Below are 52,852 nucleotides of genomic sequence, written 5' to 3'. Positions count from 1 at the left end.
CCGCGGCACTTTCCTCGACTCCACCCGTGGCGCAAACTACGGCAAACCCCTCGCTATTCCCGCCGAACGCCGCTTGGACGAGCCTTTCAGCGAGCAGAGTGGCAAAAACCATATGTTCCAGTTCACGCTCGACCAATATTTGAGCGAACAGTGGAAAATGCGCCTGAACTACGGCTTCACCTACCATACCTACGACGACTGGAAAGCCCGTATTGCCAACACCGCCGCCGGTATCAACACCACCACCGGCACGGTGCGCCGCCGCATCGACGGCACGCAGGATGCCCGCTTGCGTGTGCACAACCTGGCCTTAAGCTTCAAAGGCGACGTGCATACCGGCAGCGTACGGCACAAACTCGGCTTCGGCCTCGAAGCCATGCACAACGACCGCTTGCTGGGCAAAATCTACCAAAGCCCCGCCAACAACTACACCATCAATATGTACAACCCGGTGTATGGCCGCATTAGCCCGCAGCCCGGCGTGAACACCATCGACGGCCAAGGCAACAACACTCAGCAAACTGAAATCCTCAAAACCTTCGCCCTGTATGCCAATAACGATATTCATCTCGGCGAAAAATGGATTGTGTCTGCCGGCCTGCGCGCCGAGTATTTCGACCAATACGCCGGTCGCGCCAACCGCAATTTCGTATTCAAAGCCAATACCGACAACCACGGCTGGAACTTCTCGCCCTCGCTCGGCGTAACCTACCGCCTCACCCCGCAGTGGTCGCTCTATGGCAGCTACGCCACTTCGTTCCGCCCACAGGTTTCCGTGGCCAACGAAATCCCTGGTGATGCCCAGCCTGAAAAAGGTCGAGCCTTTGAAATCGGTGCCAAATTTGCCGGCGATCGTCTCTCTGCCGCAGTAGCCCTATTCCATATCGAAAAAGAAAATGTGCGCTACAGCGTAACCTCTGGCGGCCAAACTGAAACCCGCTTTGCCGGCCGCGCCCGCTCCATGGGCTTTGAAGCCGAAATGGGCGGCCAGATTACCGAACGCCTCGGTGTGAACGCCAACTATGCCTACACCGAAACCAAGGTGCTGGAAGCCGAAGCCGCCGCCCAAGGCCTGCCGCTGAACAATACCCCGCGCAACCAGTTCGGCCTATATCTGACTTATGATTTCGGCAACGCGCTGGGCGGCAACTGGCGCGCCGGCATCGGAGCCAAATACAACGGCGCATGGTATATCGGCAAAAATGCCGCCAGCGGCGACCGTCTGTGGAAAATTCCTGCAGCCACCGTAGCTGATGCCTTTGTCTCCTACGACACCAAAATCGGGGATAACAAGCTCAACGTGCGGCTCAACGGCAAAAACCTGACCAACCGCCTGTACTACACCTCCACCGTAGGCTCTTCGGCGCAATACCCGATGATCGCCATCGGCAATCCGCGCGAAATCAGCGTTTCCGCCAAGTTTGAGTTTTAAGCATTTGGCCACAGCATAACGCCCCATAGAGGCTACCTGAAAAATGTCATCCCGCTTTTCAGGTAGCCTTCCGCGCTGTTTGGCCTGCCTGTTTCAACCCCGTCTTATAGTGGATTAAATTTAAATCAGGACAAGGCGGCGAGCCGCAGACAGTACAAATAGTACGGCAAGGCGAGACAACGCTGTACTGGTTTAAATTTAATTCACTATACTGCCGTCTTATTTTTCAGGTAGCCTTTCAATCCCAAAGGGCTAGGCAAACCAAATTGGCTTTCGATACAAGGCGGTGAGCCGCAGACAGTACAGAAGTACGGCAAGGCGAACCAACGCGGCAGCGAAAGTTAAATTGGTTTGCCATACCTGAAAAATAAAGTTATCCAACCAAACACCACATATGAAACAAGAACAATGGAAAATCGAGCTCCTGGACAGCCCGCTGTGGCTGGTGCAGAGCTTTTTCGGCGTATTGCTGTTTTGCCTGATCGCCGCCTTCCTACTGCGCCGTACTACTTTCGGCCAGCGCTTCGAGCGCAGCCTGCGCCCCTGTTTAGCAAGCAGCAACCATATCCGAGTGTACCTGCTCTTGGCTGCGCTGCTCTTGATGGTGCTGCTCGAAGTGCGCATCAGCGTGCTCAATTCCTTTTTCTACAAAGGCCTCTACGATTCCCTGCAAGACCGCGCCGCAGCCGCCTTCTGGTTTTTCGCCGGTATCAACAGCGCCTTAATGGTGTTCAAAATCATCCATGCCCTGGCCGACGAGCTGCTCGAACAAGTCTTTATGATCCGCTGGCTGGAAAAACTCAACGCCGCGCTCACTCAAAGCTGGCTCGCCCATAAAAACTACTACCGCCTGCACATGCGCCGCCACGCGCCCGACAACATCGACCAACGTATCCAGCAAGACGCGCAAGATTTCATCGCCTCCACCGCCGAACTCGTGCACGGCCTGATCAGCGCCATCGTTTCCACCATCGAATTCACCGTCATCCTCTGGAATCTCTCCGGCGTGCTCAGCGTATTGGGGCTGGAAATCCCGCGCGGCATGGTGATGTTTATCTACCTCTTCATCCTCTTTGCCACCGCCACTTCCGTGTGGATCGGCCTCCCCTTGGTGAAGCTCAATTTCCAAAACGAACACTTCAACGGCAACTACCGCTACACCCTCGTGCGCGTGCGCGACCACGCTGAGAGCATCGCCTTCTACAACGGCGAAGCCGCCGAAGGGCGCAACCTGCGCCGCCACTTTGCCCACATCATCCGCAACCGCTGGCAGATTGTGTTCCGCAGCCTCGGCCTCAACGGCTTCAACACCGGCATCACCCAAATTTCCAACCTGCTGCCCCTCATGCTGCAAGCCCCGCGCTTTTTCGCCGGTCAAGTGAAAATCGGCGATATGCACCAAACCGTGCAAGCCTTCAACCGCCTGCAACGTGCCCTATCCTTCTTCCGCAACTCCTACAAAGACTTCACCGCTTATCAAGCCCGGCTCGAACGTCTCGACGGCTTCTTCCAAAGCATGCAAGACCACCTGCCCTATCGACAGCCGCAACACGAAGCTGAAAACTGCATCCTGCAGGCCGACAAGCTCACCTTGTACCGTAACAACGGCAACATCCTGCTCTCCGACGTCTCCTTCCGCGCCCAAAGCGGCGATTCCCTACTCATCCGCGGCCCCTCCGGCTGCGGCAAAACCTCATTGCTGCGCGCCCTGGCCGGCCTCTGGCCCTTCGGCAGCAGCGGCCACATCATCGGCCCCGCCCGTGAACACATCCTCTTCGTGCCCCAGCGCCCCTACACCCCGCAAGGCAGCCTGCGCCGCGCCATCTGCTACCCCAACATCCGCCCCGACGAACACCAGCTTACCGCCGCCCTCGAAGCCTGCCGCCTGGGCTACCTGAAAGAACTGCTCGACACCGAAGACGACTGGCAGCACAAACTTTCCCCCGGCGAACTGCAGCGCATCGCCTTCGTGCGCATCCTCATCACCCGCCCCCGCCTCGTGCTGCTCGATGAGGCCACCGCCGCGCTCGACGAAGAAACCGAAGCCGCCCTCTACCGCCTGATCCGCCAAGAGCTGCCCGACAGCATCATCGTGAGCATCGGCCACCGCAGCACCCTCAACGCCTTCCACAACCAAATCATCTGCGTGGGCGAAACCCTGATCGACTGCGGCACAAGCAAGATTTGAAATACCGGATTGTTAAAGAACAATTTGCCCTAAAGCAAACAATTTTCTTAAATTTGAAGCGATTATGGCGGTTTAAAAATGGATGCGCTATGATGGGGATGCAGCATTCCTTTTCACAAATTTACTTAAAAGGAGCACGCTATGCACCCCGTCAAACGCCTGTTTACCGGCCTAACCGCCCTACTGCTGGCCGGATTATTCTGCATTCAAACCGCCAGTGCACAAAACCTGCCGGGCATCGTCGATATGCGTGATGCCAGTTTGCAAACCGGCAGCCCGGAAGAAGTGGCCGCTGCCGAAAGCAGCTTGCTGGGCAAGCATATGTTTTCCCTGCAATGGATAAGCTGGGAGCGTTTCGGCACCGCTACCATCCGCCGGGGCAGCAACGGCCTAGAAATCAATGCCTACCAATCCTTAAACGGCGATTTCGTGAAACTCGACGGCCTAATCGAAGTCATCGACCGGCGCCATTTCTACTTCACCGGCAACGTAAGCACCCGCGTATATCACATCAACAACGGTCAAACCTGCGAACGCAGCGGCACTTTCCTGTTTCAAGCCAAAGACTCACGCCAATATTGGCGCATGCAGCCGATACAAAACCCCTGTGACAACGCAGCCGACTACATCGATATTTTCTTCAAACGCTGATGTCGGTTTTCAGGTAGCCCGAGTAACCAATTGGGCTACCTGAAAGCTTCGTCTTTTTCCCAACCAGCGCTTCAGCCGGCTCCTTCCCGATCTTCACTCACATACTCCAGCAGCGGCAGCCCGGTAGCTCGGCTGATTTGTTTGGCCGTTTTCTCTGCCGTTTGCCGGTTATCCCGCATTATCGAATCCGCCTCCAGCAGCCGTACGTTTTTGCCACCTTCTTTGCCTGCCAACCAGATTTCGCTCAAACCTACGCTCACACCATTGCGCCGCACGCGGCTGTAAATGCCGCAAAATTCCGATAGCGCATAGCGTTTTTCAGGTAGCCACTTGAAACTGTGCAGGCGGTACACAATCAATTCGTCTCCCAGCACGCTGTAGCGTACCTTGCGCAAGGTATGCCAACGGTGCGCCAGCCGCCCGGCGATAGACAGCAGCGCCACCAGCCAAAACAGCCGCCAGCCGACCCCTCCCTCAATCCACACCATCCCAAAAGCAAACAGCAAGAACAGTAGGCGCGAGAGCAAAGTGCCAACCGAATACACGGCAAATTCCGTCCCGTCCGCAAGTTTCGGCGCGGCACGTTCCGGCAGCTTCGGCTGCGGCTCGTGTTCCACCTGCCTGGCCGCTGCCAGCGCAGCTTTGATTTCGGAGGGCTGCCGCCAAGCCATTTGTGTTTGCGGCGTTTTCCGGCCGCGCCGCGCACGAAACACCCCGCGCACATCCGACACCGCCACTGCCAGCAGCCCGAGCGCCAGCAGCCCCGCGCCGAAATACAGCGGCTTGGGCAGGCTGCCGCTTTGCCAATCCGCCGCCAAACGCAGCAACCAGACCGCCAGCCAAGTCCACAACCCGGCCGCCGCCAGATTCACCGCCTGCCGCCACGCAGGCAGCGTTTTCGCTTGCAAAGGCTGCAACTGTGCCGGATTGGCTGCCGTTTCCTCCGCCGCACGGATTACTGTGTTGATTACCGGCCGTTTGGCCAAACCCGTTGCCTTAGCGATATGGTTCTGAATCCTGTCTAATTCGTGCAGCGAGCCCTTATGCGGCAGGAAATCTTCCTCTAATACCAAATCATTCCGCCCATCTGCTGATTCCAGCCACAAGCGCCCGTAGTAGCCACGGTAATCATTCTGCACCTTCTCCGCCGCCACCGCCGCAAACATCGAGAGCGGATATTCCCGCTGCGCCTGCCAGCCCCAACGCCAGCGACCGTGCAGTAATATTCCTCGCGCTGTGTCCAGCCGCAGGAAGTTTTTGCCAGTTAGTTTATGCCACCAGTCATACAGCAGCTCGCCAGCCAGTATCATGATTAAGCCGACCATCAGCACCCGCAACACCACTAACACAAATTCAAACCAAAATCCGTTACCCAACCAGCCGCCAGTCGTATCTATCAGCACATACATTGTCCACAATACGAACCCCCACACAAAAGCCGTCTGCCAGGCCAGCATTTGTCCGGAATACGGATACAGCATCACGATTTTGCTTTTATTCTGTTGCATGGCTTCCTCTTCATATACGGCAGGCTACCTGAAAATGTTGTGGCATCTGTTTTGGATACTGCAGAAATTCTGCTGCTATTTTCAGGTAGCCTCACCGGATTCCAGCACAGGCAGCCCTGTGGCTTGGCTCAAATCTGTCAAACCGGCCGCAAAGCGTTTTTGCAGTGCGCCCGTGCCTAAAAATATCCTGTCCAGCAGCACATCCTGCCCGCCGTTTTTGCCCACCAACCACACTTCGGCAATCGAGCCCTTGCCGCCGCGATACAGCCCGATAAATCCGTCCAACGGATAACGAGCTGCCAACTGCCAGCCGCGCAGCGACGCGGCATATACCAGCAGGCAATCCTCCGCCGCGCGGTAACGGATTTTGCGCATCCGCTGCCAAAACCGACTCAAGAAAAAACCGCTCAGCAGCAAACCGCTGATCTGCTGCAGCTGCAGCGCGCTATTCGCCGACCCCATCAGACAAGAGAGGGCAATCAGCAGCCACCCCAACGATGCCGCCGTCAGCAACCCCAACTGCCGGAACACCAGCTCCGTATCATACCGGCTGGAAGGCTCGGCTCTGGGTGGTAAATCTGGCATGGTATGAGCCATGTTGTCTCTCCTAGTTAGCTTGCCGCTTTAACTCCGTTGACGCTCCGCTTTCAGGTAGCCTCAATCCACCAAACTCCCGCTTGGATTCAAAATCGCCTTAAACGTGTTCCCCTCCAGCGACACCAAAAGCACCGCCTCGCCCTGTTTCAGCACACCTTCGCCGTCGGGCTCGGCCATCACATAATGCTGCTGCCCGTAGCTGTCTTTCACCCGCACCTGCACCGGGCTGCCCTGCCGCGCCTCACCCAGCACCACCGTACCCACGCGCCCGATCAGGCTTTCTTGCGAAACGGCGGTGGTTTCGTCTTTGGGCATGATTTTGTAGAGCCCGCCCGCCGTGAGGCGCACCAGGGGCAGCGCGAGAAACAGCGCCGCAGCCGCAGCCGGCCAAGCGTTCAGGTAGCTGCCAAACAGCCCGGCACACACGGATTGCAGCACATAGCCCGCGAGCCCGAACACGGCGAGAAACACCACCAGCAGCATCATCAGCGGCACACGCCCCACATACAGCCAATCCAAAAAGCGCACCAATGCGCCCGCCCCTTCGATGCCGCCGTGCAAATCGCCATCCAAATCCGCTTCCACCAGGCTGTCGGGCAACAGGTTATCGAGCCAGTCGGTGAAGCCGCCGGCCAAGAGCGAGAGCAACTCGAGCAGGCCGAGCATCAACATCAGGGCGATGGCGATGCCGAAAATTTCGGTTTCGGGGGCGTTGATTAAATTCCACATGGCGGGGTCTTTCACGGGTTGTCGGTTAATCGGGTTTCGCTTTCAGGTAGCCTTAAGGTGGAGGAAAGAGGCTACCTGAAACCATATTTCTATTTCATTTAATCTCTTGCAATGGCACGCGCTGCCGCCCCTGTTCGTCAAAATTCTCTTCGGCCAGCCAACACTGCATCCGCCGCTTAATCTGCGGCCATTCCGTATCCAACATGGCAAACCAGGCAGTATCACGGTTGCGGCCTTTATACACCACCGCCTGCCGGAAAATGCCTTCGAAACGGAAGCCCAATCGCTCGGCGGTGCGGCGTGAGGCCTGGTTCAGCGCATCGCACTTCCATTCATAGCGACGGTAGCGCAGGGTTTCAAACACATATTGCGCCAGCAAAAACTGCGCTTCGGTGGCGATGCGGCTGCGTTTGAGCCGTTCGGAATAAATCACCCAGCCCACCTCGATTACGCGGTTGGCGGTATCCGCGCGTTGCAGCGCCATGGTGCCGACCGCCCGGCCGTCGGCCTGATCGACGATGGCGAAGTAATATGGGTCGGCCGACTGCTCCAGCCGTTGCAGCAGCGCGTCCAGCTCGGCAACGCTCGCCACGGGGTTGAGCGAAAGATAGGTCCAATTTTGCGGCGGCGAAGCCGGGCCGTACACGGCATACAGATCCGCGCCGTGCCGCGCGGCGGAAAGTTTTTCCAAACGGCAGTAGCGGCCGGAGAGCAGCGTGGCTACAGGTCGATCGCCGAGCGTGTAACCGGGCAAGCTTTCGCCGACAGGTTGGTTGAATTCGTTGATGGGCATGGGTTTCTCCTTAGCTGTTTGTGGGCAGTAGGCTACCTGAAAATATAGGTTTTCACTTAACAAAAGTTTTCAGGTAGCCTTTTCATTTAAGGCTGGGTTTGTGGTGCTTGGTAGGGGATGAGGTTGTCTATACTGTCCAGCACGCTTTTTGTACCTTCGCGGCGGATGAGCACGTCCACATGAGCAACCTTGGCACGCAGATCGGCAGGCATTGCCCGCTCGAAGGTGCGGATTTTTTCGTCTATACCCAGCCCGACCAAAGCTTGGGCATCTTCCGGCGTTTGGTACACCCGAGTGCTTTGGAGCAGCAGATAGGCACTAAAGGCATTGTAGGGCTCGTGCTTGGGCACGCCTTGGTATTGTGCGTATTTGGAGGCCAGCAGATACATAGCCTGCGCATCATTCTTCAGCACGGCCTGGCGATACCAATACACCGCCCATTCGTAGCTCTGCGCCGTGCCTTCACCGGAATCGTACATCTGCCCCACCAGCCGCATGGCGCTGGGGCTGCCCTGCTCGGCGGCGGAAAGGTAGCTCTCGAAAGCATTTTGCGTTTTGCCGGTTTGATCGTTGCAAAGCGCCACGTTTTCCAAGCTGTCGCGGCTATTGAGTTGTTTGTGCGCCTGCTCGAACAGCCGACAGGCCTTCTCTTTATCCACCGCCACGCCGCGCCCCTCGGAATAGGCCACGCCGAGGTTGTTTTGCGCTTTGGCATGACCTTGCGCAGCGGCTTTTTCATACCACGGCACGGCTTCTTTCCAACGGTTGCCGCGCATATAGAGGCGGCCGGCTTCGTATTGCGCATCCACGCTGCCCATACGAGCTTTCAAAAGCAGCATGGGTGAAGGTTTACCCACTTCGCTCCGCCAGCCCGGCACAGGCATACCGGCATTCCCGGCCGCCGCCCACAACACCGCGCCGAGCACCAACACGCCCAACACCACCGGCACGGTGCCGACGCTTTTCTCTTCTGTCACACGCCTGTTGTTTCTCATGTTTTCATTTCCGATACTGTTGATTATTGAAGTTTTATTTTTTCAGGTAGCCTTTACGGCCTGAGAAAGGCTACCTGAAAACGAACGAAGCGGGTTTCTGCAAAACCAATGCGTAGCTCAAAGATAGGCATAAGCGCAAAGGAACAGCCACAGGCCGAGCGCGGGCAGCAGGATTTTCGGCCACGAAGGACTGGGCTTACCGAACAGGGTTTGCACAAACGATACCAGCGAATACACGGCGGCGAGAATCGTCCAGAAGATGGTGAACATAGCTACACGCGCGATGCCGTAAGACATGGTGCCGCCGGCGTTGGCTATGGCCGTCCACAGCGCGGGAATCAGCAGCCAGGCGGCGGCTAGGATGCCGATGTATTTGAGTTTGGCTGGAGTATCCAACTGCTCATTTGCTTGTTTCATCTTGTTTCCTTTATATTTTGGCAACCTAATTTTGAAACGGAGAGGCTACCTGAAAATTAGGTAGAACCCTCTGTTCGTTAACTGAAGTTAGCGTAAACCAGCATGCCGACCAGGGCGCTGATACCCAGCCACAGCGCGAGTTTGGTTTCCGCCCAATTGTCTTCCCAAAACTTGCCCCGAAACAGGCTGATGATGTCGGGGGTTAAATAGAATTTCACGTATTCGGCAAATTCTTCCCAGTCTTCAAACAGCAGGGTGTAAAGCAGCGCGGCGGTAACGAGCGCGGCGGCGATGGCGTATATCATGGGCTCTCCATGGGTGGGAATAAGCGGTGTTTTTCAAACAGCCTGCCTAGCAGGAAACCTTCTCTTTCAGGTAGCCTTATCAAAGCGTGGAAAGGCTACCTGAAATGTATGCTTATTCCTTGCTGTTGGCTTTCAACGCAGCCAGCCTTTCAGCAATGCGGTTGTTGCGGCTCAAATCTTCCAGTTCTTTCAGTTTGGCCAACTGCGCCGCATCGATGCTGCTGTGGATGGCGTTTTGCCTGCCCATCACGCGGTCGAAGGCACTGCCGCTTTTTTCGGCATCACGGGCGATGCGGTTCATGTCGCTGCCACCTGCCGCTTTGCCTGCACCCGCGCCTTGCTGTGCGGCGCGCCAGTCTTGCAACTGCTGCTGCATCTCGCGTTTTTTTGCCTGCAGGGCGGCGATAAAGCCTTCCAGTTCTTTTTCCTGCGCGGCGCAATCGGCAATGGTGTTTTCCAACACGGGCAGGCGCGCTTCGATGTCCATCTGCTCGGCAATGCCCGCTTCGGCCAAGTCGTCGCGCCCGGCCGCCACGGCGGCTTGCAGGTTGGCGTCGATGGTTTCGTGGCGGTTGCTCTCGTCGGCCATTTTCTTGGCAGCAAGATGCTTCTGCGCCAGCACTTTGCCTAGCTCGGCACGCACTTCGTCCACCGCGCGCTCGATTTCGCGGATGCTCTCGTTCATCACCGCCTCGGGCGCAAGGTTTTCCGCCGCATCAATCAGGGCATGAAAACCACCGCTTACCAGACGACCCACTCTGCGGGATAGGGTTTCGCTCATTTTTGATTTCCTTTCCATAAAATGTGTTTGATTCAAATTGGTGCGGGGCAGATATCAAACTTCGCCCGCCTGCTGCACAATCTTCGCTAATTTCAAAGTATTTTCAAGCTGTTGCAGCACGGTATCGTCGTAGGCTGCGCCTTTGCCGGTAACGGCCAGCTGCAGGATGCTGTCGGTGAGGCGGACGATGCGCCACATCAGCTCGCGCTCGTATTGCTTCAAATCGGCTTCCTGCGCGTTTTCCGGCAGGTCGGTGGCCAGCGTGGCGGCCAGGTCGGGCAGCTGCTCGAACAGCCGCGCCACAATGTGCGAATGGATGCCCCGTTCTTTCTCGGCGTGCAGCACGTCGCGCCGGGCTACCTGAAAAAACTGCTCCTGTGCAGCCAGTGCGGTGCCGTAATCGTGGGTTTGGCTGTGGGCAAGCCGCGCCTGTGTAAGCAGCTCACGAATTTTCTCTGAAGGCGTATTCGCGCCTTCTATTTTTAATTCAGCAATAAAATCTGCGTCTTCCTGCGATATTCGCACGCTAATCGGAATTCGGTTGGCAGCAGCCATATGCAATCACCTCTCTTTTTGTATTCATTTGTATTCAAATATATCTAAAATGATTTCTCTACGCAATATTTTTTGTACCATCTCTCAATAACAATAAACCAACACAATGATAATAAATATAAAAATATTACGAATACATTTGCATACATACCACATACAAATCCAACCGCCAGCCGTTAGCCGCATTCCCGGCCTTTGGTATAAAATAGTCGCTTGAACACGGAGGCAACTATGGCAGGCAAAAATTCACACGACGAACACCACATGCGGCTCGACAAATGGCTGTGGGCAGCACGTTTCTTCAAAACGCGCGGCATGGCGCAGAAACACATCGAGCTCGGGCGCGTGCTGGTGAACGGTGCGAAAGTGAAAAACAGCAAAAACATCGAGCCAGGCGACACCATCAACCTCACGCTCAACTCCCTGCCCTACAAAATCACCGTGCTCGCGCTCAACCACCAGCGCCGCCCCGCCCCCGAAGCACGCTCCCTCTACGCCGAAGACAGCGCCACCGCCGCCAAACGCGAAGCGCAAAAAGCGCTCGACCAGGCCAGCCGCATCAGCGCCGCCTACCCCGACGGCCGCCCCACCAAACGCGACCGCCGGGAGCTGGACAAACTCAAACGCGGCTGGCAGGAATAGCATCAAAGGCTACCTGAAAATCCGTCTATACCTTTTCAGGTAGCCTCCGCCGACTCTCTTCCACCAAGCGCAAAGGAAAGCATTATGTCCACAGAAAAAGCCCTCTCCGGCAGTGTTAAAGCCCTCGGTGCCCTACTCGCCATCGGCCTCGTGGCCGCAGCCTTCGTGTTGGGCGGCCAGTTTAAAAATTTCCGCCAGCCCGGCACGATCACCGTAAAAGGCCTGGCCGAACAAAACTTCCAGTCCGAGCGCGCCCGCTGGAACACCGCCGTGAGTGTACACGGCGCCAGCTATCAGGAAGTGCTCGACCGTCTGAACCAGCAACGCCCCAAACTCGAACAATTCCTGCGCAGCCAAGGCTTTGATGCAGCCGAGATCCAAACCGCTGCTCCCGAAATCAGCCCCGCCTTCTTGGTGGAACACGATGCCCACGGCAACGAAATCCGCACCCCCAACGGCTACAACGGCAAGCAGCAGCTCACCGTGGCCAGCAGCAAACTCGACCGCATCCAAAGCGCCTACCAAAACATCCTCGCCCTGCGCGCCGGCAACGACGCCATTGATTTCGAGGCCCCGCAATACCTGCTCGGCAACCTCGAAACCATCAAACACAGCCTGATTAAGCAGGCCACCGAAGACGCCCGCCGCCGCGCTGCCGAATTCGCCTCCACCGGCGGCGGCAAAGTCGGCGCCATGCGCTCCGCTTCGCAAGGCTCGTTCAATATCTATGCTGACAGTGGCAGCAGCGGCGACGACGAATATGGCGGCAGCTACGATAAAACCACCGTCGGCAAACAAGTGCGTTTAGTCGTAACCATCGAATACGCCATCGAATAAATCCACGCCGCACACGCCAAGGCTACCTGAAAGCACCGGCTTCAACGAAGCTAAAACCAGCGAAGCAAGTTTCTAATCTCCGCATGCTTTTCAGGTAGCCTGTTATATAATTGCCCTAAACCACACCAACCCAAGGAATTCCAATATGAAACTCGACAATCAACGCAGCAGCAGCAACATCGAAGACCGTCGCAGCCTTGGCGGCGGCAGAGGTGGCGGAGGCGGCGGCAAAATGGGCCTTGCCGGCCTGATTATCGTGCTCATCGGCGCCTATTACGGCGTGGATTTGAGCGGCCTTACCGGCGGCGGCATGCAGATGCCGCAGATGCAACAACAGCAGCAACGCACCATCAGCCCCGAAGAAGAGCAGCTGGCGCAGTTCTCCTCGCAAATTCTCGCCACCACCGAAGACGCCTGGGGCGAATATTTCCGTAGCCAAGGCCGGCAATATGTGCAGCCGAAAATGGTGCTCTACCGCGGCAGCACCCCCACCGCCTGCGGCACCGGCCAATCCGCGATGGGCCCGTTCTACTGCCCGGCCGACCAAAAGGTTTACCTCGACCTCTCGTTCTACGACGACATGAAAAACCAGCTCGGCGCAGCGGGAGATGCAGCCTTTGCCTATGTGATTGCCCACGAAGTCGGTCACCATGTGCAAAACCTCGACGGCACCATGGAGCGCGTAAACCGTGCCCGCGCCCGCATGAGCGAGCGCGATGCCAACCACCTCTCCGTGATGGTGGAGCTGCAGGCCGACTGCCTGGCCGGCGTGTGGGCCAACCGCGCGCAAGCACGCCAGCTGTTTGAGCAGGGCGACTTGGAAGAAGCCTTCAACGCCGCCGAAGCCGTGGGCGACGACCGCCTGCAACAACGCAGCCGCGGCTACGCCGTGCCCGACAGCTTCACCCACGGCACCTCCGCCCAACGCCTGCAATGGTTCCGCCGCGGCCTGCAAAGCGGCGACCCGGCGCAATGCGACACCTTCTCCTCCCTGTAAGCGCCAGTCCAATACCAAAAGGCTACCTGAAACGGTGTATTCCGATTTTCAGGTAGCCTTTTGCATTAGGGCAATGCGGTGAATACCGAAGCTTCTGGCGCTGCTTTCCATTGAGTGTGTGCACCCTACAAAACCTTCTCCCCAACACTCATCGGAACAACACACCCCGCTTAACGCAATTTGCTATTTAATTCCAAACCTGCGCCCCAATCCGACAAGCAGGCTACCTGAAAACCCGTCTGCGGGGCGTAAACGCCTTGATGGCGGGTTTGCTTTTCGCAGAAACCGTTGTTCAGGTAGTCTTCTTGGATGCAATTTTTGGCACAAAAGGCTTGTCAAACGCTTTGCTTCAAGAATATCTTTGGCGCCTTAGCACAAATCACAAAGAAATATCATGGAAAAAGCAGTTCCTGCCGTTTTCGGCAGCGTTTTCCACCGCGAGAGCCGGTGTTGGTTTTTTCCAATGGCGCATGGCAGCCGATGCGCCGGCAGTCTTCCGATTCGCTCTCCCTGCCATCAGCCAAGCAGCCTGCATTACGGCAGTGAGTGCTTTGAAGGGCTGAAGGCCTTCCACCAGTAAAATGGCTGTATCGTTATCTTCCATCTGGAGGTGAATATCGCCTGTATGCAGCAGAGTACGAAACTGTTGGAACTGCCTGTGCCGGATGCGCCCGCCGCCATGTATCTGCGCCCACGCTTATCGGCACCGACCCGGCAATCGGCAAGGCCGGCGTGGGCTCGTCTTCGGCCATGCTGTATATCTTGGCTTCGCCGGTGGGCGACTATTTCAAAGTGGGTTCGCCGATGAAGCTGTTGGTGGAAACCGAACACATCCGCTGTGCACCGCACAGGGGCCGGGTGAAATGCGGTAGCAACTATACCTCCGCACTGCAAAACGTGGTGCGCGCCCGAGAGCAATACGGCGCCAACCAAGCGTTGTTCTGCCCGAACGGCGACGTGCAGGAAACCGGCGCGTCCAACTTTGCGTTGATTAATGGCAACGAAATCATCACCAAGCACCCACCCACCGAAGAATTCCTGCACGGTATAACCCGCGATTCCGTATTGCATGTAGCCGCCGATTTGGGCAACAAAGTGAGTGAGTGCAATTTCACCGTGGCCGAATTGCAAGCAGCGGCAGAAAACAGAGCAGAAGCCACTCTCACCGGCACGGCAGCCGTGGTGTCGCCGGTTACTTCCTTTGTTATCAATGGAAAGGAAATCGTGCTGCAAAGTGAAACCCAGTGAGATAAATATAAGGGGTCTGTGAGATAAATGGGATTAAGTTGGATGAGGATGGATGAAGGGGGATGGGAAATTTGTAACAACGTTGCACTGGGTGCAACAAAACGGAGCGGGCGGATTTGCCCGCTTTTTATTTTCGGACACCCCGTGCTAAAGCATCGAGGGCGACATCCAGCAGACGAGATTCGGCGCCAGCCTGAAGTGTACCGCCTTTGCTCATCGGCAGGTAGGGGCGTGCTGGGATTTTGACTTGTTTGACCCTGCGGAAGCCGTCACCGACTTTGAATACCAGATAGGGTTTGTTTTTGGCTTTGACTGTGCCGCCGAACTGGTGGATGGCGGCGTAGGGTTTGTTGGTGCCGATGCGGGCGAAGTTGCTGCCGGAGGCAGTGTGGATGCTGGCGGCCAGCTGCCCGCTCTGTTGCAGGATTTTGCCGCCGCGCGCATTGGCCGGCCATTTTTTCCCGCCCCAGCTTTCGGATTCGAAGTTGTCTTCGGTGATGCTGAGCAGTTCGGCGGCAATGACCCGCATCATCGGGCGCGGGTGGCGGGCGTTGTGCAATAACTGCCCAAGGCCGCGTTGCAGGTCGCTGTCGTCCAGGCTGATTTCAAGCATCGTCTTCCTCCCCGGGTGCGCGTTCCAGCAGTTCGTAGTTCAACACCTCGGCCAGCCCCTGCATGATGACGAATGCCTGATGTCCGTCCAAACGGACGGTCAGGCCGTTATAGCTCAATAAAATGGAACTCAAATCGTATGCACGGTCGACTTGTACATCGCCGCTATGCTCGTCATCGGGATTCCAGTCTAGATACACCATAGCCATCACCCCCTCAATAATTGCAGCACCCAAGCCAATTGGGCGGCATTGAGCGAGGATTTGAAACGCTCGTTGCCCATCATCTGCCGCAGCGCCACACGGGCAATATCAGGATGGGCGGCCTGCGCCTTATCCACCGCCACCGAAGCCATGCGCGAGAGCATGGCTTTGCCTTGGTTGGCATTGAAGCCGGCATTGGGGGCGACGAATTTGCCGTTAATGCGGATGCCGGTGCGCCGGGCATGGCGTTCTTCGCCGGTATATTGGTTGACACCAATGTCCACGGTTTGGGTTTCCAGCTGCGGGCTGGGTTTTACCCGGTCTGCCCCACGGCTGCGTGATAAGGGTCGAACCCGGCAGCGGCAGCGGTAGTCCAAGGGCGGATACAGGCTGTCCCACACCGGGTCGTCGGCGGCATAAACGCTGCCGTGCAGCAGGCGGTGGGTCTCGCGGGTGCGCTCGTCGTTGACTGCCACGTATTCCCAGTAAGGGTGGGTATCTATCGCATCCATCATCTCGGCATAACGCCCGGCCATATAGGCCGACTGCATATTGGTCAGGTAGATGGTTTTCAGGCGGTGCGGGCTGCCTAGGCGCACGGTTTGGATTTCGCCGGTGTCCGGGTGCGGCACGTCCTGCCTGCCCCACCAGCCTTTGGCCTGCAATACCGGTGTCAGCTGCTCGCTGAACTGTTCCAAGGTCTGCCCGCTTTCGGCGGCTTTGACCACGGCGGCATAGATATCGCCGACCACATCCATGCCGGCGGTTTTGGCCACGGTGAAGGCGGTGGCATGCGCATCGTCCAGCATGTCCTGCCAGTCCCACGATACGTTGATGCCTTTTTGCTGCAGATAGGCTACGGCGGCTTCGGGCTGCATGCCGAAGACGGCTTTGATGTCTTCGGGGTTCATTCGGCCAGCTCCTCAGCAGCTTCCACCCTGCCGACCAGTTCGGCCAGGAAGATTAAGCGTGCCAATTCCTCTTGAAGCGCGGCATCATCCATATTCGGATAAGCGGCGGTCAGCCTGTCCAGTACCGCTTCGGGCGTAGCCGCCCCCTGTTTCAGGCTGCCGATTAGCGCATCGGTTAATGCCTGCCCCTGTGCGTTGAGGCTACCTGAAAGCGGGACGAGGGTATCGATGACCAAGCCGGCATCGGCAGCCGGCCGGTGTTCGGCGAAGTCGGCCAAAGGTGACGCCGGCGTCGCATTTGGCGGAGAGGCTACCTGAACAATATCGTCGTCGCTCAGGTTGTAGGCGCGTTTCCAGTAGCTTTCGGATAATCGGACACCGCAGCCGGTCAGGATTTGGTCGCGTTCGGCCAAGGTCTTGTCGCCTGCTTCTTCGGTATATAGCACGAACTGCGGGCGCGGGGTGTCGGCAGCGAAGTTGAAACCGCAGATCCAGTCGATGAGCTGGTTCAGGCAGCCTTCGACGATGCGGCAGTCGTTGTCCCGAATATCCTTGGTTACCTCCAATCCGGCGGTAGCGCTGGCGTGGGTGCTGTCTTTCTCGGTGGTCTGGTCTTGGCCGAGCAGCGCAATGGCAATTTCGGAGCGGCAGTAGCGGATAAAGCGGTCATACACATCGGCACTGCCCTGTTTGCCCGCCGCCTCTTTGATTTCGACACTGCTGTCATCGGGAATAGTGGCCACCGAGTTGCCGATTAACTGTTCCAGCGCATCCAGCAGGCGGTCGGTGTCTTGGTCGGTATTGCTGCGCGGCTCGCGGCCGATGATCCACGGTGCGCCGAACTTCTCCGAGAACTCCGCCCAGAATTTCAGGCCGCCGCGTTTGAAGATGGTCGGCCAGTAGATGCAGGATAAATCGCCGATACCGTAGGGGTTGATGTAGCTGGCATTGTGGGTCGGGCACAGGAATTTGAAGGCCGGTACCGGTTCGTCGTTCAGGCTACCTGAAAGGCGGAAGCGCAGCTGCCCGTCTTGGTCGAACTGAAACCACTCTTGCGGCTTGGCCACAATCTCGGACGGCAGCCACAGGCTGCCCCGCTGCCAGACGATTTCCAAGGGCTGATAGCCGTACAGGGTGGCATCTAGGATTTGGTTGATCAGGCGGTACAGGTCAAAACCGGAGAACAGCTCGGCAATGGTGTCGCAGACCGTGTCAGGCGCACCGTTGGCTTCGATGCGCCATTCCATGCCGGCCACCGCCGACTTCCGGCGGCGCACATGGCCGGCGACAATCGGGTCGGACAGCAGCTCGCGGTAAACAGAGATGTCACGCCCGAGTTTTTTCAACACGGGGTCGGGATTGGGCAGATAGCCGCCGAAACCGCCGATGCCCCAAAAGCGTTGGGCAACGGCGAGGTGGGCGGTCAGGTCGGCGGGTTTGAGGGTAACCGCGCCGTTGGCGGTTTTGAGTTTGAAGTGGGGTTTGGCCATATCAGTATCCTCGGGTTAAGGGGCTGCGGCGGCGGATTTTACGGCTGGCCACACGTACCGGGCCGGTCTCACCATCGGCGGCATTGAGGGCAAGAAAGCACGCCCAAGTTCGGTCGGCGTGGCCGTTGGCATCGGATTCGGCCACAAAACGCGGTGCGCCGGTGGCGGAGGTGGTTTTTTGCAGCTTGTGCAGGTCGCTGCGCAGGTGTTGGTCGATAGGGATACGGATTTTCTTATCTTCGAACGCCTCTTTGCCGATGGTGGCCAGCGCCAGTTTGGAGGCGGTATTGAACAGCACGCCTTCTACCCGGCTCTCTCCATGGCGGCGTTGCGCGTCTTCCACCGGCTTTTCGCCCATGCCGGTTTTATCCATGCAGCAGCGCAGTACGCGGTAGCGTTCGAATACCTCGTCCAGCAGGACGTCCTGCTCGGCGAAGCTGGCACGGCGGCGGGTAATCAGTTCGCGCGTCCACATCACGTCGCCCACCTGCTCTAACACCCAAATCACAAATAGGTCGTTGCGGATGCCGATATCGACGCCGACATAACAAGGATTGCCGGTGTAGTTTTCAGGTAACCCGGCCTGCTCGTCTTCCACCCCGTGAATCAATTCATAAGACAGCCAGGCACTGGCCTCGTCCAGCCATTGCAGCTCAAACTCCTGCGCCCAGGCATCGTCATCGTTCAGGCCGGCTTTCAATTGTTCGATATCGCGCGGTAGGCCGTCGGCCACCGCCTGATGGATATCGACGATGTGGCGGCTCCACTCTTTGTTCTTCTCGTCGGTAACCAGTTCGTAGAATTTGTTACCCTTGCCGTTGGGCGTGGACACCACGCGCAACTTCCAGCCGGCGGAGATAACGGGGAACAGGGCTTTCCAGATTTCGCGGCTGTCTTTGTGGAAGGCGAACTCGTCGAGAAACACATTGGCCGAAAAGCCGCGGGCGGTGTCGGGGTTGGCGGGCAGTGCGGTAATCTTGCTGCCGCCGGGCAGCACCACTTCTAGGGCATTGGTGGTGGAGTCGAATGGTACCTGCATCACTTCGCAGGCCACGCCGGCCGCTTCCAGATGGCGTTTCACGCCTTCGTTCATTGCTTCTTTCGCCTGCCGCTCACCGCGTGACAGGATGACCCAGCGCGTGCGTTTGCCTTGTGATTCCGCATCTAAGCAGTCCAACACGATTTCCAGCGTGGTGGTAAAGGTTTTGCCCGTCTGGCGGGCAAACATACCGACTTTGAAGCGGCTGTGGTCGGCCAGCCAGCGTTGCTGGTAGGGATAGAGGGTTAAGGCCGGCTGTGTCATGAAAACACCCCGTATACTTCCTGCCTGATGCGTTTGAGTGTTTCCGGGTCAAGGCCGCTGTCCTGCTTGGTCGATTCGGCTTCGAGCGCAGCAAACTTGGCATCCATCTTCTCTTTCAGGTTGCTCTGCCATTGCTTCAGGCGGGTGCTGGCCGAAGTGAGTGCCGAAATCTTTTTGGCTGCCTCCGACATCATGCCGAAGCGGTCAACCACATTCAGTTCGGTATCCGGTATCTCGCCAATAGCGACCAATGCATCGAACAGCTCAGTTTGCAACATCGCCATCAGGGCTTCGGAACGGGTGTCGCCTTCGTCGGATGCGCCCTCGGCAATCAGACGGGCGGCTTCGGTGCTGGCCTTGATGCTGGCAAATCGGCGCTCGACCTTTTGGCCGTAGCGGTGTACGGCCGCACGGCTGATTTCGTAACCCTGTTCGTTCAGCCATTCGGTCAGCTCGGTATAGTTGCCGAACGCATTGGCCGCCAGCCGGCGTTCGAACTCGTGGCGGACATCGTCCGGCAACAGGGCAATGGTGCTGCGGCGTGCCATGATCAACCCTCCCAGTATTTGTCCGGTCGGGCGATGCCGGGCTGGCAGTCGATGGTGTACTCGGCCAAGTCCACACCGAGCCGGGTCAGGTCGGCAAACCACATGCCGGCAGGCTGCTTGGTCAGATCGATCAGGCGGCGGTCGCTCAGGTATTCGAGCTGCTGGCGCAGCTCCAATGCGGTGGCATCGGGATAAATGCCGCGCATCACGTCCAACAGAAACACTTCGCTGGAGGTGTACGGCCGGGCTTTGTTCAGGGTGTTGATCAGATGCCAGCGCATCCCTTCCCTGCGGGCTTTATCGTTCATTTCTTTTGGCTTTCTATTTTGTACAGATCGGTTAGTGTGTGCTGGATGCTGTCCATCTTGGCTTCCAGCACGGCTTGGTTGCGGATGTAGTCTTCGCGCAGGACATACTTTTCCGGCAGGATGGCCTTTTGCTCGGCGAACTGGTTGTCCATGCTTTCCAGCTTTTGCTGCATGGTCTCAAACTGCCGCTGCCGCTCGGCCTGCTGGTTTTGAAACTGCGCCAACAACATCTTGCCGAAGCCCCAGCACACGCCGAGGAAAGAGAGCAGGAAGCCGACCAGCTGCCAGAACTCAATGCTGATAAAGGTTTTGTTTTCCATCATTATGGGTATCCGATTTCTTGGTATGCCTGGCAGCCCACGCATCGGGTACAGCCGGGGACGGCCAGGCGGCGACGTTTGGGGATGCGGGCACCGCAATCCACGCAGTACAAGAGCGAGGTAGCGGCCGGGTTTTCAGGTAGCCTGATTTGGCGTAGTGCCTCCTCACGCACCAGTTCCTCCTGCTGGGTGGCTCTGTCTGAAATATCCATTACTGCTTGCTCCGATACCATTCCTGCCACCCGCGTACTTGGGTGTCTCTTTTTCCGCACCATGCGCCGTAGTCGGCGGCGTGATTGAGCAAATCGGTGGGGCTGCCTGAAACCGGCGGCGCCGGGCGCGGATGCTCGGCCAACAGTTCGGCAGCGGCGGGCGGCAGCACCGGGCGCTCCACCACCTTAATCGGTGTAGCCAAGGGCTTGTTTGTAGAGCTGCAGGCTGCCAGCGCCAAGGCCGCTGTAACAACGGCCGCTGCTTTGATCGTTTTTGACTGCATTTGCTATCTCCTGTTTGATGCGTGTGGTTTGGGTGTCCAATTGACGGGTGGTTTCAGCCAGCTTGGCCGATTGCTGCTGCGCGAAGTCGTGCCACTTCTGTTTTTCCGCGCTGACTTCGGCCAGCTTGGCGCTGTAGGCTTGTTCGGCGGCCAGCGCCTGCTCGGTATGACGCTGCTGCAGCTGTGCGATTTCGCCGCGATAGATACGGCGGGCGTGGGTGTAGCCCGCTCCGTATACGCTGGCCAATGTCAGGCCGATGCCGAGTGCGTACAGCAAAGATTTATTCGTCGGTAGCATCCACATTTTGATCTCCCTGTTGTTTGATCTGTTCCAGCTGCGGGATGATGGATAGGCCGCGCTTGATGAGGGCGTAGCCGCCCACAATGCAGCCGTAGCTCCACCACATCCACTCCACCGGTTCGGGTGTCATGACAAATTTGTAAGTCATCACGGCGTAGGCCACGTTGGCCCATACCTTGGTGTGGCTGGCTTGGCCGCTGGACGGGTTGGTAAACGCGCCGGCCAGCCAGTTTTTAAGGCTATTCATCTTCCAGCCTTTCTACGCCGTTTGGCGGCGCGTCTGGCGGCAGCCACACCGCTGCGGCGGCCGCTAAGCGGGTAGCTGACTGAACCGATCGAATATTCCAGCCGGGGTGCGGAATGGGTCAGGCTCGGCAACACGGCAGACAGTGCCAGCGCCACCAATGCTTTTTTCTCTTTCATGCTTTGACCTCTTCGGCAATAGCGTTAGCGATGGCTCGGCAGATGCTCCATTTGGTTTGTTTCCATTTAGCAAGGTCGCCATCATTAGAGATAAAGAACGGCTCGAGGATGATGCCGCCGGCTTGGGCGTAGGCCAGACGGCTATGTTGGCCGGCATTGTCGGGTTTGTAGCCGTCTTCGCCGCGCAGCTTCCAACCTGTGGCCTGTTCCACGGCACGGCACAGGCGCTGGCAAGCGGCTTTGTTTTTTGGGGTGGATAAGGCTTCAATGCCTGTCGCGGTTTTATTGAGTGCCGCATTGGTGTGGAACTCGACGGCCAAGCGGCTGCCTTTAATGAGTTTGACTGCCTCCCGCAAAGGCAGATTGCCCTTGCCCTCGCCATCGGTCTTGACCTCCAAGCCGAAGTCGGTGCGGAGGATGGAGGCGACGATGTTGCGCATGTCTTGGGCGATGTCGGCCTCGCGGTCGCTGCCGTTGACGGCGCCGGGGTCGGTGTTACTGTGTCCTGCGGTAATAGTGATATACATAAAAAAATCCCTGCATCGGTGTTGATGCAGGGATTGTGGCTGATGGGGGTGTCGGGGGTCTTTTAAACGGGTTTAAAAAACGTTTTGTGGCAAATCATGTTTATTGCGCCCTAGCTGTTAATACCACGCTGGGCAAATTAGTTACTGTTACTTTGTATGCCACGCCACCACGTGCAAAATTTCTAGTCGAATCATGCCTGTCATTGTGGCTTTGGATGGCTATCTTTATTTGATCGGAAGTGTCACTTTGCAATGTTCGGTCTTCTGGTGCTGTGGCGGCAATTAAGGCTGCTGCTGCGGTTAGCAGCTTACCTGCTTTTGCTTTATTTTCATCACTATTCCAAACGACCCGTACCTCTGTAATTTTATTATCAGTCGTTGTTGAAATTTGGACTGACAAGCCATCTGAAAAATTATGATAGCCTCTCTTGCCACCATCGTTACTATCTGAGAATACAACAGATTCAGGAATAGATAATCCTGTTTCAGCCGTTCTCAATGCGTTATTAGCAACTGCCCTGTAAGCTGCATAACCCAAATCCATTGAAGGGATGCTGATGGTAGGGCTGTCTGAGGCTGATACCTGTGATGCTGGCATCGGCTGTTCTGATGAATTGTTAGAGGTTGTCGGCTCGTTACTACATGCAGATAAAATAAATAAAACAATCATTAAACTGGAAAATCTTTTCATAGCTTGAACTCCTTCTCACCCTATCCAAATCGCTTTGCTATAAAAAACCACAAGAAAAGCCAAATAATCAATAATGATGCCAGCTTCACTCCAATCTCTAGCAAGCCCCGCTTAAGTTTTTGCTTCTTCCTATTTTTATTATTGATATAGCTATAGATTTCTTCAAGCTGCTCCACAGTTAAAACCTTTAAGAGTGAGGAACCATGCTTTTTCTCCGCATATTTCTTGGCTTCTTTGTCTTGTGGAGGTGGCAAATCTAAAATCATTTTAATCAGCTGATTACGTTTCTTTTCCTGCAATCTTTCTTGTTTGTAATTTTCTATTTCAAGTAACGCATCTTGATATTTATCAGCCAGTATATGCCGACAACGTGATACGCCGAAAGCCCTCATAAGGTGGCGGTAGGTCTCTTTAAGCACTGGCAAAACCACACTGTTCCAAGTCTTCTACTTTTTCTTTGATGGCTTGCCATTGTAAAGCAGTGAGTTGCTCTGTTGATTTGCTGCCATTAACGATGTTTACTGACCCCGATTGGATAAGTTGGTCAACATCTCCTTCAATCTTGATATTTCCCAATTTGCGTTCCTTGCAGTCTTATTTTGTTGTTTTCTTGAAATTGATTTCGGCATGATCTCCAGCTTGGATTTGTTGGCCTACATTGCCTGCCACGAAGGTCTGCATGGGCTGGATACCTTGCAGCATGAATTGGCGTATTTGCGGGCTGGCTGCGCGAAAGGCTGCCAGTAAGTGCTGCTCTTCATCATTGATGGCCTGAGCTGATCGGATGCCTAAAACCACATATTGGATATCAACACCAATTTTTGCGACTGCAGCCAAATACTCGGCATTCGGGTACGACTCGTTGTTCTCATATTTCAGCTGGGCTTGCTTCCTCACTCCTCCTACTGCCCCCATAGCTGTCTGATTTAAACCAATCTTTTCCCTTTCTTCCCGCAGTCTCTGGCCGATAGACACGTCAAACCTCCAAAGTATGAAAAAAAATACTTGACTGGTACGTTTTTTCGTACCATAATCTAGCCATGTTCTAGCAAAGTATTTTGCCACAAATAAGGATAAAGCAACATGAAAAAAGTAAAGACCCCTGAGCAGGTCAAAGCAGAATTCCACCGAAAAGGATGGACATTTTCGGGCTGGGCAAGACAGAACGGATATCGAGAGCAAGAAGTCTACCGTGTCTTGAATGGCTTCACTAAAGGCAAGTATGGAAAAGCTCACGAAATTGCGGTGAAGCTCGGGTTGAAAGCTGCAGCATAGGGAGGCATGGAATGGCAAGCAGTAAAGGAACTAGGATTTTAAAAGTATTCAAAGCATTAGATGCACATCCAATTATCGGAATCAGCAATAAGGAGATTTCAGACGGCCTCGGTATTTCCCCTTCATATGTAAGCCGGGATTTGGAAGATCTGATTGAGGAGGGGCTGGTGGTCAAACTGGATAACGGCAATTTTTCCTACAGTATCAAAACGCTTCAGATTGCTGAGGGCTTCAGACGGCAAACTGAATATTTGAGAGGCAAGCTGGAAGAAACCGACCAGCGTGTGAACAGATTTTGAAAAGTGACGCTGGCGTCACTTTTGGAGAACCAACATGAGCAAAGAAATTATCGAACACGACACCCTTAATATGGCAGCCAACCACGCGGCGATGAACAGCGTGATGGTGATGGAACAATGGGGGAATGGCGAGAGTTACAACGAGGAACGATGGGTGGAGCGTGCTAGGCAAGCGGCACGTAAGACCTTGGAAGGAATGTTTGAGCTAGGGCGGGCTTTAATTGTGCTGAAAGAGCACACGGAGCATGGCCGATTCCGCGAGATTGCAGAAGAAGAATTAGGACTGCACTACCGTGAGACTGCCCGTTTAATGAATGCGACCCGCCGCTTTGCTACACCACAAATGCAGAAAGCTGCACCAAAGTTGATGGAGCTGGGTAAATCCAAACTGCTGGAGCTGCTGGTAGAAGAGGATGAGGCGATAGTCGATTTAGCTGACGGCGGCGACATCAATGGTCACACGTTGGACGACATTGACCGCATGACCCGCAACGAACTCCGCGCCGCCCTGCGCGAAAGCCGCGACACCGCCGAGGCCAAAGACAAAATCATCGCCGACAAAAACAAGAAGGTGGACGAGCTGGCCGAAAAACTGGCCAAGAAGCAGACGGGCAAAGAGCCGAGCCCCGAAGACGTGGGCAGCGAGCTGACCATGCAGCTCTCCAGTCTGGAAGTGGCCGCCCGCAGCGACTTGAGCCGCTTTGCCGAGGTCTTCGAACAGATGCTGGCACACGGCGAAGCCAACGGCTACGACCACCGCCCGCAGATGGTGGCGGCCATCAACCAAATCATCCGCGATGCCGAAACCCTGCGCGAACGCTTTACCCTGCCGCAGGAAGCGCCGACCAACGCCAAGCCGGAATGGCTGGACGGGGAGTAAACCATGAATCCTGCATTGACCGAGAAACTGGCTGCCGTGGCCGCTCATGCAGCCACCCTTGGCCACGGCGAGAAGGCAGGCTACCTGAAAAGCCAGGCGGCCGAGCTGGGCATCAGCGTGGCCACGCTGTACCGCAAGCTGGAAGCGGTCAGTGTGAAGCCCGGCCGCAAACGGCGCAGCGATGCCGGCCGCTCGGAATTAAGTCTGCACGAGGCACAGCTGATTTCGGCCGTGCTGATGGAGGCGATGCGGCGCAACGGCAAACGGCTGATGTCGGTAGCCCGCGCGGTGGAGATGCTGCGCGCCAACGGCAAAATCGACGCCGCCCGCGTGGATGAGGAAACGGGGGAGGTGCTGCCCTTGTCCGAGAGCACGGTTACCCGCGCCCTACGCGAATACAAGCTGCACCCCGACCAACTGCTGCAGCCCGCGCCGGTAAAACGCATGAAATCGGAACACCCGAACCACTGCTGGCAAATCGACCCCAGCCTGTGCGTGCTCTACTACCTGCCGCGCAGCGGCGAGGACAGCGGCCTGCGGGTAATGAAGCAGGAAGAGTTCTACAAAAACAAACCGAAAAACGTGGTCAAAATCGAAAACGACCGCGTGTGGCGCTACACCGGCACCGACCACGCCAGCGGCACCATTCTCGCCCGCTACTACTTCGGCGGCGAGACCAGCGCCAACCTGTGCGACTTCTTTATCTTCATGATGCAGGAGAAACAGGATGTCTTGAAAGACCCGTTCCGCGGCGTGCCGCGCATGGTGATGCTCGACCCAGGCAGTGCGAATACCTCGGCAGCGTTTAAAAACCTGTGCAAGTCGCTGGACGTGCATGTGCAGATCAACAAGCCGGGCAACCCGCGCGCCAAAGGACAGGTGGAAAAAGGCAACGACATTGTGGAAACGGCGTTTGAAAGCAGCCTGCGCTTTACCGAGGTGCACGACATCGGGCAGCTGAACCGCCTGGCCGAACGCTGGATGCGTTACTACAACGGCACGCAGATTCACAGCCGACACGGCCTGACCCGCTATCAGGCGTGGAACAAAATCAAGGCCGAGCAGCTGATTCTGCCACCGCCTGCCGACTACTGCCGCGAGCTGGCCGTTTCCGCACCGAAAGAAGCCAAGGTGTCGCCCGATCTGGAAATCCGCTTCGGCGGCCGGGTGTACAGCGTGAAAGACATCAAGGGCGTGCTGGTGGGGCAGAAACTGCTGGTGGCCAAGAACCCGTGGGAGCCGACCGGCGCACGTATCGCCACTTACGACAGCGAAGGCAACGAAATCTGGCAGGCGGTGCCGGAGGTGGTGTTCGACGAGATGGGCTTCAGAGCCGATGCCGCCGTAATCGGTGCGGAATACAAAGGGCAGGCCGACACCATCGCCCAAAGCCACGCCAAGGAACTGGACAAGCTGGCGATGCAGGCCGACACGTTGGAAGCGGCAGCGGCCAAACGCAAAGGCAAGGCGGTGCCCTTCGGTGGCGAAATCGACCCGTTCAAACATCAGGAAGACACGCTGGCCGCCGCCAACACCCTGTATATGCCCAAGCAAGGGCAACAGATGGCCTACAACACGATGGAAGTCCGCGAGCAGGTGTTGAGCAAGGTCGAGCTAGCCAAGCTGCTCAAACCGCGCATCGAAGCGGCCGGCGGCAACTGGGGCGAGGCGGTGAAAACCCTGCAACGGCTGTATCCGGACGGGGTGGCCGCCAGCCAGATCGAAGAAGTATTCGGCCGCCTGAAAACCGCAGGCAGCCTGCGGATTGTGAAAGGGGCATGAGATGAAGGAAGCATTTAGAAGAATCGGCAAATCGTACGCCGTGGCCGCCGCCGAAATCGGCTGCAGCAAGCCCAGGTTGGTGGCGGTAATCAACCACGGCGAATGGCCGAAAAAAGGCGCAGCCGAGCTGCGCGGGAAACTGAGAGACTTTTTTAAACTGAATGGTGCGGACATCCCAGCGAGCCTGAGAAACGAGCCGGAAACCGCACCTGCCCACCCTAATGAAAGCGAGGACGACGATATGTTACTACGAAAAGCCACTTTGACCCAAGCCACCCGCCGTTATTTCGGCCTGGTACGAGACCCATTCAACGATGAAATCAGGTCGGCAGAGGATGTGTATATGACCCCTGATGTGCGCTATGTACGCGAGGCAATGTTTCAGACGGCCTGCCACGGCGGCTTTGTGGCGGTGGTCGGCGAAAGCGGCGCGGGCAAGTCCACCCTGCGCGAAGACCTGCAAGACCGCATCAACCGTGATGGCAGGCAGGTTATCACCATCGAACCGTATGTGCTGGCGATGGAAGACAACGATGTGAAGGGCAAAACCCTGAAAGCCGCGCACATTGCCGCCGCCATCTTGGAAGCCGTATCGCCCGGCACACGACCCTACCGCGATTCGGAAGCACGTTTCCGCCAAATCCACCGCGCCCTGCAGGAGAGCGCGAAGGCGGGCAACAAACATGTGCTGATTATCGAAGAGGCACACGGCCTGCCGATTCCCACCCTGAAGCACCTGAAACGCTTTTTTGAGTTGAAAAACGGTTTTGACCGCCTGCTCGGCATCGTACTAATCGGCCAGACCGAACTGGCGCAAAAGCTCAGCGAAAACAACCCGGCGGTGCGCGAAGTGGTACAGCGCTGCGAGGTGGTGACACTCTTGCCGCTGACCGACGGACGGCTGGCAGGCTACCTGAAACACAAAATCGAACGTGCCGGCGGCGACATCACCAAAATTATGGACGAGAGCGCGATTGACGCGGTGGCCGAACGGCTGACTGTGCGCGGCCGCAGCGGGCGCGGGGTGGAAGAGCACAGCCTGCTCTACCCGCTGGCGGTGAACAACTTGGTATCGGCGGCCATGAATCAGGCGGCCGAGCTGCAGATGCCGGTAGACGGCGACATGGTAAGGGGGGTGTGAGATGAGTGCATTTTGGAACTGGTTTGTACAGGCAAGCTGCTGGCAGGTGCTCGGCAACGCGCTGACTTTGGCGCTGGCGCTGGTCATCATCGGCATCGGTATCGGCGAAGCGGTGCGTTATATCCGCATCAGTTGGAAAGGATAACAACCATGTGGCCGGAATTAAAAAACGTTGCCCGCCGCGAAGCTCGGAACTGGTTGATTGCCGCCATCGTGGCAGTGGCCTATGCCGCCATGGCCGGCAGCTGCACCCCGCAGCCGGCAGCCCATCGGCAGCTGGTGGGACAGCCGGATACGGCAGCGGCACGGCTGGCAGCCAAAGAGCGGCAGGCCGAGAGCGAGGCCGCCGAAGCGGCAGCAGTGTACGAGCGCATGAGCGATCAAGAGCGGGGGCGTGGGATTGTGTATGACCCGGTGGAGGAATAACGATGAACTGCAATTGTCTAGAAACATACCTTGAAAAAATACAGAAATCTTTAGAGGCCGAAGGTCGGGTAGTCAGTGTCAAACCTACCTTTGTACAGACGGGCTTCCGGATGCCGGATTTGTCTGTTGTGACCTATACCCAAGTGGAGTGGGAAGAAACCGTTACCCGGAAGAATGGGAAACAGAGCAGTAAAAAAATGAAGACATCAGTTACTCATAGCTACTGCCCATTCTGCGGCACAAAAATCCAACCTGCCAAGCAGAAGGAGGAATAAGACATGGTGACCGTAGCAAAAGTTATCTGGTATTTGGCCAGCATCGTCTCCGGCGTGTTGGTGCTGACGGTGGCGGCTATGCTACTGATAGTGGTGTGTATGGCCGCCTTTAACCGATACGACGACATCTTTATCAACCGGGAGGGCAAATGAAAACCCGTTGCCCCTGCTGCGGCGCCACCGCCAGCCTTGAGGTGCTGATTACCCACGACGAGGCGCGCAGTCTGATGGTGGCGCTGGCCGGTATCTCCGACGAGCTGGCTAAAGCCGCGCTGCGCTATCTCGGCCTGTTCCGCCCGGGCGAGCGCGACCTGAGCTGGGCGCGGGCGGCCAAACTGCTGGGCGAGCTGGTACCGCTGATTCAGGCGGGTGAGATTACCCGCAAGCGGCAGAGCTACCCCGCGCCGCGCGAGGCATGGATTTGGGCGTTTAACCGCGTTATCGAAGCCCGCGACAGCGGCAAGCTGACCCCGCCCCTGACCAGCCACGGCTTCCTGCTGGAGAACCTGACCTTCTGGACGCCGGACAAAACCGCCGGCACGGCCTTGGCTCCGGCAGCGGATACCGCCCTTTCAGGCAGCCTTAACCCGCAACAACAGACCGCGGCCAGCAGCACCCTGCAAGCGGCCGCAGCCGGTGAGAAGTTTAAGCGATGATGACCCGAAATGATGACCAAAGAAGTAAACAATGCCTTGGTGTCCGGCATCCAGCACATGTTCGCCATGCGGTTGCCTGGGCATCCGCCGCTCGATGCGGCCGACGGGACGTATCAGGCATGGATTGCCGCTTTCGATTCGCTGCCGATTGCCTGGGACGACGAGCGCGACGTACCGCGCATACGACAGGCCTTCGGCGCGTTATGGGCAACCGTAGACCGCTGGCCAACCCCGAAAATGCTGATTGCCTGTATCCCGCCCGTGCCGCCCCCGCCGCAGCTGGAAGCCCCGAAAAAGGTGTGGACGGAAGAGGAAATAGCCAGAAACAAAAAGCGCTTGGCCGAAATGTTAGGCATGCTGGCCGACAAGATGATTGAACGAAACCGATTTTTAGACGATGGAAGGAATGAAGATGAGCCAAATTGATATGAGCCAATACAAGAAGGACGCACGAGGCAATCTGGTGCCGATTGCCAACATCCGCCCGATTGACCTGCTGCGTGACGAGCTGGTGCAGAAGATTACCGCCCGCGCCCGCGCGGTACAGGAAGAGTTGCAGGAATACCGCCGCTGGGCGATGGACGAGATTGCGGCCTTTGCCGAACTCTCTGCCAACCAGTACGGCACCTCGCTGGGCGGCAAGAAGGGCAATATCCGCCTGCACAGTTTCGACGGCCAATACCGCGTGCAGCTGGCGATGCAAGATGCCCTGGTATTCGACGAGGGGCTGGCCGCTGCCAAAGTGCTGATTGACGAATGTATCCGCGAATACTCGGAAGGCAGCCGCCCCGAGCTGCTGGCTATCATCAACGCTGCCTTCGCCACCGACCGCGACGGCAATATCAGCACCGCCCGCGTGCTGGGGCTGCGCCGTCTGGATATCAGCGACGAGAAATGGCAACGCGCGATGGACGCATTGAGCGACAGCCTGCAGGTGCATACCAGCAAGGCCTTTGTACGGGTGCACGAGCGCGATGCCAACGGCGAGTATCGCTTGATGAATTTGGATATCGCGAAGGTGTAATTATGTGGTTTAGTCAATGTACCGTGTTCAGGCTACCTGAAACCCCGAATGCCGCCCTGCTGGCCGATAAATTAGCCGACGCACCCTTTGCCCCGTGCGGTGGGTTAGATTGGTTTACCGAGGGTTTTGCCGCACCGCAGAGCTTCACCCCCGAATTGGTCTTTAAGGTTGAACAAACAATGGGGATTGCGTTAAGGCGGGAGGAGAAGGTATTGCCGGGTAGTGTCATCCAGCGGGCGGTAGGCGAACGGGTGGCACGTATTGAGCAGCAGGAAGGTCGTTCGGTCGGTCGCAAAGAACGGCAGGAATTGAAGGAGCAGGTAACCGATGAGTTGCTGCCGCGAGCCTTTGTCCGCGCCACCCATACCCGTGCACTCTTTGCCAACGGCATGTTGCTGGTGGACAGCGCCGCCGCCTCCAAAGCGGAAAACCTGCTCGCTAAACTGCGCGAAGCCTTGGGTGGCTTGAAAGCCCAGCTGGCGCACACCCGCCAAACGCCATCGGCACTGATGACTGAATGGCTGTTGCGCGGCCATGCCGCTGGACGCTTTGAGTTGGATGACATTGCCTCATTGCGAGGCGCTGGTGATGTACCGCCGGAAATACGCATCAAACGGCAAGACCTGACAGCCGAGGAAGTGGCCAGCCATGTGCGCTGCGGCAAGATAGTGAGCGAGCTAGGCTTGGTTTGGGACGAGCGGGTTGCCTTTGTGCTAACCAGCGAGTTCACGCTCAAACGTATCCAGTATTTGGACGTGCTGCAGGAAGCGGCGGAAAACCACGGCGACGATGCTGCCGACTTGGCCGCTGCTTCGCAGCTCATCGTGTCCACCAACCTGAGCGCCTTAATCGGCGAGCTGGTTGAATTGATGGGCGGTTGGCAGGAGTAACGATATGGCCACCGTAACCATCATGATTGCTGACACCCCGCGCGGGGTCATGCTGAAAATAACGTCAGACGAACGGCTGCCCGAGCCGGGAGAAGACAGCGGCAGCATCGCGCAAAATCTCGGCCTGATTGCGATGGAGCTGATTAAGCAGGAGTTTAAGGCGGTAACCGGCAAGGAGCTCCGGGCGTGTACCGTCCAGTAAGTAATACCGAGCGGCACGGCCTGCCGCAATTTAAACAGGAGTTAAACCATGACTAAATCAGAGTTAATCAAAGCCATTGCCGAACACGGCGAATTGAGCCGGGCCGATGCCGAAATCGCGCTGATGGCCGTGCAACACAGTATCACGGAGGCTTTGGCCAAAGGCGAGCGGATAACCCTGCCCGGCTTCGGGACGTTCAAGGTAATCACGACGGCAGCGCGTACCGGCCGCAACCCGCAAACCGGCGAGCCGGTCGAGATTCCGGCCAAACGCAAAGTGAAGTTTGCCCCGAGCGAGAAGCTCAAAGACTTGGTTAAAGTGTGATGTTCAACCCATGCCGCTGCGATGCGGCAGCATCAGTGGAACATTAGGAGAGTCCAAATGCGTGAACCCAAAGCCCACAAGAAAGCCCGCCTGATTAAGCTCTTGCACGTGGCCAAAAACCAGCTGATGCTGGACGATGCCGCCTACCGCAGGCTGCTGGCCAATGCCAGCGGCGGCAAGACCAGCAGCACCAAGCTGTCGCTGGACGAACTGGAGCTGGCGCTGCGCGGCATGAAGGCGATGGGCTTTGTGGTCACCACTAAGGCGCAGGCTAAGGGTGGCAAGCCTGATATCCCGGTGCGCGAAGCGGCGGCCGGGGTGGACGCGCAAATCAAAAAAATCCGCGCCCTGTGGTTGGAGCTGCACCGCTTGGGCGCGGTACGCAGTCCTTCAGAATTGAGCCTGGCTCGTTTCGTCAGCCGCATGACCGGCGTGGATTATCAGGGCTGGCTGAGTGTGGACGATGCCTCACGGGTGATTGAGCATTTGAAAAAATGGAAACAGCGGGTAACGCGGGAAGGAGCGGGAACATGACGCAGGCAAGGGTGGCCGAGCTGCTGTCCGATTTGGCAGCCAAGGTCGGAGAGGAAGTGCATTCTGCCGGGGTGGCGGACAAAAAACAGGCCAAAACCATCGGTAACCATGTGGCCAAACGTATGGCGCGGGAATGGGGCGGACAGAACCTGTATATCCCGCACGGGGTGCTGTGGGACATCGACGAGCGCGACGTAGAAATCTTTGACAAGTTCGACGGTACCAATCAAAAAGAGCTGGCACGCGAGTACGGGTTTTCGGAGCAGTGGATTTACCGCATCATCGAACGGGTACGACAGGCTAAAATCGACGCCGCACAGCAGGATTTGTTCGATGAAGGGAAAGGCAAAGGGAGTAAAACAGATTAAAACGCGCACAAGGTCGGTCAGGAACGTTCCTGACCGATGTCTTTTTACGGTTTGGTACGTTTGCTTATCCCGCTGCCAGAACGCGCTTAAAACGCAAATTTGGCGATGCCGGCTTCGGAGGTATTTTTTTAAACCCGTTTAAAGGACTTTCAGGTAGCCCATGCCCCATCATTCGCTTAACACGAGTGATGGGGATTTTTTATGTTTGAGATTTTTCGAAGTGGCGAGCGCATCAGCGCCGATGGCAGCCGGTGGAACATCACGGATGCCGACGTACAGCGTGCCGCCGAAGTGTACGACCCGAAGCTGCACGAAGCACCGATTGTCATCGGCCATCCGGCCATGAACGCCCCGGCCTACGGCTGGGTGCCGAAGCTGGCGGCTGACGGCGGCAGCCTGACTGCCGAGTTTGCCCAAATGGATGATGGCTTTGCCGCTGCCGTCCGCGCCGGCCGCTACAAGAAGGTATCCGCCTCCTTTTGGCCGCCCGGCCATCCGAACAACCCGGTGCCGGACAGCTACTACCTGCGCCATGTCGGCTTCCTCGGCGCACACGCCCCGGCAGTCAAGGGGCTGCGGGCGATTGAGTTCGGCGCGGCCGAGGACGGCGTGATTGAGTTTTCCGAGGCGGCACACGGTATCGCCGCCCGGCTGTGGCGCAATATGCGCGAATGGCTGATTGCCCAGTTTGGCCAAGACGCCGCCGACAAGGTGGTGCCGGACTGGGAAATCGAAGGCATCAAGGAAATGGCCGCCCGGCCCGACCTGCCTCCCGACCCGGTGTTGTTTGCCGATCCCCCTCCCACCCCCAACCCAACCGACCATAAGGAGTCTCCCATGTCTGAACAAGACCAAGCCGCCGCACTGGCTGCCGAAAAGGCCGCACGTGAGAAGGCGGAGGCCGATGCCGCCCAGGCCAAGGCCGAATTGAAAAAACTGCAAGACGAACAGGCAAAAGATTTGCGCGACGCGTCGCACAAGCAAAACGCCGACTTTGCCGAGGGCTTAGTAAAAGAAGGCCGCCTGAAACCTGCCGACAAAGCCTTGGTAGTGCAGGTGCTGGATTTTGCAGAGCACCCCGAGCACACCACCGCCGACTTCGGCGAGGGTGAGGCAGCCAAGCCGCTGGGCGCTGCGCTGCGCGAGTTTTTGGCGGCGGTGCTGCCGCAGCAGCTGCCGACCGGGCAGATGGCCAAAGGCAGCCTGAACTTCGCCGAGGGCATGAGCCACCACGAGCGGGCTTTGGCTTTGCAGAAAGCCGAGGGCATCACCTACGAAGAAGCCGCGCGCCGCACGGCAAATTGATTAACCGTTTATCCAGTAAAGGAAGATAAAACATGAGCAACACGTATTTAGGCAACCTGCGCCAAGTGGACGAAGTATTGACCAAACTGGCGCTGGGCTACAGACAGGGTGGTTTCATCGGCGAACGCATCATGCCGGTGGTACTGACCGAGAAGGAAGGCATCAAAGTGCCGAAGTTCGGTAAAGGCTCGCTGATCGAGTATGAAACCGAACGTGCCGTGGGTGCCGCCAGCAATGTGATTACGCTGGACTTCCCGGGCAAGATGTCGGTGGTGTTGGAAGAGCACGATTTGGCCGCCGGCGTGGACTACCGCGCACAGCACGAATCGGTGTTTGATGAGAAGGCCAAGGCCACCCGCCGCGTGACCGCCGGTATCCAGCTGCGACAGGAGTTGGAGATTGCCGCGCTGATTCAGGCCAAGCCCACCTACGAGAGCGGCCACAGCAAAGACCTGTCGGCCACCAAGCAGTGGAGCGACGATACCTCCGATGTACAGGCCGATATTGCCAATGCAAGGGAAGTAGTGCGTGCCGCCTGTGGCGTGCGCCCGAACGTGCTGGTATTGGGGGCATCGGTGTACAGCAAGCTGATCCTACATAAAGGCTTGCGTGGGCAATTGTCGGCCAACAGCGACCGCGGGATTCTTACGCTCGAGCAACTGACCCGCCTCTTGGATGTGGAAGAAATCATCGTCGGCGAGGCCATCTCCACACCCGACGGCAAGAAAGCCACCAAGGATGTGTGGGGCAATTTCGCCAGCCTGATCGTACGCCCGAAACCGGTCGAAGCCGGCAACGACGAAGGTATGCCCGCCTTCGGCTATACCTTCCGCCGCCGCGGCATGCCGGTAGTAGACCGCTACGAAGGCGTGGGCGGCAAGGTGGAGTACGTGCGCTACACCGACATCCGTAAAGCTGCCGCCATCGGCGGTGCCTGCGGCTATCTCTTCGAGAAAGCCATTGCTTAAACCTAAAAACAGGCTGCCTGAGATTTTCAGGTAGCCTGAAGGAGAACCAATATGTCTAAACCGACCAAACAGGTGGTCTTGGTCACCACCGTTAAAACCACCGGCAAAATCGTGGCCAACCGTTTTGTGAGCTTCGCCGGCAAACAGGCTACGGCTACCGACAAGGTGCTGGGCGCCACCCCTTACGATGCCGACATCAACGAAATCTTGGCCGTTGACACCATCGGCACAGTGGTAGTGGAAAGCGGCGGCACGGTGGCCGTAGGTGACGAGGTATCGCCCGATGCCCAAGGCTGCGCCGTTAAAACTGCCGGCAGTGCCAAGGCCGTCGGTATTGCCCGCAGTGCCGCTGCCGGCGCGGGCGAGCTGATCCAAGTTTTACTGAGGGGTTAGCCATGATTAAAACCTATATCGCCAACACCCCGCTGATTCTGGCTGATGCCGAGGGCAAGGAATTCCGCGTTGAGTCTGGTGAGGCCGTAGACCTGACACCCGAGCAGTACGAGCTGGTGGCCGCACATGTGACCGCAGGCAGCATCTCGGACGCAGACTTGGCCGCATCCGGCTACCAGCCGGACGGCACAACACCGGTGCCGGAACAGCCGCCTGCCGAACCGACCCAGCCCGAACAACCGACTGAGGCCGAAACCGAGCCTGCCGAGACAGAGCAGCCGGCACAGGCTGAAACCGAACAGCCGGCAGAATCTGCCGAGCAGGCTGAAGAACAGGGCAAAGCACGCGGCAGAGGCAAAAAGGAATAAGCCATGTATATCACGCGCGAAGACATCAAGGCTGCCGTCAGCCTGGCCGAGCTGATCCAACTGACCAACGATATCGGCGGCAGCACCGAGCCGGACTGGGCGGTGGTCGACAGAGCCATCGCTTATGCCTGCGAAATTGCCGACGGCTACCTGATGGGTCGTTACACCCTGCCGCTGGAGCCGGTACCCAGCATCCTGCGGCCGGTGTGCAGCGACATCGCGCGCTACTGGCTGCATACCCGCCGCATCAACACTGCCGATTTCCCCAAACCTTTGCAGGCAGCCTACGACAACGCGCTCAAGCTTTTGGCGCAGGTACGTGATGGCAAGCTGCATTTGGGTGTGCGTGCCGACGAATTGGCCAGCGATACCGAGCGGCCGCAGGCCGAGCGCGGTGCCTACCGTGTGCGCGGCAATGCCAAGCAGGATTGGGGAGGCTACTGATGTCTGCCACCCGCCCGATTCTGACCGCCGTGCGCGATTACTTGGCCGCCGAGCTGCCCGCCTACACGGTGGAGCTGTTCCCCGACGACCCGGCCGGCTACCGCTTTATGGCACCGCTGGGCGCGGTGCTGGTCGGTTATCAAGGCAGCAAGTTCGCCCGCCCGGACGGCCTCGGCCTAATCGGCCAGCAGCGCGACGTCACACTGGCGCTGACCGTGTTCGGGCGCGGCCTGAACCATGACGGCGCGGCCTTGGATCTGCTCGACGCATTGCGGCTGGCCATCACCGGCTACCGCCCGCCAGACTGCGAACCGTGCCATTTAATCAGCGAGCAGTTTTTGGCCGAAGAAGGCGGGGCATGGCAGTACCAGCTGATTGCCCAAACCGAAACCCAACAGGTCGAACGCCGCCCGGCGGATACCCGACCCAAAGTCAGCAGCCTGTACCTGCGGCAGCAAGGCCAGCCGCTCAACCCCGATATCAAACCCAAACCCTAGGAGATTATTATGTCCGCAGCTTTCCACCACGGTACGGAAACCAAACGTATCGACGGCGGCACCAGCCCGATCTACACCGCAGACGGCGCGATTACCGCCATTGTCGGCACGGCTCCGGCCGGTGCGATCAATACCCTGACCGTATGCGCAGCCGCCCGCGATTTCTTGCAATTTGGCAGCAGCCTGACCGGCAAGGGTTTTACCCTGTCTGATGCCGCCAATATCTTTACCCGCTACAAGGCCGGTACCGCCTATGTGGTCAATGTGTGCGACCCGGCCAAGCATAAGAGCAGCGTGGCTGACGAGGCGCTGACGGTCGATGCCGACACCCTGACCGCCCGCACCGCCCATCCGGCTTTGCAAACGGGTTACACGGTAAAAGACGGTGCCAGCGCCCTGAACGAGGGCAGCGACTACACCGTCACCGATGCCCTGGCCGGCGAGATTGTGTTCAAAACCAAACCGACCACGCCGACCATCAGCTATACCTACACCGACCCGTCCAAGGTAACCGAAGAAGAGATCATCGGCGCCTATGTGGCCGCCACCGGCAAACGCACCGGCCTGCAGGCGGTGATTGAAGGCTTCAACCGCTTCGGCGCCGATGCCAAAATCATCATCGTCCCCGAGTACGACAAGACCGCCAAATGCCGTGCCGCCATCGAAGTGCTGGCCGAGCAGATTAAGGCTATCGGCTACGCCGCCGCCCCGCAGCAGACCACCCTGAGCAAGGCCATCGAAGGCCGTGGCCCGTTGGGCAGCATCAACTTCCAAACCTCCAGCGACCGTATGATGCTGTTCTATCCCTATGTGTTGGGTTTGCTCGGCGTGGAGAGCCTGGCTACCCACGCTGCCGGCCTACGCATGAAGACCGATGTGGAACAGGGCTACTGGTACAGCTCGTCCAACCGCGACCTGCTGGGCGTGACCGGCATCGAAATGCCGCTGACCGCCCGCGCCGACGACCCGCAGAGCGACACCAACCGCCTCAACGAAAAAGGCATTACCACGGTGTTCAACAGCTACGGCACCGGCTACCGCCTCTGGGGCAACCGCCTGGCCTGCTTCCCGACCGTCAGCCACATAAAAAACTTCGAAGTGGCGCAACGCACCGGCGACGTGATCGACGAATCCATCCGCCGCTTCGAATTGCAGTATATCGACCGCCCGATTGACGATGCCCTGATTGACAGCCTGCTCGGCTCCATCCGCACCTATCTGGGCACCCTGCAATCCATTGTCGGCTACAGCGTGGACTTGGATTACGACTACGACTTGGTGGATGCCTTCTCGAAAGGCCAAGTGCCGCTCAAATACGAATACACGCCCAAGCTGCCGGCCGAGCGCATCAGCAATGCCAGCGTGATGACCCGCAAATATCTGGCCAACTTGGTCAGCCAACGATAAGGAAGGAATGAAAGATGTCCGATATCAAAGTGATTTACAACGCCAACGTCTACATCGACGGCAACGACCTGTTGGGCAAGGCCAGCGAGTTCAAACTGCCGGAGTTTGAGTTTGAGCAGGACGAGTACAAAGGACTGGGGCTGAAAGGCACGGTCAAGCTGCCGATGGGCGTGGCCGCACTCGAGGGCGAGATTACCTGGAACAGCTTTTTCCCCGAAGTGGCGCGCAAAGCCGCCAACCCCTACAAAGCGGTGCAGCTGATGGTGCGTGCCAACGTGGAAACCTACGATACCACCGGCCGCGTGAAGGAAGTGCCGCTGGTAACGATGGTAACCGCCACCTTCAGCAAGAATGCGTTGGGCGGCTACAAACCGAAAGAAAAGGCGGAGTTCTCCAGCACCTACCAGACCACCGAAATCCGCCAAGTGTTGGACGGGCGCGAAGTGCTGTACTACAACGCCCTGCGCAACGAATACCGCGTAGACAGCGTGGACGTGGAAGAGACCTACCGGCGCAATATCGGGGCATAGTTTTTTAAAGCCGTTTAAAAGACCTTTAAAGCGCCCGCAAGCGACAATCCCTACATCAAATCCGATGTAGGGATTTTTATTTACCACCGGCGGTTTTATCAGGCCGCGCCGCCCGGCCAATTTGAAAAAGGATTGCAAAAAATGAGTGATGCAAAACAGCTGCAGGAAGACTTAGGCATAACCACTACCATCAAACTGAAATACCCAGTGCGACTAGCCACCGGCCAGACATTGGAACAGATTACGGTGCGCCGTGCCAAGGTGGGCGATCTGCGCGCGGTATTGCACATCGAGGGCGAGACGGCACAGGGTCTGGCTATTTTGTCACGCATTACCGGGCTAGTGCCGGAAGATTTGGACGAGTTGGATATTGAAGACTTGAATAAGTTGCAGGCCACTTTTCGCTTCGGACAGGAAGAAGCCGTCTGAAAAAAGGTCGCGCGAGGAAAACATCCGTGCGTTGCGCGAAGCCTGTGCCGATATGGCGTGGTGGTTTGGTTGGCCGCCAAGTGCGATTGACGGTTTGACCTTGGAAGAATTCGAGGGCTACCAGAAAGAAGCAGCCCGCCAAATTAAGGCGGGCTATCGGAAAGGTCTTTAAGAGAGGTTGCTGCGTTTGGTATGCCACCAACTACGCGGCAGCCAACCTACCATCCATAAAGTTTCAACTATGCCGTACAGGCAGCCGAATACGATGCCAATCGTAATGCAGGCTAAACATAGCCAGCCTAGCAACACAGCAATCATCAACATCATCTTCCCCTTTCACTTCAATATACTTCGGATAGTAAATCATGGCAGCAGAATTATCAATACTGGTCAAGGTAGGTGCCTCAATCGGGGGTACTGTTTCTGCTTTGCGTTCTTTAGTTGGCGGGGTGAATGGGGTACGGCACAGCGTACAAATTCTACGCAATGAACAGCTTCGACTTGGTGACTCCATTCGTCAGTCTACTGGGGTTGGTCGTACGGAGCTGGCACGGTTACAACGGCAGTATGATGGTTTGGGGAGAAGTATTACCCGGCTCAATCGTAACCGTTTGCGCCAAAATGCGATTGAAGCGCAATTGACGAACCTCCGAAACAGCAGGGAGCAAATGAAAACGGAGGTTATGGGTGCGGTGGCTGCTGCCGGTATCCCCTTGGTTCCGATTAAGATGGCGATGGATTTTGAATCGTCGATGGCCGATGTCCGCAAAGTAGTGGATTTCGACACCCCACAACAATTCAAGGAAATGCAGCAGGATATTCTGCAGCTGACCCACCGTATCCCAATGGCTGGTAAAGAGCTGGCAGCAATTGCCGCTTCAGGCGGCCAGTTGGGGGTTGCCCGTCAAGACCTTGCTGCGTTTACCGAGACCGTGGCCAAAATGAGCGTGGCCTTCGATATGTCGGCTGACGAGGCGGGCGACAGCATGGCCAAGCTGGCCAACGTGTATCAAATCCCGATTGCCCAAATCGACCGGCTGGGTGATGCCATTAACCATCTTTCCAACTCCAGCCCGGCCAAAGCCTCGGATATCGTCAACACTTTGGGGCGTATCGGCGGGGTGGCCAAACAATTCGGCCTGACCGAGCAGCAGGCTGCCTCACTGTCTAATGCCTTTATCAGCCTGGGCAAACGCCCTGAAGTGGCGGGTACCGCCATCAACGGCATGCTGGTTAGGTTGATGACGGCCGACAAACAGGGCAGCCGCTTCCAAAATACCCTGAAGTCGATGGGGATGTCGGCGGCGCAATTGAAACGCGAAATCGCTGAAAACGGTGAACAGGCGCTGGTTAATTTCATCAAACGTATTAATGCCCTGCCGAAAGAGCAGCAGATGAGCGCCTTGGTGGACTTATTCGGCCGCGAATACGCCGACGATATCGCTGTGCTGGCCGGTAGTGTCGACACCTATGAGCGCTCCATCCGCCAGCTGCAGGAAACGGGGAAAAATGGCCAAGCCAATTACCTCGGCAGCATGGATAAAGAGTTCCAGAGCCGCATGTCGACTACGGCCGCGCAATGGCAGACCTTCAAGAACCAGCTGATGCATTTGGGTATCACGATTGGCTCTGTGGTGCTGCCCAAGATTAACGAATTGCTGGCCGAAGTAAAGCCTCTTATCGATAACCTGATCCGCTATTCACAAGCACATCCCGAGCTAATCCAAAACATCTACAAAGTAGTTGCGCTGCTGGTTGGATTTAAAGCAGGCTCACTATTAGCACGCTTTGGTCTGAATCTGCTGGGAACGGCATTTTGGGGAACCGCCGGTCATTTGTTTAGCTTTATCGGCGGCTTGATGCGCTTAAAGAGTGCAATGATGTTGTTCCGCATGGGACGCGGGGTAATGGCCTTGCGCACGCTGGGGTTCTCTGCCCGGCAGGCACGCGCAACCATGCGCCTGCTTGGTGGTTCGTTCCGCTTGGTGCGTGCCGTGGGTGGGACTGCGTTCAGGCTGCTGGGTAGTATCGGTTCGGCGGCTTTTCGCCTCATTATCAATCTAGGTACGGGCTTAATCCGCTTCCTGCCGATGGTTGGCCAGGCATTTATGGCACTAGGTCGATTCCTACTGACTACCCCTATTGGTATCGCGTTGGGTTTGATGGCGGTAGCTGCTTATATGTTGTACACCCGCTGGAACGATATTGTTGGAGGAGCGAAGCTACTGTGGACGGATTTGTCCAATTTCTTTAGCAGCCTGTGGCAGCAAATCGTCGGCTTTTTCAACAGTGGTATCGGCAATATTTCCGCCACCATCATCAATTGGTCTCCACTTGGGCTTTTCTATCAGGCTTTTTCGGCGGTCATGAGCTGGTTCGGTATCGAACTGCCGGCTAAGTTTACCGAGTTCGGCAGCAACATCATTCAAGGGTTATGGAATGGGTTAATCGCCAAATTCGAAGCGGTTAAGGCATGGTTTGCCGAGAAGGCGGCGTGGTTTAAAAATGCCTTTGCCCAAAGTAACCAGATCAGATCGCCAAGCCGCGTGTTCCGCCGTTTTGGCGGCTGGATGATGGAAGGCCTGCAAATCGGTATCAACCAAGCCGCCCCGCGCCCGTTGGCCGCTATCGGCTCGGTTTCGCGCGGTTTGCAACAGCGTTTCAGCGACAACACCTCATCCTTGGCTGCCTCAATGGCCGCCAACAGCGCCGAACTTTCTGCCGCACGGCAGGGCACGGCTGCGGCAGGCGGCATCACGGTACATTTCAGCCCGACCATCAATGCACCCGGCGGCGATGCGGGGCAGATTCAGGCGGCCATGCAGATGGGTTATCGCGAGTTCGAGCAGACGTTTAGGCGCATGATGGAAGATTGGGACAGGAGGTCTTATGTACGCAATGCTGGGTGACGTGCGCTTTGAATTATTGGGCAGCTTTACCGACCTTGAAGAGACCCACGGCGCCAGCTACGCCAAGCACGAGGTGTTGGCCGGGCGGCCGCGCCTGCAGGCGATGGGCAACGAGCTGACGCAGATACGGTTCGGCATCAAGCTGCATTGGAAGCTGGGCGATGTGGACGCGGCCTACAAGGGCTTGATTGCGGCCAAGGAGGCACAGCAGGCGGTGTCGCTGGTTTTCGGGAGCGGCAGATTTGTCGGCTGGTTTGTGATTGAATCACTGACCGCCCGCACCCTGCTGCAGGACGGCCGGGGGCGCACCGCCGCGCGCGAGCTGGATGTGAGCCTGACCCAGTTTGTCGGCGACCCGAACAACCCGCTGCCGACCCCGGGCGTGGCCAACGGCCAAAACCCGCTGCTTGCCATGTTGCCCGAGTCGGTGCGTGCCCCTTTGTCCAAAGTGGCCGATGCGGTGCAGACCGGCGTGCGGATTTACCGCAGTGTCGAGCAGGAAGTCGGCCAGCTGCAAACCCTGATTGCCCATGCCCGCGAGCTGAAACACGACCCGCTCGCTTTGCTCGGCGTGGTGGGCGATGCGGTCAATCTCGGCGGCACGGCGCTGGGTAAATTGAACAAGCTGCCTGAAGTCGGCAAATACATCGGCAACCTGTCCGGTGCGGCCGAAATGTTGGCCTACGGCGGTCAGGCGGCGCGCGAACTCTCCGGCGGCTTGGCCGCGCTGCGCAACGGTGCGCAAAGCGGCACGGTGGGCGGCTGGCTGGAAGGCGGTGTGGCCGCCATCGCCTCGGCCGCCGACAGCCTGAACAACGGCGCACGCGGGGCGCAAAGCCTGACCGCGTGGCTGGCCGGCAGAAAGGACGGGACGAAATGAGCGAATCGGTATTAAGACATCTGACGCGCGATGGCGACCGCTGGGATTTGATTGCCTGGCGCTATTACGGCAACCCCTTGGAAATCGCCCGCCTGATTGCCGCCAATCCGCACCTGCCGGCCGCCGAGCAGTTTACGGCCAACCTGACCGTGTTTGTACCGGTTATCCCGGCCAAACCCCAAACCCAAGCCGACATGCCGCCGTGGTTGCGCGGCAATAACGGAGACGACGATGCAGATGCCTAACCTCCATCTGGGTGCCTTGCTTTCAGGTAGCCTGAACAGCACGGCCAGCCATCCGGTGACCCTGCCCAAGGTCATCATCAAATACGAGCAGAAGGACATTACCAGCGATATCCAGCCCTATTTGTTATCGGTGAGCTACACCGATTACTTGGAAGGACAATCGGACGAAGTACAGGTGGAGCTGGAAGACGTGGACGGCCGCTGGCGGCAAAAGTGGTATCCCGAGCAGGGCGACAAAATCAGCCTGGAAATCGGCGACCAGATTAACGGCATGCTCAAGCTGGGCAGCATGGAGCTGGCCGAGATTGAGTACCAGCACCCGCCGTCCGTGATTACCCTGAAAGCGCTGTCCACCGGCATCACCAAATCCAACCGCACCCAGCGCGGCCGTGCCTACGAGCACACCACGCTGGCCGACATCGTGCGCCGCATTGCCCGGCGGTTGCGGTTGAAGGTAACCGGCACCATCCGGCACATCCCGATCGAGCGCGTGACCCAGTATCAGGAGCGCGACGTGGAATTTCTGACCCGTTTGGCCAAAGAGTACGGCCATACTTTCAAGATTGTCGGCAGGCAGTTGGTTTTTCAGGCCAACGACGCGCTGGCGGAACAAAAGCCGGTGGCGGTGTTGCTGCCGGAGGACATCAAAAACTTCAGGCTGCGCGACCTGATTAAGGGCGTACCGCAGGAAGCGGTGGTGAGCGGCTACGATGCCAAACGCAAGACCACGCGCCGCACCCGCCGCCGCAGCAAGGCGCTGCGCCCGGGCGGCAAGCGCGCCAGCAGCGGTGACACGCTCAAAATCGTGGCCAATCGCGGCGAGAGCCAGGCGCAGGTCAATGCCCGTGCCGATGCCGCGCTGGCCAATGCGCAGCAAAGCCAAGTGGCCGGCAATTTTTCTATGGTGGGCAACGCCAAGCTGGTGGCCGGGCAGGTAGTACAGCTCAAGGGGTTTGGGAAGTTTTCGGGCAAGTATCTTGTGAAACAGGCGCGGCACGAAATCCGCCGTGGCGGCGGCTTTACCAGCGATTTGGAGGTAAAAATGGTCGAATACGTGCCGGATGAGCCACCACAGGCAACCGCCGCAACCCAACCCAAAAAACAGGCAGCCAAAAATGCGAACCCATGACTTTACCGCCACCCTGCAGTTCGGCACCGTAGCGGCGGTGGACGCGGCCAAACACGCGGTGCGCGTAACCGTGCCGACCTTGGACGATATCCAAACCGACTGGCTGCCGGTGGTCAGCCTGGGCGCGGGCGGTAACCAGTTCTACGCCTTACCCGACCCCGGCGCCTTGGCCGTCTGCCTGCTGGACGCGCGCGGCGAAGGCGGCGTATGCCTCGGTGTGATTTATAACGAGCAGGACGGCACACCCGCCGCCGATGCCAATATGTGGCTGAAGAAATTTGCCAACGGCACCGTCATCAGCCACAACAGAGCCGACGGACAGGTAACCGTCGACACCCCGGGCAAGGTGGTGGTTAAGGCCGCTTCGAAAGTGGAAATCCAGTCGCCGGAAACCGAGATTACCGGCAACACCACAGTCAAGGGCATGCTGACCTACACCGCCGGCCTGACCGCCTCCAACGGCGGCGGGGGCGATACCGCCAGCATCGAAGGCACTGTGCGCGTCAACGGCGAAATCATCCTCAACGGTATCCCACTCTCCGGCCACGTCCACCCCGGCGACTCCGGCGGCACCACCGGCAGCATGCAGGCCGGCTGATTTTTGAAAACGTTTTACAAGACTGCGGACAAGTCCCGCAGCACAATCCCCGTATCCCGCCCGATACGGGGATTGTTTTTTAAACCCGTTTAAAAGACCCGCCGCCACCGCGCAGGCAGAATAAGCCCATGACTACCCAGACCACCCCGCGCAGCCGCCACTGGCAGCCCGCCCCTCTCGCGAGCGGGCAGGACATCGTGCAAGACCTCGACGACATCAACCAGTGCATCGAAAACATCCTCGCCACCCGCAAGGGCAGCGACGTGCTGCGGCCGGATTTCGGCAGCAATTGGTTCGACTACATCGACTACCCGGAAGACGAATTTATCCCCAACACCGTGCGCGAGGTCATCCTCGCCATCCAAACATGGGAAAAGCGGGCACTGGTCGAGCAGGTCACGTTTGATGGCCACGCCCCGCATATCACCATGACCGTACATTGGCGCGTGGCGGATGAAGTGGCGGGCGAAATCTACCGCACCGACATTGTGCTTGAGGCTACCTGAAAATGGATTTGAGCAAACTGAAACGCGAAGAAGTCAAGATTGTCGATGACGACTTGGCACAAACCCTGGCCGCCACCATCGCCGACTACGAGCAGCGGGCGGGCAAAGTGTTGCAGCCCGCCCATATCGAACGGCTGCTGATCAACACCTTTGCCTACCGCGAGCACCTGCTGCGCCAGCAGGTGAACGAAGCCTACCGCCAGCAGCACCCGCGCTTTGCCACCGGCCTGATGCTGGACTTGTGCGGTGATGACGTGTCTACCCCGCGCCTGCAGGCGCAGCCCGCCCTGACCACCCTACGCTTTACTGCGGTATTGAGTGGTTTGGAACAAATCGCCGTACCCAAAGGCACGCGGGTTAATGCCGGGCAGACCAGCTTTGTTACCACCGAGGCCGCCCTGCTGACTGCTGCCCAAAGCAGTGCCGAAGTGGCGGCGGAATGTATGGAAAGCGGCAGCGTGGGCAACGGTTGGTCGGTCGGCCAAATCAACAGTCTGGCCGAGCGGCTGCATCCGACGATTGATGTGGCCGTCAGCAACACCACCGTTTCTGCCGGTGGGGTGGAAATTGAAGACGACGAAGCCTACCGCGAGCGCGTGTTGCTGGCACCGGAGAGCTTTAGCGTAGCCGGGCCGGTGGGTGCCTACCAATATTGGGCGCGGCAGGCCAGCCCGGCGGTGGTGGACGTGCACGTGGCCAACGATACCGACGGCGGCGGCCAGCCTATAGGCGGGCGGGTGGCGGTAACCGTGCTGGCCAAAGACGGCCTGCCAAATGCCGAGCTGATTGGCAAGATTCAGGCTGCCTTATCGGCCGAGAAACGCCGCCCGCTGTGCGACACCGTAGTGGTCAAAGCCCCGACCGCCGTCGATTACACGCTGGACGCCGAGCTGACCCTGTTTACCGGCACCGATGCCCGCACCGCCAAAGCGGCGGCCGAACAGGCATGGGCAGTGTATGAAGCCGCCCGCCGCAGCCGGCTCGGCTTGGACATCGTGCCGCTGGACATCATGAGTGCGCTGAAAGTGGCCGGTGTTTATAACGTGGTGCTGCATAACCTGCCGCTGACCGTGGTCAAGCCCGACCAGTGGGCGCGCTGCACCCGTGCCACCATCCGCATTGCCGCACAAACGGCGGAGGGCTAGACGATGGCCAAACTTTCCTACGCCGCCATCATCGAACGCGACCAACGCGCCCGCGCCCTGGCCGAATTGGGACTGCGTTTGGATTTGGCCGAGCTGCCGCAGCTGATGCCGCGCCTAGTCGATTTGGTCGCCCCCGAACACCTGCCGCTGTTGGCTGAAAGCCGCAGCATCCTGGGTGCCGACGGCTACTGGCTGGCCGAATCCGACGATGCGCGGCGCAAGCTGATTAAAGGTGCGTACGAGCTGCACCGCTACAAAGGCACGCCGTGGGCCATCCGCGAGATTGTGCGGCGGCTCGGGTTTGGTGAGGTGCGGATTATTGAAGGGCTCACTGGCCAAACCTACGACGGCAGCATCAACTACAACGGCAGCCATGTTTACGGTGCCGGCAGCTACTGGGCGCACTACCGCATCATCATGAACAGCGTGATTACCAACGACCAGGCCGCGCTGTTGCGCAAAACGCTGGCCGCCTTCGCACCGGCACGCTGCCTGTTGGCAGCCTTGGATTATCAGGCCGTCCCCCTGCGTTACAACGGGCGGGCGGCCTACGACGGCAACTTTAACTTTGGAGCAGCTTAAAAATGGCGAATATCACGGAAGAACTGGACAACCCGCAATGGACGGAAGGTATCTACCAGCTGGAAACCACCGACCCGGTATTGGGCGGGCCGAACGGCATTGCCAACCGGCAGGCCAAGGAACTGGCCGCGCGGACGCAGTATTTGAAGAAGAAACAGGAAGAGTACAAACCGGGTGCGGCCAGCACTACTAAGGCCGGCATCGTACAGCTCTCGTCTGCCACTGACAGCAACAGCGAAGAGCAGGCGGCCACGCCGAAGGCGGTGAAGGCGGCTTATGACAAGGCTGTTGAGTCCGCCGGCAAAGGTCTGCCCATTGGCGCAGTAATCGGCTTTCCGCGCGCCGTTACCAACCCCGAGGGCTACCTGAAAGCCGACGGCAGCACCTTTGCCCAGGCCACCTATCCCGACCTGCACCGTGTATTGGGTGGCAACAAACTGCCCAACCTCACGCGCTCCGACATCGGCATGACCGCCTATTTCCCGTTTGGCGACATCCCGGACGGCTGGATTAAGTACGACGAGATTGCCGCCAGGGTTACCCAGTCCGCCTATCCCGAACTCTACCGCAAGCTGGTGGCACAGTACGGCAGCATTGCCAACGTCAAGCCGGTAGATGATTACTTTGTGCGCAACGTGGGCAGCAGCGGCCAAATCGGCCAGCAATACCCGTGGACGGTAGGCGACCATCATCATGTTTTGGGGCTTGTGGCCTACGGCAACGACGACCTGCTGCTCAAACGCCTGCCGGTGGATAAGTATTACCCCAACCAAATCAAAGCCGGCGACCCGATGTTTGTCATCTACGGACAACTGGGCGGCGGCGAGGGAAAAAACAACGGCACGGATATGTTTGGGCAGGAGCATGTACAGGCCGGCAGCGGCAAATACCACCAAAAACACGCTGTCCCCATCACTTACGACCACGCCTACACCGACCAATACACGCCCAAGCCCTATTACCAGGACAACACGCCGAAATACATCGGCATGGTGCTGTGCATCAAGGCTAAAGACAGCCTAGATGATGTGGTGATGTGGGTCAAAGCCTACGGCACAGTCAGCAATGCCGGCACGCTGGACGCTTCCACGCTGGCCGCGCAGTTGCAAAATAAATCCGATAAAGGGCACACCCACCGCGCCGCCGAAATCAGCGACTTGGGCGAAACGGTTAAGCAGCAGATGGCCGCTGCCATGCAGCACCAAGCCAGCACCAACGGCTACACCAAACTGCCCAACGACCTCATCGACCAATGGGGCGAGGTGTTGATGAGCTGGCAAGGCGAGGGGCCGGTTAAGGTAACGTTCCCAATCGCCTTCCCGAATGCGTGCTACAACGTGCAAATCACTGCCAAAAGCAGCGGCCGGTCGGGCTCGGTGGGCACGGACTTAACCATCGGCGCGGGAGAGATAACGTCCACCGGCTTTAGCGCCATGCTTAACACATGGGCTCAAGGTGCGGCGGCCAATGATTTCCAGGGCTTTTTATGGCGTGCCATCGGCAAATAACGGGAGATAACTCATGACACTGTATTACTCACAATCCAGCGGCGGTTTTTATGACAGCACCATCCACAGCAGGCTACCTGAAGATGCGGTAGCCATCAGCCCCGAGCAGCACGCGGCACTGCTATCCGGCCAGTCCGCCGGGCAAGTGATTATGCCGGGCAAAGACGGCAAGCCCGTGCTAGCCGAGCAGCCGCCTTGCCCATCCAGCACTTGGGACGGCGAGCAATGGCACATCGACCCCGAGTGCGCCGCCCGGCTCAAAGCCGAGCAGCAGGATGAAATGTGGGAGCGCATCAAGGCCAAGCGCTACGACAACCTGCGGCACGGGGTGTTTGTCAAAAGCGTGGGCAAGTGGTTTTACACCAACGATGAGAGCCGAACCCAATACATCCTGCTGCGCACCATGAAAACGCTACCGCCGAATCTGAAGTGGAAAACGATGGAAAACGATTTTGTCCTCATGACCCGCGAACTGCTGGATGAAATGACTACGCAGATGGTAGTGGATGAGCAGGCAGATTTTGCCAATGCCGAACGCCATAAAGCCGCCATGCTCAAAGCCGAAAACCCGCTGGAATACGATTATTCAGACGGCTGGACAGCCAACTACGAACAGGCTGCCGCCGAACTTGAGGAGGTAGAAAAATGAACCGGCAACAAATCTATCTCGCTCTATACAAAGGCCGCCGCGACGGCAGCGGCTGGCGCGTGTGGTGCGCTAGGGCGACCGACTGGCTCACGCGCAAACTGACCCGCGGCCAGTACAGCCATGCCGAGATTGTGGTGCGCGAGCATCCGCAGGCATCGGTTTATACCTGCTACTCCGCTTCCATTCGTGACAAGGGCGTGCGCTGCAAAGTGATGCCGCTGCCGGCGGCTAAATGGGACTTGATCCCGCTGTCCTCCGTCCCTGAGGTACACGAGCAGCTGCAGAGGGTGTGGACGTCCACCGAGGGGCAGGGCTACGACCTGATGGGCGCATTGGGTATCGCCTTCGGGCTGCCGCAAAACCGCCGCCGCTGGTTTTGCTCCGAGTGGTGCGCCACCGCGTTGAGGCTGCCTGAAAGCTGGCGCTGGTCGCCCAACGACCTCGCTGTTATCGTACCCGCCCTATATAAGGAGGAGGCATAAAAATACCCGCCACAGGGGCGGGTATACGCAATAAGTAGGACGGCGGCGCGGCCGGTGTTTGCCCACCAAACCGCGCCAGCCACGCAGAGATAGCCTGCATGACCCAAGGCCGCCACCTCTAGAGGCGGGCGGATTCTAACATACTGGTAATGTGGGAGCTGCAAAAATGCAATATCGTTGCAAAAACTGCAATAAGCTGTTGGCCAAAGGCGAGGGGCAATTGGAAATCAAATGCCCGCGCTGCAAAGCGGTCAACCAATTTGGTTCTTTAACAACCCGGAGTGCCCGTGAGCGCCAAACTTCAAGGAACAAGCATCATGGGCAACACCCATCCCGTCAGTCCGCTTAGGGGCTGGCTGGGCGGCAAATACCGCCTGGCCGGTACCATTATTCCGTTAATCCCGTCAGACCATACCTGCTACGCCGAAGTGTTCGGCGGTGCGGCATGGGTGCTGTTCAAAAAGCCGCCATCCAAAGTGGAGGCCATCAACGACATCAACGCTGATGTCATCAATCTATATAGGTGTGTTCAAAACCACCTGCCCGAGCTGCTGCGGCAGGCGGAATACCTGCTGCCCAGCCGCGATGAGTATTGCCGGCTGCAGCACTGCAACCCCACCACCCTGACCGACATCCAGCGTGCGGTGCGCTTCCTCTATCTGCACCGCATGGGTTTCGGCGGCAAGGTGGCCGAGTTCTGCTGCGCCGCCACCAGCACGCGCCCGCCCAAGTTCCGCGCCGACAGGTTGGCCGAGGAGCTGCAACACAGCCACCGACGCCTGCAGGGGGTGATGCTGGAGCGGCTCAACTACGACGACTTCATCGCCCGCTACGACAAGCCCGGCACCTTCTTCTACATCGACCCGCCGTATTGGGACTGTGAGACGATGTACGGCAAAGGCATCTTTGCTAAGGCTGACTTCGAACGGCTGGCCGAGCAGCTACGCCACATCAAAGGGCGCTTCCTGCTGTCGATTAACGACGTGCCGGCCATTAGGGAGATCTTCACCGGCTTCCAGTTTAAAGAGGTCAGCCTGCGCTACAGTATCAACAAAGAGGCCACCACCGAGGCTGACGAGCTGTTGATTGCCAATTACCCCATCAACGCAGAGCAGGCAGAGCCGGCTTGATGTAAAAAATCCCACCAAGTAAGGTGGGATTTGTAACGTTGTTGCATAGGGTGCAATAATATCAGGACTGATTTATCGCGCCGAAGTGGGGATATTTATCGCGCGCGGCTTCAGCAAAGCCAAGAGCATGGCACAGCCATCCACAATGCGATTACTGACATCCAATACGGCTTGGCTGAAGACCGCTACGGCTGGCTTTGCCCATACCCGAGCGCTGATTGGCCGTTTGTTTCACCCGCTTTTGCATAGTTAAGCGGAGTGGAAATGCTTTTTCAGGTAGCCTTCTGCCCCTTTGTAAAGCCGCAGCCGCTTTGCCGGCTGTTCCCACCAACTGTCCTTTGTTCTCCCGCAGTCCAGATGGCGTTTACACCATGGCAGATTCAATTCGCTTTAGTTATATCCATGTTTCATGGTAATGAGGCTACCTGAAAACCATCATCCGTTTTTCAGGTAAACCCAAACTCCATCCCCTAAAGCGCGTATGATCCTATCATTCATATCTTGCCCATTCACAGCCATACCCTATTTCACCCTGTTTGACGATGCTGTGAGCGGCCGCGAAAAACTCTATCAAAATCATGTGGAAATCCGCCTTTTCCATCATAACGAACTGGATTCGCTGGATGATACGCTGCAAAAGGGCTGCATGCTGTGTTGTTTGCAGACTACGAATTCGGTTTGCCGCTAATGGGGATTGAGTCTGAACGCGGCGCAATCTTGCTCTACATTGGTTTGCCGCCTGCGCCAACCCGTTCTGTATGCCGTCTTGTCCCACCTGCCCGATACGGAGGGGAAATCTGCGTGAATGCTGTGTTTCTCGCCCGAACTCTTCCTCAAAATCGGTGCGGACGGCACCATCAGCACCGAACCGATGAAAGGCACCGCGCCGATTTTGGGCGACGGGCAAGACGAACGCCGCGCCGCCGAGTTGCAAAACGACCCAAAAAACCGCGCCGAAAACGTGATGATTGTCGATTTGCTGCGCAACGACCTCGGCAAAATCGCCCAAACTGGCAAAGTGCGCGTGCCCGAGCCGTTTAAAGTATCGCGTTTCGGCAGCGTCTGGCAGATGACCAGCACCATCCAAGCCCAAGCCCTGCCAAACACCTCGTTCGCCGACATCCTCCGCGCCGCCTTCCCCTACGGCAGCATCACCGGCGCACCCAAACTCATGAGCATGCAGATTATCGAATCGCTCGAAGCCGAACCGCGCGGCCTGTACACCGGCAGCATCGGCTACCTGAACCCCTGCGCGGGCGGGCTGGGATTTGAAGGCATATTCAACGTCGTCATCCGCACCCTGTCGCTCAAACCTGTTTCAGACCCGATTTCAGACGACCTCTATCAAGGGGTGTATGGCGTCGGTTCCGGCATCGTCATCGACAGCGACCCCGCCGCCGAATATCGGGAATGCGGCTGGAAAGCCCGTTTCCTCAACGAATTGCGCCCCGCCTTCGGCATCTTCGAAACCATGCGCGTGGAAAACAGGCAATGCCGCCTGCTCGACCTGCATTTAGGTCGTCTGAAAACCTCAGCCCAAGCCCTCAACCTGCCCCTGCCCGATGACTGCGAAACCCGAATCCGGCAATACATCGCCGACTTGCCCGACGGCCTGTTCCGCCTGAAAACCGAACTCGTTTCAGACGGCCTCATCCTCAGCCATGCCGCCACCGCTGAACTGCCTGCTTCCCAGCGCATCATCCCCGCCCCGCAACCCCTCCCGCGCCGCGACTACCTGCGCCGCTTCAAAACCACCCGCCGCGCCCTGTACGACCAAGCATGGCAAACCGCCGAAACGCAGGGCGCATTCGACAGCCTGTTTTTCAATTCAAACGGCCTCCTGCTCGAAGGCGGCAGAAGCAAC

At 57.8% G+C, this 52,852-nt stretch carries 72 protein-coding genes and 4 pseudogenes (2 of these 76 cut by a window edge); 49 read left to right on the top strand and 27 right to left on the bottom strand.

The features are described 5' to 3' along the window. The 4 genes and pseudogenes from A7Q03_RS01425 to A7Q03_RS01415 all read left to right on the top strand — a co-directional run. On the top strand, positions 1 to 1,432 hold the 3' portion of the coding sequence (locus tag A7Q03_RS01425) for a TonB-dependent siderophore receptor (RefSeq protein WP_082880641.1). 806 nt of this gene lie to the left of the window's left edge; the window shows 1,432 of its 2,238 coding nt (coding positions 807–2,238); its start codon lies beyond the left edge, outside the window; the stop codon is at positions 1,430 to 1,432. A gap of 90 nt (positions 1,433 to 1,522) precedes the next feature. After that, positions 1,523 to 1,644 (top strand): annotated as a pseudogene (locus tag A7Q03_RS10045) (IS5/IS1182 family transposase); the annotation flags it as partial. A gap of 182 nt (positions 1,645 to 1,826) precedes the next feature. Continuing rightward, positions 1,827 to 3,620, top strand: coding sequence for an ABC transporter ATP-binding protein/permease (locus A7Q03_RS01420; protein ID WP_067446698.1), 1,794 nt, complete (start codon positions 1,827 to 1,829; stop codon positions 3,618 to 3,620). Between the two features lie 141 nt (positions 3,621 to 3,761). Beyond that, positions 3,762 to 4,271, top strand: a complete 510-nt coding sequence (locus A7Q03_RS01415) for a hypothetical protein (RefSeq protein WP_156502923.1) — start codon at positions 3,762 to 3,764, stop codon at positions 4,269 to 4,271. 71 nt (positions 4,272 to 4,342) lie between these two features. On the opposite strand, the gene A7Q03_RS01410 is transcribed toward A7Q03_RS01415, so the two are convergent. From A7Q03_RS01410 to A7Q03_RS01365, 9 genes are all read right to left on the bottom strand, one after another. Next, positions 4,343 to 5,779, bottom strand: coding sequence for a hypothetical protein (locus A7Q03_RS01410; RefSeq protein ID WP_067446696.1), 1,437 nt, complete (start codon positions 5,777 to 5,779; stop codon positions 4,343 to 4,345). Between the two features lie 81 nt (positions 5,780 to 5,860). After that, the gene (locus tag A7Q03_RS10040) at positions 5,861 to 6,376 is read right to left on the bottom strand and encodes a hypothetical protein (protein ID WP_156502922.1); all 516 of its coding nucleotides are present in this window, start codon (positions 6,374 to 6,376) and stop codon (positions 5,861 to 5,863) included. A 60-nt stretch (positions 6,377 to 6,436) separates the two neighbouring features. Then, positions 6,437 to 7,105 carry an OB-fold-containig protein gene (locus tag A7Q03_RS01395; RefSeq protein WP_067447344.1) on the bottom strand — a complete coding sequence of 223 codons (669 nt, stop codon included), beginning with the start codon at positions 7,103 to 7,105 and terminating at the stop codon, positions 6,437 to 6,439. A gap of 94 nt (positions 7,106 to 7,199) precedes the next feature. After that, positions 7,200 to 7,898: a GNAT family N-acetyltransferase gene (locus A7Q03_RS01390; RefSeq protein ID WP_067446691.1), complete on the bottom strand. Its 699-nt coding sequence runs from the start codon at positions 7,896 to 7,898 to the stop codon at positions 7,200 to 7,202. A gap of 86 nt (positions 7,899 to 7,984) precedes the next feature. After that, positions 7,985 to 8,893 carry a tetratricopeptide repeat protein gene (locus A7Q03_RS01385; RefSeq protein ID WP_067446689.1) on the bottom strand — a complete coding sequence of 303 codons (909 nt, stop codon included), beginning with the start codon at positions 8,891 to 8,893 and terminating at the stop codon, positions 7,985 to 7,987. Positions 8,894 to 9,010: 117 nt separating this feature from the next. After that, positions 9,011 to 9,310: a hypothetical protein gene (locus A7Q03_RS01380; protein ID WP_067446687.1), complete on the bottom strand. Its 300-nt coding sequence runs from the start codon at positions 9,308 to 9,310 to the stop codon at positions 9,011 to 9,013. A gap of 77 nt (positions 9,311 to 9,387) precedes the next feature. Beyond that, complete coding sequence (locus A7Q03_RS01375; RefSeq protein ID WP_067446685.1) at positions 9,388 to 9,615, bottom strand: hypothetical protein; 228 nt, start codon at positions 9,613 to 9,615, stop codon at positions 9,388 to 9,390. Positions 9,616 to 9,727: 112 nt separating this feature from the next. Further along, positions 9,728 to 10,396 carry a PspA/IM30 family protein gene (locus A7Q03_RS01370; RefSeq protein ID WP_067446683.1) on the bottom strand — a complete coding sequence of 223 codons (669 nt, stop codon included), beginning with the start codon at positions 10,394 to 10,396 and terminating at the stop codon, positions 9,728 to 9,730. A 54-nt stretch (positions 10,397 to 10,450) separates the two neighbouring features. After that, positions 10,451 to 10,951 (bottom strand): hypothetical protein, encoded by a 501-nt coding sequence (locus tag A7Q03_RS01365; RefSeq protein ID WP_067446681.1) that lies wholly within the window; start codon positions 10,949 to 10,951, stop codon positions 10,451 to 10,453. A gap of 231 nt (positions 10,952 to 11,182) precedes the next feature. Between A7Q03_RS01365 and A7Q03_RS01360 the strand changes: the two genes are divergently transcribed. The 4 genes and pseudogenes from A7Q03_RS01360 to A7Q03_RS01345 form a co-directional block, all read left to right on the top strand. Then, positions 11,183 to 11,593 (top strand): RNA-binding S4 domain-containing protein, encoded by a 411-nt coding sequence (locus A7Q03_RS01360; protein ID WP_193563033.1) that lies wholly within the window; start codon positions 11,183 to 11,185, stop codon positions 11,591 to 11,593. An 84-nt stretch (positions 11,594 to 11,677) separates the two neighbouring features. Further along, complete coding sequence (locus tag A7Q03_RS01355; protein WP_067446678.1) at positions 11,678 to 12,430, top strand: SIMPL domain-containing protein; 753 nt, start codon at positions 11,678 to 11,680, stop codon at positions 12,428 to 12,430. Positions 12,431 to 12,575: 145 nt separating this feature from the next. Then, complete coding sequence (locus A7Q03_RS01350; protein WP_067446676.1) at positions 12,576 to 13,427, top strand: neutral zinc metallopeptidase; 852 nt, start codon at positions 12,576 to 12,578, stop codon at positions 13,425 to 13,427. A gap of 394 nt (positions 13,428 to 13,821) precedes the next feature. After that, positions 13,822 to 14,666 (top strand): annotated as a pseudogene (locus A7Q03_RS01345) (aminotransferase class IV); the annotation flags it as partial. 136 nt (positions 14,667 to 14,802) lie between these two features. Here the strand turns inward: A7Q03_RS01345 and A7Q03_RS01340 are convergent. The 18 genes from A7Q03_RS01340 to A7Q03_RS01265 form a co-directional block, all read right to left on the bottom strand. Further along, positions 14,803 to 15,288 (bottom strand): phage virion morphogenesis protein, encoded by a 486-nt coding sequence (locus tag A7Q03_RS01340; protein WP_067446674.1) that lies wholly within the window; start codon positions 15,286 to 15,288, stop codon positions 14,803 to 14,805. Further along, positions 15,281 to 15,490: a hypothetical protein gene (locus A7Q03_RS01335; protein ID WP_151085987.1), complete on the bottom strand. Its 210-nt coding sequence runs from the start codon at positions 15,488 to 15,490 to the stop codon at positions 15,281 to 15,283. Before A7Q03_RS01335 ends, A7Q03_RS01340 begins: the two co-directional genes overlap by 8 nt. 5 nt (positions 15,491 to 15,495) lie before the next feature. Then, the gene (locus A7Q03_RS01330; protein ID WP_067446672.1) at positions 15,496 to 16,401 is read right to left on the bottom strand and encodes a phage minor head protein; all 906 of its coding nucleotides are present in this window, start codon (positions 16,399 to 16,401) and stop codon (positions 15,496 to 15,498) included. Then, entirely contained in the window at positions 16,398 to 17,891 is a 1,494-nt protein-coding gene (locus tag A7Q03_RS01325) for a DUF935 domain-containing protein (protein WP_067446670.1), read from the bottom strand. Before A7Q03_RS01325 ends, A7Q03_RS01330 begins: the two co-directional genes overlap by 4 nt. A gap of 1 nt (position 17,892) precedes the next feature. Beyond that, positions 17,893 to 19,194, bottom strand: a complete 1,302-nt coding sequence (locus A7Q03_RS01320; RefSeq protein ID WP_067446668.1) for a terminase large subunit domain-containing protein — start codon at positions 19,192 to 19,194, stop codon at positions 17,893 to 17,895. After that, complete coding sequence (locus A7Q03_RS01315) at positions 19,191 to 19,742, bottom strand: DUF3486 family protein (protein WP_067446666.1); 552 nt, start codon at positions 19,740 to 19,742, stop codon at positions 19,191 to 19,193. The genes A7Q03_RS01320 and A7Q03_RS01315 overlap by 4 nt, the downstream gene beginning before the upstream one ends. A 2-nt stretch (positions 19,743 to 19,744) precedes the next feature. Continuing rightward, positions 19,745 to 20,050, bottom strand: a complete 306-nt coding sequence (locus A7Q03_RS01310; protein WP_009425424.1) for a hypothetical protein — start codon at positions 20,048 to 20,050, stop codon at positions 19,745 to 19,747. Further along, complete coding sequence (locus tag A7Q03_RS01305) at positions 20,047 to 20,370, bottom strand: hypothetical protein (protein ID WP_064104242.1); 324 nt, start codon at positions 20,368 to 20,370, stop codon at positions 20,047 to 20,049. The genes A7Q03_RS01310 and A7Q03_RS01305 overlap by 4 nt, the downstream gene beginning before the upstream one ends. Positions 20,371 to 20,372: 2 nt before the next feature. After that, a complete protein-coding gene (locus A7Q03_RS01300; RefSeq protein ID WP_231881751.1) occupies positions 20,373 to 20,582 on the bottom strand; it encodes a TraR/DksA C4-type zinc finger protein in 210 nt (69 codons plus the stop codon). Continuing rightward, a complete protein-coding gene (locus tag A7Q03_RS01295; protein ID WP_064087582.1) occupies positions 20,582 to 20,785 on the bottom strand; it encodes a hypothetical protein in 204 nt (67 codons plus the stop codon). The genes A7Q03_RS01300 and A7Q03_RS01295 overlap by 1 nt, the downstream gene beginning before the upstream one ends. Then, positions 20,769 to 21,170 (bottom strand): hypothetical protein, encoded by a 402-nt coding sequence (locus A7Q03_RS01290; RefSeq protein ID WP_067446662.1) that lies wholly within the window; start codon positions 21,168 to 21,170, stop codon positions 20,769 to 20,771. The genes A7Q03_RS01295 and A7Q03_RS01290 overlap by 17 nt, the downstream gene beginning before the upstream one ends. Continuing rightward, on the bottom strand, positions 21,148 to 21,414 hold the full coding sequence (locus A7Q03_RS01285) for a hypothetical protein (protein WP_067446660.1): 267 nt from the start codon (positions 21,412 to 21,414) through the stop codon (positions 21,148 to 21,150). Before A7Q03_RS01285 ends, A7Q03_RS01290 begins: the two co-directional genes overlap by 23 nt. Next, a complete protein-coding gene (locus tag A7Q03_RS01280; RefSeq protein WP_067446658.1) occupies positions 21,411 to 21,590 on the bottom strand; it encodes a hypothetical protein in 180 nt (59 codons plus the stop codon). Before A7Q03_RS01280 ends, A7Q03_RS01285 begins: the two co-directional genes overlap by 4 nt. Further along, on the bottom strand, positions 21,587 to 22,117 hold the full coding sequence (locus tag A7Q03_RS01275) for an N-acetylmuramoyl-L-alanine amidase (RefSeq protein WP_067446656.1): 531 nt from the start codon (positions 22,115 to 22,117) through the stop codon (positions 21,587 to 21,589). Before A7Q03_RS01275 ends, A7Q03_RS01280 begins: the two co-directional genes overlap by 4 nt. 100 nt (positions 22,118 to 22,217) lie before the next feature. After that, a complete protein-coding gene (locus A7Q03_RS09645) occupies positions 22,218 to 22,808 on the bottom strand; it encodes a hypothetical protein (RefSeq protein ID WP_081253947.1) in 591 nt (196 codons plus the stop codon). 20 nt (positions 22,809 to 22,828) lie between these two features. After that, complete coding sequence (locus A7Q03_RS01270; protein ID WP_156502921.1) at positions 22,829 to 23,200, bottom strand: hypothetical protein; 372 nt, start codon at positions 23,198 to 23,200, stop codon at positions 22,829 to 22,831. Between the two features lie 19 nt (positions 23,201 to 23,219). Then, positions 23,220 to 23,384, bottom strand: a complete 165-nt coding sequence (locus A7Q03_RS10035) for a hypothetical protein (RefSeq protein ID WP_156502920.1) — start codon at positions 23,382 to 23,384, stop codon at positions 23,220 to 23,222. An 18-nt stretch (positions 23,385 to 23,402) separates the two neighbouring features. Next, on the bottom strand, positions 23,403 to 23,783 hold the full coding sequence (locus A7Q03_RS01265; protein ID WP_064104180.1) for a helix-turn-helix domain-containing protein: 381 nt from the start codon (positions 23,781 to 23,783) through the stop codon (positions 23,403 to 23,405). Between the two features lie 108 nt (positions 23,784 to 23,891). Between A7Q03_RS01265 and A7Q03_RS01260 the strand changes: the two genes are divergently transcribed. From A7Q03_RS01260 to A7Q03_RS01075, 41 genes and pseudogenes are all read left to right on the top strand, one after another. Further along, positions 23,892 to 24,083, top strand: a complete 192-nt coding sequence (locus A7Q03_RS01260) for a DNA-binding protein (RefSeq protein WP_064104181.1) — start codon at positions 23,892 to 23,894, stop codon at positions 24,081 to 24,083. An 11-nt stretch (positions 24,084 to 24,094) separates the two neighbouring features. After that, entirely contained in the window at positions 24,095 to 24,382 is a 288-nt protein-coding gene (locus A7Q03_RS01255) for a winged helix-turn-helix domain-containing protein (RefSeq protein WP_064104182.1), read from the top strand. Positions 24,383 to 24,416: 34 nt separating this feature from the next. Next, positions 24,417 to 25,262: a hypothetical protein gene (locus A7Q03_RS01250; protein WP_067446652.1), complete on the top strand. Its 846-nt coding sequence runs from the start codon at positions 24,417 to 24,419 to the stop codon at positions 25,260 to 25,262. Between the two features lie 3 nt (positions 25,263 to 25,265). Further along, positions 25,266 to 27,044, top strand: coding sequence for a DDE-type integrase/transposase/recombinase (locus A7Q03_RS01245; RefSeq protein WP_156502919.1), 1,779 nt, complete (start codon positions 25,266 to 25,268; stop codon positions 27,042 to 27,044). 1 nt (position 27,045) lies between these two features. Further along, positions 27,046 to 28,185 (top strand): ExeA family protein, encoded by a 1,140-nt coding sequence (locus tag A7Q03_RS01240; RefSeq protein ID WP_067446650.1) that lies wholly within the window; start codon positions 27,046 to 27,048, stop codon positions 28,183 to 28,185. Between the two features lies 1 nt (position 28,186). Then, positions 28,187 to 28,330 (top strand): hypothetical protein, encoded by a 144-nt coding sequence (locus A7Q03_RS10030; RefSeq protein ID WP_023888069.1) that lies wholly within the window; start codon positions 28,187 to 28,189, stop codon positions 28,328 to 28,330. 5 nt (positions 28,331 to 28,335) lie between these two features. Next, complete coding sequence (locus tag A7Q03_RS01235) at positions 28,336 to 28,611, top strand: hypothetical protein (protein WP_067446648.1); 276 nt, start codon at positions 28,336 to 28,338, stop codon at positions 28,609 to 28,611. A 278-nt stretch (positions 28,612 to 28,889) separates the two neighbouring features. Continuing rightward, on the top strand, positions 28,890 to 29,039 hold the full coding sequence (locus tag A7Q03_RS10025; RefSeq protein WP_156502918.1) for a hypothetical protein: 150 nt from the start codon (positions 28,890 to 28,892) through the stop codon (positions 29,037 to 29,039). Then, the gene (locus A7Q03_RS01225) at positions 29,036 to 29,542 is read left to right on the top strand and encodes a hypothetical protein (protein ID WP_064087594.1); all 507 of its coding nucleotides are present in this window, start codon (positions 29,036 to 29,038) and stop codon (positions 29,540 to 29,542) included. Before A7Q03_RS10025 ends, A7Q03_RS01225 begins: the two co-directional genes overlap by 4 nt. Before the next feature lie 9 nt (positions 29,543 to 29,551). Continuing rightward, positions 29,552 to 29,968, top strand: a complete 417-nt coding sequence (locus tag A7Q03_RS01220; protein WP_064087595.1) for a hypothetical protein — start codon at positions 29,552 to 29,554, stop codon at positions 29,966 to 29,968. Next, positions 29,955 to 30,566 (top strand): DUF3164 family protein, encoded by a 612-nt coding sequence (locus A7Q03_RS01215; RefSeq protein WP_179946230.1) that lies wholly within the window; start codon positions 29,955 to 29,957, stop codon positions 30,564 to 30,566. Before A7Q03_RS01220 ends, A7Q03_RS01215 begins: the two co-directional genes overlap by 14 nt. A 2-nt stretch (positions 30,567 to 30,568) precedes the next feature. Then, positions 30,569 to 31,456: a recombination-associated protein RdgC gene (locus A7Q03_RS01210; RefSeq protein ID WP_067446644.1), complete on the top strand. Its 888-nt coding sequence runs from the start codon at positions 30,569 to 30,571 to the stop codon at positions 31,454 to 31,456. A gap of 4 nt (positions 31,457 to 31,460) precedes the next feature. Next, positions 31,461 to 31,658, top strand: a complete 198-nt coding sequence (locus A7Q03_RS01205; protein WP_067446642.1) for a hypothetical protein — start codon at positions 31,461 to 31,463, stop codon at positions 31,656 to 31,658. Positions 31,659 to 31,706: 48 nt separating this feature from the next. Further along, complete coding sequence (locus A7Q03_RS01200; protein WP_067446640.1) at positions 31,707 to 31,982, top strand: HU family DNA-binding protein; 276 nt, start codon at positions 31,707 to 31,709, stop codon at positions 31,980 to 31,982. A 57-nt stretch (positions 31,983 to 32,039) separates the two neighbouring features. Next, a complete protein-coding gene (locus A7Q03_RS01195; protein ID WP_067446638.1) occupies positions 32,040 to 32,516 on the top strand; it encodes a gp16 family protein in 477 nt (158 codons plus the stop codon). Beyond that, the gene (locus A7Q03_RS01190) at positions 32,513 to 32,884 is read left to right on the top strand and encodes a Mor transcription activator family protein (RefSeq protein ID WP_023888052.1); all 372 of its coding nucleotides are present in this window, start codon (positions 32,513 to 32,515) and stop codon (positions 32,882 to 32,884) included. Before A7Q03_RS01195 ends, A7Q03_RS01190 begins: the two co-directional genes overlap by 4 nt. A gap of 201 nt (positions 32,885 to 33,085) precedes the next feature. Further along, entirely contained in the window at positions 33,086 to 34,189 is a 1,104-nt protein-coding gene (locus A7Q03_RS01185) for a 2-oxoacid:acceptor oxidoreductase (RefSeq protein ID WP_067446636.1), read from the top strand. Between the two features lie 32 nt (positions 34,190 to 34,221). Then, positions 34,222 to 35,157 (top strand): hypothetical protein, encoded by a 936-nt coding sequence (locus A7Q03_RS01180; RefSeq protein WP_064087602.1) that lies wholly within the window; start codon positions 34,222 to 34,224, stop codon positions 35,155 to 35,157. A gap of 51 nt (positions 35,158 to 35,208) precedes the next feature. Next, positions 35,209 to 35,550, top strand: a complete 342-nt coding sequence (locus tag A7Q03_RS01175) for a capsid cement protein (protein WP_067446634.1) — start codon at positions 35,209 to 35,211, stop codon at positions 35,548 to 35,550. A 2-nt stretch (positions 35,551 to 35,552) separates the two neighbouring features. Further along, positions 35,553 to 35,918, top strand: coding sequence for a hypothetical protein (locus A7Q03_RS01170; RefSeq protein ID WP_067446632.1), 366 nt, complete (start codon positions 35,553 to 35,555; stop codon positions 35,916 to 35,918). 3 nt (positions 35,919 to 35,921) lie between these two features. Next, complete coding sequence (locus A7Q03_RS01165) at positions 35,922 to 36,362, top strand: DUF1320 domain-containing protein (protein WP_023888047.1); 441 nt, start codon at positions 35,922 to 35,924, stop codon at positions 36,360 to 36,362. Continuing rightward, the gene (locus A7Q03_RS01160; protein WP_067446630.1) at positions 36,362 to 36,859 is read left to right on the top strand and encodes a Gp37 family protein; all 498 of its coding nucleotides are present in this window, start codon (positions 36,362 to 36,364) and stop codon (positions 36,857 to 36,859) included. The genes A7Q03_RS01165 and A7Q03_RS01160 overlap by 1 nt, the downstream gene beginning before the upstream one ends. A 9-nt stretch (positions 36,860 to 36,868) precedes the next feature. Further along, positions 36,869 to 38,266 (top strand): phage tail sheath subtilisin-like domain-containing protein, encoded by a 1,398-nt coding sequence (locus A7Q03_RS01155; RefSeq protein WP_067446628.1) that lies wholly within the window; start codon positions 36,869 to 36,871, stop codon positions 38,264 to 38,266. A 14-nt stretch (positions 38,267 to 38,280) separates the two neighbouring features. Further along, positions 38,281 to 38,796, top strand: coding sequence for a phage major tail tube protein (locus tag A7Q03_RS01150; protein WP_067446626.1), 516 nt, complete (start codon positions 38,281 to 38,283; stop codon positions 38,794 to 38,796). A gap of 141 nt (positions 38,797 to 38,937) precedes the next feature. Continuing rightward, positions 38,938 to 39,225, top strand: a complete 288-nt coding sequence (locus A7Q03_RS01145; RefSeq protein WP_064104199.1) for a phage tail assembly protein — start codon at positions 38,938 to 38,940, stop codon at positions 39,223 to 39,225. A gap of 52 nt (positions 39,226 to 39,277) precedes the next feature. Continuing rightward, positions 39,278 to 39,397: a GpE family phage tail protein gene (locus tag A7Q03_RS10700; RefSeq protein WP_064104200.1), complete on the top strand. Its 120-nt coding sequence runs from the start codon at positions 39,278 to 39,280 to the stop codon at positions 39,395 to 39,397. 496 nt (positions 39,398 to 39,893) lie between these two features. Next, positions 39,894 to 42,134: a phage tail tape measure protein gene (locus tag A7Q03_RS01135; protein ID WP_231881748.1), complete on the top strand. Its 2,241-nt coding sequence runs from the start codon at positions 39,894 to 39,896 to the stop codon at positions 42,132 to 42,134. Beyond that, positions 42,115 to 43,014 carry a phage tail protein gene (locus tag A7Q03_RS01130; RefSeq protein ID WP_067446621.1) on the top strand — a complete coding sequence of 300 codons (900 nt, stop codon included), beginning with the start codon at positions 42,115 to 42,117 and terminating at the stop codon, positions 43,012 to 43,014. The genes A7Q03_RS01135 and A7Q03_RS01130 overlap by 20 nt, the downstream gene beginning before the upstream one ends. Continuing rightward, positions 43,011 to 43,259 carry a tail protein X gene (locus A7Q03_RS01125; RefSeq protein ID WP_067446619.1) on the top strand — a complete coding sequence of 83 codons (249 nt, stop codon included), beginning with the start codon at positions 43,011 to 43,013 and terminating at the stop codon, positions 43,257 to 43,259. The genes A7Q03_RS01130 and A7Q03_RS01125 overlap by 4 nt, the downstream gene beginning before the upstream one ends. Continuing rightward, positions 43,246 to 44,388 carry a phage late control D family protein gene (locus tag A7Q03_RS01120; protein WP_067446617.1) on the top strand — a complete coding sequence of 381 codons (1,143 nt, stop codon included), beginning with the start codon at positions 43,246 to 43,248 and terminating at the stop codon, positions 44,386 to 44,388. Before A7Q03_RS01125 ends, A7Q03_RS01120 begins: the two co-directional genes overlap by 14 nt. Then, positions 44,375 to 44,986, top strand: coding sequence for a phage baseplate assembly protein V (locus A7Q03_RS01115; RefSeq protein ID WP_067446616.1), 612 nt, complete (start codon positions 44,375 to 44,377; stop codon positions 44,984 to 44,986). The genes A7Q03_RS01120 and A7Q03_RS01115 overlap by 14 nt, the downstream gene beginning before the upstream one ends. Positions 44,987 to 45,114: 128 nt before the next feature. Next, positions 45,115 to 45,492, top strand: a complete 378-nt coding sequence (locus A7Q03_RS01110; protein WP_067446614.1) for a GPW/gp25 family protein — start codon at positions 45,115 to 45,117, stop codon at positions 45,490 to 45,492. 2 nt (positions 45,493 to 45,494) lie between these two features. Continuing rightward, on the top strand, positions 45,495 to 46,637 hold the full coding sequence (locus A7Q03_RS01105) for a baseplate J/gp47 family protein (RefSeq protein ID WP_067446612.1): 1,143 nt from the start codon (positions 45,495 to 45,497) through the stop codon (positions 46,635 to 46,637). 3 nt (positions 46,638 to 46,640) lie between these two features. Then, positions 46,641 to 47,219: a phage tail protein gene (locus A7Q03_RS01100; RefSeq protein ID WP_023887382.1), complete on the top strand. Its 579-nt coding sequence runs from the start codon at positions 46,641 to 46,643 to the stop codon at positions 47,217 to 47,219. Between the two features lie 143 nt (positions 47,220 to 47,362). After that, positions 47,363 to 47,506, top strand: a pseudogene (locus A7Q03_RS10810) (tail fiber protein); the annotation flags it as partial. Then, positions 47,483 to 48,727, top strand: coding sequence for a tail fiber protein (locus A7Q03_RS01095; protein ID WP_082880666.1), 1,245 nt, complete (start codon positions 47,483 to 47,485; stop codon positions 48,725 to 48,727). The pseudogene A7Q03_RS10810 and the gene A7Q03_RS01095, both read left to right, overlap by 24 nt. A gap of 13 nt (positions 48,728 to 48,740) precedes the next feature. Beyond that, positions 48,741 to 49,376, top strand: a complete 636-nt coding sequence (locus A7Q03_RS01090; RefSeq protein WP_067446608.1) for a DUF4376 domain-containing protein — start codon at positions 48,741 to 48,743, stop codon at positions 49,374 to 49,376. After that, positions 49,373 to 49,858, top strand: a complete 486-nt coding sequence (locus tag A7Q03_RS01085) for an enoyl-CoA hydratase (protein WP_067446607.1) — start codon at positions 49,373 to 49,375, stop codon at positions 49,856 to 49,858. Before A7Q03_RS01090 ends, A7Q03_RS01085 begins: the two co-directional genes overlap by 4 nt. Positions 49,859 to 50,024: 166 nt before the next feature. Further along, a complete protein-coding gene (locus A7Q03_RS09640) occupies positions 50,025 to 50,207 on the top strand; it encodes a Com family DNA-binding transcriptional regulator (RefSeq protein ID WP_082880638.1) in 183 nt (60 codons plus the stop codon). Further along, the gene (locus A7Q03_RS01080; RefSeq protein ID WP_231881746.1) at positions 50,146 to 50,988 is read left to right on the top strand and encodes a DNA adenine methylase; all 843 of its coding nucleotides are present in this window, start codon (positions 50,146 to 50,148) and stop codon (positions 50,986 to 50,988) included. The genes A7Q03_RS09640 and A7Q03_RS01080 overlap by 62 nt, the downstream gene beginning before the upstream one ends. A 517-nt stretch (positions 50,989 to 51,505) precedes the next feature. Further along, a pseudogene (locus A7Q03_RS01075) lies at positions 51,506 to 52,852 on the top strand (chorismate-binding protein); it runs 219 nt beyond the window's last position.

The sequence above is a fragment of the Eikenella sp. NML99-0057 genome, from assembly GCF_001648535.1.
Lineage (GTDB): Bacteria > Pseudomonadota > Gammaproteobacteria > Burkholderiales > Neisseriaceae > Eikenella > Eikenella exigua.
The sequence above is the reverse complement of the archived record's forward strand: the minus strand, read 5'-3'. Positions and strand labels throughout refer to the sequence as shown.

Coding starts and splice junctions, on each gene's coding strand:
- A7Q03_RS10030 (WP_023888069.1), top strand. CDS start 28,187: ATGAGTGCATTTTGGAACTGGTTTGTACAGGCAAGCTGCTGGCAGGTG.
- A7Q03_RS01155 (WP_067446628.1), top strand. CDS start 36,869: ATGTCCGCAGCTTTCCACCACGGTACGGAAACCAAACGTATCGACGGC.
- A7Q03_RS01135 (WP_231881748.1), top strand. CDS start 39,894: ATGAAAACGGAGGTTATGGGTGCGGTGGCTGCTGCCGGTATCCCCTTG.
- A7Q03_RS01350 (WP_067446676.1), top strand. CDS start 12,576: ATGAAACTCGACAATCAACGCAGCAGCAGCAACATCGAAGACCGTCGC.
- A7Q03_RS01100 (WP_023887382.1), top strand. CDS start 46,641: ATGGCCAAACTTTCCTACGCCGCCATCATCGAACGCGACCAACGCGCC.
- A7Q03_RS10700 (WP_064104200.1), top strand. CDS start 39,278: ATGGCGTGGTGGTTTGGTTGGCCGCCAAGTGCGATTGACGGTTTGACC.
- A7Q03_RS01260 (WP_064104181.1), top strand. CDS start 23,892: ATGAAAAAAGTAAAGACCCCTGAGCAGGTCAAAGCAGAATTCCACCGA.
- A7Q03_RS01310 (WP_009425424.1), bottom strand. CDS start 20,050: ATGAACGATAAAGCCCGCAGGGAAGGGATGCGCTGGCATCTGATCAAC.
- A7Q03_RS01165 (WP_023888047.1), top strand. CDS start 35,922: ATGTATATCACGCGCGAAGACATCAAGGCTGCCGTCAGCCTGGCCGAG.
- A7Q03_RS01325 (WP_067446670.1), bottom strand. CDS start 17,891: ATGGCCAAACCCCACTTCAAACTCAAAACCGCCAACGGCGCGGTTACC.
- A7Q03_RS01300 (WP_231881751.1), bottom strand. CDS start 20,582: ATGGATATTTCAGACAGAGCCACCCAGCAGGAGGAACTGGTGCGTGAG.
- A7Q03_RS01330 (WP_067446672.1), bottom strand. CDS start 16,401: ATGAACCCCGAAGACATCAAAGCCGTCTTCGGCATGCAGCCCGAAGCC.
- A7Q03_RS01205 (WP_067446642.1), top strand. CDS start 31,461: ATGGCCACCGTAACCATCATGATTGCTGACACCCCGCGCGGGGTCATG.
- A7Q03_RS01285 (WP_067446660.1), bottom strand. CDS start 21,414: ATGAATAGCCTTAAAAACTGGCTGGCCGGCGCGTTTACCAACCCGTCC.
- A7Q03_RS01245 (WP_156502919.1), top strand. CDS start 25,266: ATGAATCCTGCATTGACCGAGAAACTGGCTGCCGTGGCCGCTCATGCA.
- A7Q03_RS01270 (WP_156502921.1), bottom strand. CDS start 23,200: ATGAGGGCTTTCGGCGTATCACGTTGTCGGCATATACTGGCTGATAAA.
- A7Q03_RS10040 (WP_156502922.1), bottom strand. CDS start 6,376: ATGGCTCATACCATGCCAGATTTACCACCCAGAGCCGAGCCTTCCAGC.
- A7Q03_RS01090 (WP_067446608.1), top strand. CDS start 48,741: ATGACACTGTATTACTCACAATCCAGCGGCGGTTTTTATGACAGCACC.
- A7Q03_RS01305 (WP_064104242.1), bottom strand. CDS start 20,370: ATGGAAAACAAAACCTTTATCAGCATTGAGTTCTGGCAGCTGGTCGGC.
- A7Q03_RS01235 (WP_067446648.1), top strand. CDS start 28,336: ATGTGGCCGGAATTAAAAAACGTTGCCCGCCGCGAAGCTCGGAACTGG.
- A7Q03_RS01220 (WP_064087595.1), top strand. CDS start 29,552: ATGATGACCAAAGAAGTAAACAATGCCTTGGTGTCCGGCATCCAGCAC.
- A7Q03_RS01385 (WP_067446689.1), bottom strand. CDS start 8,893: ATGAGAAACAACAGGCGTGTGACAGAAGAGAAAAGCGTCGGCACCGTG.
- A7Q03_RS01370 (WP_067446683.1), bottom strand. CDS start 10,396: ATGAGCGAAACCCTATCCCGCAGAGTGGGTCGTCTGGTAAGCGGTGGT.
- A7Q03_RS10025 (WP_156502918.1), top strand. CDS start 28,890: ATGGTGACCGTAGCAAAAGTTATCTGGTATTTGGCCAGCATCGTCTCC.
- A7Q03_RS01190 (WP_023888052.1), top strand. CDS start 32,513: ATGACGCAGGCAAGGGTGGCCGAGCTGCTGTCCGATTTGGCAGCCAAG.
- A7Q03_RS01360 (WP_193563033.1), top strand. CDS start 11,183: ATGGCAGGCAAAAATTCACACGACGAACACCACATGCGGCTCGACAAA.
- A7Q03_RS01315 (WP_067446666.1), bottom strand. CDS start 19,742: ATGGCACGCCGCAGCACCATTGCCCTGTTGCCGGACGATGTCCGCCAC.
- A7Q03_RS01390 (WP_067446691.1), bottom strand. CDS start 7,898: ATGCCCATCAACGAATTCAACCAACCTGTCGGCGAAAGCTTGCCCGGT.
- A7Q03_RS01215 (WP_179946230.1), top strand. CDS start 29,955: ATGAGCCAAATTGATATGAGCCAATACAAGAAGGACGCACGAGGCAAT.
- A7Q03_RS01110 (WP_067446614.1), top strand. CDS start 45,115: ATGACTACCCAGACCACCCCGCGCAGCCGCCACTGGCAGCCCGCCCCT.
- A7Q03_RS01240 (WP_067446650.1), top strand. CDS start 27,046: ATGAAGGAAGCATTTAGAAGAATCGGCAAATCGTACGCCGTGGCCGCC.
- A7Q03_RS09645 (WP_081253947.1), bottom strand. CDS start 22,808: ATGAAAAGATTTTCCAGTTTAATGATTGTTTTATTTATTTTATCTGCA.
- A7Q03_RS01115 (WP_067446616.1), top strand. CDS start 44,375: ATGCGAACCCATGACTTTACCGCCACCCTGCAGTTCGGCACCGTAGCG.
- A7Q03_RS01105 (WP_067446612.1), top strand. CDS start 45,495: ATGGATTTGAGCAAACTGAAACGCGAAGAAGTCAAGATTGTCGATGAC.
- A7Q03_RS01170 (WP_067446632.1), top strand. CDS start 35,553: ATGATTAAAACCTATATCGCCAACACCCCGCTGATTCTGGCTGATGCC.
- A7Q03_RS01210 (WP_067446644.1), top strand. CDS start 30,569: ATGTGGTTTAGTCAATGTACCGTGTTCAGGCTACCTGAAACCCCGAAT.
- A7Q03_RS01320 (WP_067446668.1), bottom strand. CDS start 19,194: ATGACACAGCCGGCCTTAACCCTCTATCCCTACCAGCAACGCTGGCTG.
- A7Q03_RS01185 (WP_067446636.1), top strand. CDS start 33,086: ATGTTTGAGATTTTTCGAAGTGGCGAGCGCATCAGCGCCGATGGCAGC.
- A7Q03_RS01410 (WP_067446696.1), bottom strand. CDS start 5,779: ATGCAACAGAATAAAAGCAAAATCGTGATGCTGTATCCGTATTCCGGA.
- A7Q03_RS01380 (WP_067446687.1), bottom strand. CDS start 9,310: ATGAAACAAGCAAATGAGCAGTTGGATACTCCAGCCAAACTCAAATAC.
- A7Q03_RS01275 (WP_067446656.1), bottom strand. CDS start 22,117: ATGTATATCACTATTACCGCAGGACACAGTAACACCGACCCCGGCGCC.
- A7Q03_RS01225 (WP_064087594.1), top strand. CDS start 29,036: ATGAAAACCCGTTGCCCCTGCTGCGGCGCCACCGCCAGCCTTGAGGTG.
- A7Q03_RS01195 (WP_067446638.1), top strand. CDS start 32,040: ATGCGTGAACCCAAAGCCCACAAGAAAGCCCGCCTGATTAAGCTCTTG.
- A7Q03_RS01125 (WP_067446619.1), top strand. CDS start 43,011: ATGAGCGAATCGGTATTAAGACATCTGACGCGCGATGGCGACCGCTGG.
- A7Q03_RS01150 (WP_067446626.1), top strand. CDS start 38,281: ATGTCCGATATCAAAGTGATTTACAACGCCAACGTCTACATCGACGGC.
- A7Q03_RS01290 (WP_067446662.1), bottom strand. CDS start 21,170: ATGTGGATGCTACCGACGAATAAATCTTTGCTGTACGCACTCGGCATC.
- A7Q03_RS01335 (WP_151085987.1), bottom strand. CDS start 15,490: ATGGTGTATCTAGACTGGAATCCCGATGACGAGCATAGCGGCGATGTA.
- A7Q03_RS01130 (WP_067446621.1), top strand. CDS start 42,115: ATGTACGCAATGCTGGGTGACGTGCGCTTTGAATTATTGGGCAGCTTT.
- A7Q03_RS01250 (WP_067446652.1), top strand. CDS start 24,417: ATGAGCAAAGAAATTATCGAACACGACACCCTTAATATGGCAGCCAAC.
- A7Q03_RS01120 (WP_067446617.1), top strand. CDS start 43,246: ATGCAGATGCCTAACCTCCATCTGGGTGCCTTGCTTTCAGGTAGCCTG.
- A7Q03_RS09640 (WP_082880638.1), top strand. CDS start 50,025: ATGCAATATCGTTGCAAAAACTGCAATAAGCTGTTGGCCAAAGGCGAG.
- A7Q03_RS01160 (WP_067446630.1), top strand. CDS start 36,362: ATGTCTGCCACCCGCCCGATTCTGACCGCCGTGCGCGATTACTTGGCC.
- A7Q03_RS01355 (WP_067446678.1), top strand. CDS start 11,678: ATGTCCACAGAAAAAGCCCTCTCCGGCAGTGTTAAAGCCCTCGGTGCC.
- A7Q03_RS01365 (WP_067446681.1), bottom strand. CDS start 10,951: ATGGCTGCTGCCAACCGAATTCCGATTAGCGTGCGAATATCGCAGGAA.
- A7Q03_RS01180 (WP_064087602.1), top strand. CDS start 34,222: ATGAGCAACACGTATTTAGGCAACCTGCGCCAAGTGGACGAAGTATTG.
- A7Q03_RS01200 (WP_067446640.1), top strand. CDS start 31,707: ATGACTAAATCAGAGTTAATCAAAGCCATTGCCGAACACGGCGAATTG.
- A7Q03_RS01375 (WP_067446685.1), bottom strand. CDS start 9,615: ATGATATACGCCATCGCCGCCGCGCTCGTTACCGCCGCGCTGCTTTAC.
- A7Q03_RS01415 (WP_156502923.1), top strand. CDS start 3,762: ATGCACCCCGTCAAACGCCTGTTTACCGGCCTAACCGCCCTACTGCTG.
- A7Q03_RS01340 (WP_067446674.1), bottom strand. CDS start 15,288: ATGCTTGAAATCAGCCTGGACGACAGCGACCTGCAACGCGGCCTTGGG.
- A7Q03_RS01085 (WP_067446607.1), top strand. CDS start 49,373: ATGAACCGGCAACAAATCTATCTCGCTCTATACAAAGGCCGCCGCGAC.
- A7Q03_RS01255 (WP_064104182.1), top strand. CDS start 24,095: ATGGCAAGCAGTAAAGGAACTAGGATTTTAAAAGTATTCAAAGCATTA.
- A7Q03_RS01145 (WP_064104199.1), top strand. CDS start 38,938: ATGAGTGATGCAAAACAGCTGCAGGAAGACTTAGGCATAACCACTACC.
- A7Q03_RS01280 (WP_067446658.1), bottom strand. CDS start 21,590: ATGAAAGAGAAAAAAGCATTGGTGGCGCTGGCACTGTCTGCCGTGTTG.
- A7Q03_RS01420 (WP_067446698.1), top strand. CDS start 1,827: ATGAAACAAGAACAATGGAAAATCGAGCTCCTGGACAGCCCGCTGTGG.
- A7Q03_RS01395 (WP_067447344.1), bottom strand. CDS start 7,105: ATGTGGAATTTAATCAACGCCCCCGAAACCGAAATTTTCGGCATCGCC.
- A7Q03_RS01175 (WP_067446634.1), top strand. CDS start 35,209: ATGTCTAAACCGACCAAACAGGTGGTCTTGGTCACCACCGTTAAAACC.